At 70.3% G+C, this 57671-nt stretch carries 50 protein-coding genes and 3 pseudogenes (1 of these 53 running past the window's edge); 22 read left to right on the top strand and 31 right to left on the bottom strand.

Annotation, left to right across the window (positions count from 1 at the left end):
• Positions 1-50 precede the first annotated feature (50 nt).
• Positions 51-899, bottom strand: a complete 849-nt coding sequence (locus AB0J87_RS57220) for a transposase (protein ID WP_363983257.1) — start codon at positions 897-899, stop codon at positions 51-53.
• Between the two features lie 24 nt (positions 900-923).
• On the opposite strand from AB0J87_RS57220, the pseudogene tnpA reads away from it, so the two are divergent.
• Both tnpA and AB0J87_RS57230 read left to right on the top strand, forming a co-directional pair.
• Positions 924-1418 (top strand): annotated as a pseudogene (tnpA, locus tag AB0J87_RS57225) (IS200/IS605 family transposase).
• A gap of 191 nt (positions 1419-1609) precedes the next feature.
• Positions 1610-2767 carry a glycerophosphodiester phosphodiesterase gene (locus AB0J87_RS57230; RefSeq protein ID WP_363983260.1) on the top strand — a complete coding sequence of 386 codons (1158 nt, stop codon included), beginning with the start codon at positions 1610-1612 and terminating at the stop codon, positions 2765-2767.
• Positions 2768-2813: 46 nt separating this feature from the next.
• Here the strand turns inward: AB0J87_RS57230 and AB0J87_RS57235 are convergent.
• The 3 genes and pseudogenes from AB0J87_RS57235 to AB0J87_RS57245 all read right to left on the bottom strand — a co-directional run.
• Positions 2814-4283: pseudogene (locus AB0J87_RS57235) on the bottom strand (tripartite tricarboxylate transporter permease); the annotation flags it as partial.
• Positions 4283-4768, bottom strand: a complete 486-nt coding sequence (locus tag AB0J87_RS57240) for a tripartite tricarboxylate transporter TctB family protein (protein WP_363983263.1) — start codon at positions 4766-4768, stop codon at positions 4283-4285. The gene AB0J87_RS57240 and the pseudogene AB0J87_RS57235, both read right to left, overlap by 1 nt.
• Positions 4765-5775 (bottom strand): tripartite tricarboxylate transporter substrate binding protein, encoded by a 1011-nt coding sequence (locus tag AB0J87_RS57245; RefSeq protein ID WP_363983266.1) that lies wholly within the window; start codon positions 5773-5775, stop codon positions 4765-4767. Before AB0J87_RS57245 ends, AB0J87_RS57240 begins: the two co-directional genes overlap by 4 nt.
• Before the next feature lie 97 nt (positions 5776-5872).
• Here AB0J87_RS57245 and AB0J87_RS57250 point away from each other — a divergent pair, with 97 nt between their 5' ends.
• The 3 genes from AB0J87_RS57250 to AB0J87_RS57260 all read left to right on the top strand — a co-directional run bounded on the left by AB0J87_RS57250 (position 5873) and on the right by AB0J87_RS57260 (position 9091).
• Positions 5873-7492: an ATP-binding protein gene (locus tag AB0J87_RS57250; protein ID WP_363983269.1), complete on the top strand. Its 1620-nt coding sequence runs from the start codon at positions 5873-5875 to the stop codon at positions 7490-7492.
• On the top strand, positions 7489-8166 hold the full coding sequence (locus AB0J87_RS57255) for a response regulator (protein WP_363983272.1): 678 nt from the start codon (positions 7489-7491) through the stop codon (positions 8164-8166). Before AB0J87_RS57250 ends, AB0J87_RS57255 begins: the two co-directional genes overlap by 4 nt.
• A gap of 262 nt (positions 8167-8428) precedes the next feature.
• The gene (locus AB0J87_RS57260; RefSeq protein ID WP_350731785.1) at positions 8429-9091 is read left to right on the top strand and encodes a methyltransferase domain-containing protein; all 663 of its coding nucleotides are present in this window, start codon (positions 8429-8431) and stop codon (positions 9089-9091) included.
• Between the two features lie 65 nt (positions 9092-9156).
• Here the strand turns inward: AB0J87_RS57260 and AB0J87_RS57265 are convergent, their stop codons facing one another.
• From AB0J87_RS57265 to AB0J87_RS57285, 5 genes are all read right to left on the bottom strand, one after another.
• Positions 9157-10734, bottom strand: a complete 1578-nt coding sequence (locus tag AB0J87_RS57265; protein ID WP_363983275.1) for an alpha/beta fold hydrolase — start codon at positions 10732-10734, stop codon at positions 9157-9159.
• A gap of 208 nt (positions 10735-10942) precedes the next feature.
• Complete coding sequence (locus AB0J87_RS57270; RefSeq protein WP_363983278.1) at positions 10943-12217, bottom strand: glycosyltransferase; 1275 nt, start codon at positions 12215-12217, stop codon at positions 10943-10945.
• The gene (locus tag AB0J87_RS57275) at positions 12217-14454 is read right to left on the bottom strand and encodes a glycoside hydrolase domain-containing protein (protein WP_363983584.1); all 2238 of its coding nucleotides are present in this window, start codon (positions 14452-14454) and stop codon (positions 12217-12219) included. The genes AB0J87_RS57270 and AB0J87_RS57275 overlap by 1 nt, the downstream gene beginning before the upstream one ends.
• Before the next feature lie 110 nt (positions 14455-14564).
• Positions 14565-15167, bottom strand: coding sequence for an acyl-homoserine-lactone synthase (locus tag AB0J87_RS57280; protein WP_363983281.1), 603 nt, complete (start codon positions 15165-15167; stop codon positions 14565-14567).
• A gap of 65 nt (positions 15168-15232) precedes the next feature.
• Positions 15233-16012, bottom strand: coding sequence for an alpha/beta hydrolase (locus tag AB0J87_RS57285; RefSeq protein ID WP_363983284.1), 780 nt, complete (start codon positions 16010-16012; stop codon positions 15233-15235).
• Positions 16013-16182: 170 nt separating this feature from the next.
• On the opposite strand from AB0J87_RS57285, the gene AB0J87_RS57290 reads away from it, so the two are divergent.
• Complete coding sequence (locus AB0J87_RS57290; protein ID WP_363983287.1) at positions 16183-16785, top strand: hypothetical protein; 603 nt, start codon at positions 16183-16185, stop codon at positions 16783-16785.
• A 22-nt stretch (positions 16786-16807) separates the two neighbouring features.
• On the opposite strand, the gene AB0J87_RS57295 is transcribed toward AB0J87_RS57290, so the two are convergent.
• Positions 16808-17446 (bottom strand): zinc-binding dehydrogenase, encoded by a 639-nt coding sequence (locus AB0J87_RS57295; protein WP_363983586.1) that lies wholly within the window; start codon positions 17444-17446, stop codon positions 16808-16810.
• A gap of 109 nt (positions 17447-17555) precedes the next feature.
• Entirely contained in the window at positions 17556-18251 is a 696-nt protein-coding gene (locus tag AB0J87_RS57300) for an FAD-dependent oxidoreductase (protein WP_363983290.1), read from the bottom strand.
• On the opposite strand from AB0J87_RS57300, the gene AB0J87_RS57305 reads away from it, so the two are divergent.
• Positions 18223-18447: a hypothetical protein gene (locus AB0J87_RS57305; protein ID WP_363983293.1), complete on the top strand. Its 225-nt coding sequence runs from the start codon at positions 18223-18225 to the stop codon at positions 18445-18447. The two genes, AB0J87_RS57300 and AB0J87_RS57305, sit on opposite strands and share 29 nt — an antisense overlap.
• Positions 18448-18604: 157 nt before the next feature.
• Here the strand turns inward: AB0J87_RS57305 and AB0J87_RS57310 are convergent, their stop codons facing one another.
• The 7 genes from AB0J87_RS57310 to AB0J87_RS57340 are packed head-to-tail and all read right to left on the bottom strand — an operon-like array spanning position 18605 to position 26201.
• The gene (locus tag AB0J87_RS57310; RefSeq protein ID WP_363983296.1) at positions 18605-19732 is read right to left on the bottom strand and encodes an enolase C-terminal domain-like protein; all 1128 of its coding nucleotides are present in this window, start codon (positions 19730-19732) and stop codon (positions 18605-18607) included.
• Between the two features lie 5 nt (positions 19733-19737).
• Positions 19738-20709, bottom strand: coding sequence for a D-2-hydroxyacid dehydrogenase (locus AB0J87_RS57315; RefSeq protein WP_363983299.1), 972 nt, complete (start codon positions 20707-20709; stop codon positions 19738-19740).
• Complete coding sequence (locus tag AB0J87_RS57320; RefSeq protein WP_363983302.1) at positions 20706-21692, bottom strand: hydroxyacid dehydrogenase; 987 nt, start codon at positions 21690-21692, stop codon at positions 20706-20708. The genes AB0J87_RS57315 and AB0J87_RS57320 overlap by 4 nt, the downstream gene beginning before the upstream one ends.
• Positions 21686-22846: a hypothetical protein gene (locus AB0J87_RS57325; protein WP_363983305.1), complete on the bottom strand. Its 1161-nt coding sequence runs from the start codon at positions 22844-22846 to the stop codon at positions 21686-21688. The genes AB0J87_RS57320 and AB0J87_RS57325 overlap by 7 nt, the downstream gene beginning before the upstream one ends.
• Before the next feature lie 8 nt (positions 22847-22854).
• Positions 22855-23709, bottom strand: coding sequence for a carbohydrate ABC transporter permease (locus tag AB0J87_RS57330; protein ID WP_363983308.1), 855 nt, complete (start codon positions 23707-23709; stop codon positions 22855-22857).
• Positions 23709-24713 carry a sugar ABC transporter permease gene (locus AB0J87_RS57335; RefSeq protein WP_363983311.1) on the bottom strand — a complete coding sequence of 335 codons (1005 nt, stop codon included), beginning with the start codon at positions 24711-24713 and terminating at the stop codon, positions 23709-23711. The genes AB0J87_RS57330 and AB0J87_RS57335 overlap by 1 nt, the downstream gene beginning before the upstream one ends.
• Positions 24714-24749: 36 nt before the next feature.
• Positions 24750-26201, bottom strand: a complete 1452-nt coding sequence (locus AB0J87_RS57340; protein WP_363983314.1) for an extracellular solute-binding protein — start codon at positions 26199-26201, stop codon at positions 24750-24752.
• 281 nt (positions 26202-26482) lie between these two features.
• Between AB0J87_RS57340 and AB0J87_RS57345 the strand changes: the two genes are divergently transcribed.
• The 3 genes from AB0J87_RS57345 to AB0J87_RS57355 all read left to right on the top strand — a co-directional run bounded on the left by AB0J87_RS57345 (position 26483) and on the right by AB0J87_RS57355 (position 30160).
• On the top strand, positions 26483-27259 hold the full coding sequence (locus AB0J87_RS57345) for a sugar phosphate isomerase/epimerase (protein ID WP_363983317.1): 777 nt from the start codon (positions 26483-26485) through the stop codon (positions 27257-27259).
• 29 nt (positions 27260-27288) lie between these two features.
• Positions 27289-28299 (top strand): LacI family DNA-binding transcriptional regulator, encoded by a 1011-nt coding sequence (locus AB0J87_RS57350; protein WP_363983320.1) that lies wholly within the window; start codon positions 27289-27291, stop codon positions 28297-28299.
• A gap of 67 nt (positions 28300-28366) precedes the next feature.
• Positions 28367-30160 carry a DUF2264 domain-containing protein gene (locus AB0J87_RS57355; RefSeq protein ID WP_363983323.1) on the top strand — a complete coding sequence of 598 codons (1794 nt, stop codon included), beginning with the start codon at positions 28367-28369 and terminating at the stop codon, positions 30158-30160.
• A gap of 98 nt (positions 30161-30258) precedes the next feature.
• Here AB0J87_RS57355 and AB0J87_RS57360 read toward each other — a convergent pair whose 3' ends face one another.
• Positions 30259-34185: a DNRLRE domain-containing protein gene (locus AB0J87_RS57360; RefSeq protein ID WP_363983326.1), complete on the bottom strand. Its 3927-nt coding sequence runs from the start codon at positions 34183-34185 to the stop codon at positions 30259-30261.
• 323 nt (positions 34186-34508) lie between these two features.
• Here AB0J87_RS57360 and AB0J87_RS57365 point away from each other — a divergent pair, with 323 nt between their 5' ends.
• The gene (locus AB0J87_RS57365; protein ID WP_363983329.1) at positions 34509-35507 is read left to right on the top strand and encodes a helix-turn-helix domain-containing protein; all 999 of its coding nucleotides are present in this window, start codon (positions 34509-34511) and stop codon (positions 35505-35507) included.
• A 28-nt stretch (positions 35508-35535) separates the two neighbouring features.
• On the opposite strand, the gene AB0J87_RS57370 is transcribed toward AB0J87_RS57365, so the two are convergent.
• Positions 35536-36462 carry a LysR family transcriptional regulator gene (locus AB0J87_RS57370; protein WP_363983332.1) on the bottom strand — a complete coding sequence of 309 codons (927 nt, stop codon included), beginning with the start codon at positions 36460-36462 and terminating at the stop codon, positions 35536-35538.
• Between the two features lie 233 nt (positions 36463-36695).
• On the opposite strand from AB0J87_RS57370, the gene AB0J87_RS57375 reads away from it, so the two are divergent.
• From AB0J87_RS57375 to AB0J87_RS57390, 4 genes are read left to right on the top strand one after another with little or no spacing between them, the layout of a single operon-like run.
• The gene (locus AB0J87_RS57375; protein WP_350731817.1) at positions 36696-37583 is read left to right on the top strand and encodes an ABC transporter substrate-binding protein; all 888 of its coding nucleotides are present in this window, start codon (positions 36696-36698) and stop codon (positions 37581-37583) included.
• Positions 37580-38431: an amino acid ABC transporter permease gene (locus AB0J87_RS57380; RefSeq protein ID WP_363983335.1), complete on the top strand. Its 852-nt coding sequence runs from the start codon at positions 37580-37582 to the stop codon at positions 38429-38431. The genes AB0J87_RS57375 and AB0J87_RS57380 overlap by 4 nt, the downstream gene beginning before the upstream one ends.
• Positions 38428-39192 (top strand): amino acid ABC transporter ATP-binding protein, encoded by a 765-nt coding sequence (locus AB0J87_RS57385; RefSeq protein ID WP_350731821.1) that lies wholly within the window; start codon positions 38428-38430, stop codon positions 39190-39192. Before AB0J87_RS57380 ends, AB0J87_RS57385 begins: the two co-directional genes overlap by 4 nt.
• Before the next feature lie 22 nt (positions 39193-39214).
• Entirely contained in the window at positions 39215-40348 is a 1134-nt protein-coding gene (locus AB0J87_RS57390; protein WP_363983339.1) for an FAD-binding oxidoreductase, read from the top strand.
• 55 nt (positions 40349-40403) lie between these two features.
• Here AB0J87_RS57390 and AB0J87_RS57395 read toward each other — a convergent pair whose 3' ends face one another.
• On the bottom strand, positions 40404-40697 hold the full coding sequence (locus tag AB0J87_RS57395) for a hypothetical protein (protein ID WP_363983342.1): 294 nt from the start codon (positions 40695-40697) through the stop codon (positions 40404-40406).
• Between the two features lie 121 nt (positions 40698-40818).
• Between AB0J87_RS57395 and AB0J87_RS57400 the strand changes: the two genes are divergently transcribed.
• Entirely contained in the window at positions 40819-43461 is a 2643-nt protein-coding gene (locus AB0J87_RS57400) for a WD40 repeat domain-containing protein (RefSeq protein ID WP_363983345.1), read from the top strand.
• A gap of 44 nt (positions 43462-43505) precedes the next feature.
• Here the strand turns inward: AB0J87_RS57400 and AB0J87_RS57405 are convergent, their stop codons facing one another.
• The gene (locus AB0J87_RS57405; RefSeq protein WP_363983348.1) at positions 43506-44609 is read right to left on the bottom strand and encodes a pentapeptide repeat-containing protein; all 1104 of its coding nucleotides are present in this window, start codon (positions 44607-44609) and stop codon (positions 43506-43508) included.
• Positions 44610-44888: 279 nt separating this feature from the next.
• A complete protein-coding gene (locus tag AB0J87_RS57410; RefSeq protein WP_363983350.1) occupies positions 44889-45497 on the bottom strand; it encodes a dihydrofolate reductase family protein in 609 nt (202 codons plus the stop codon).
• A 296-nt stretch (positions 45498-45793) separates the two neighbouring features.
• Between AB0J87_RS57410 and AB0J87_RS57415 the strand changes: the two genes are divergently transcribed.
• Positions 45794-46615, top strand: coding sequence for a serpin family protein (locus AB0J87_RS57415; RefSeq protein WP_363983353.1), 822 nt, complete (start codon positions 45794-45796; stop codon positions 46613-46615).
• Between the two features lie 24 nt (positions 46616-46639).
• Here the strand turns inward: AB0J87_RS57415 and AB0J87_RS57420 are convergent, their stop codons facing one another.
• Entirely contained in the window at positions 46640-47404 is a 765-nt protein-coding gene (locus AB0J87_RS57420; RefSeq protein WP_363983356.1) for a hypothetical protein, read from the bottom strand.
• A gap of 109 nt (positions 47405-47513) precedes the next feature.
• A complete protein-coding gene (locus tag AB0J87_RS57425) occupies positions 47514-47798 on the bottom strand; it encodes a hypothetical protein (protein ID WP_363983358.1) in 285 nt (94 codons plus the stop codon).
• Between the two features lie 116 nt (positions 47799-47914).
• Here AB0J87_RS57425 and AB0J87_RS57430 point away from each other — a divergent pair, with 116 nt between their 5' ends.
• Both AB0J87_RS57430 and AB0J87_RS57435 read left to right on the top strand, forming a co-directional pair.
• On the top strand, positions 47915-48328 hold the full coding sequence (locus AB0J87_RS57430) for a cytidine deaminase (RefSeq protein WP_363983360.1): 414 nt from the start codon (positions 47915-47917) through the stop codon (positions 48326-48328).
• Positions 48329-48452: 124 nt separating this feature from the next.
• Positions 48453-48542 (top strand): annotated as a pseudogene (locus AB0J87_RS57435) (zinc-binding dehydrogenase); the annotation flags it as partial.
• 89 nt (positions 48543-48631) lie between these two features.
• On the opposite strand, the gene AB0J87_RS57440 reads toward AB0J87_RS57435, so the two are convergent.
• The 3 genes from AB0J87_RS57440 to AB0J87_RS57450 all read right to left on the bottom strand — a co-directional run bounded on the left by AB0J87_RS57440 (position 48632) and on the right by AB0J87_RS57450 (position 51504).
• Positions 48632-49957, bottom strand: coding sequence for a MarP family serine protease (locus tag AB0J87_RS57440; RefSeq protein ID WP_363983363.1), 1326 nt, complete (start codon positions 49955-49957; stop codon positions 48632-48634).
• A 175-nt stretch (positions 49958-50132) separates the two neighbouring features.
• Positions 50133-50492, bottom strand: a complete 360-nt coding sequence (locus AB0J87_RS57445; protein ID WP_363983366.1) for a glycoside hydrolase family 2 TIM barrel-domain containing protein — start codon at positions 50490-50492, stop codon at positions 50133-50135.
• Between the two features lie 175 nt (positions 50493-50667).
• Positions 50668-51504: a helix-turn-helix transcriptional regulator gene (locus tag AB0J87_RS57450; RefSeq protein ID WP_363983369.1), complete on the bottom strand. Its 837-nt coding sequence runs from the start codon at positions 51502-51504 to the stop codon at positions 50668-50670.
• 113 nt (positions 51505-51617) lie between these two features.
• On the opposite strand from AB0J87_RS57450, the gene AB0J87_RS57455 reads away from it, so the two are divergent.
• Complete coding sequence (locus AB0J87_RS57455; RefSeq protein WP_363983372.1) at positions 51618-52814, top strand: MFS transporter; 1197 nt, start codon at positions 51618-51620, stop codon at positions 52812-52814.
• A gap of 161 nt (positions 52815-52975) precedes the next feature.
• On the top strand, positions 52976-54310 hold the full coding sequence (locus AB0J87_RS57460; protein ID WP_363983375.1) for a family 43 glycosylhydrolase: 1335 nt from the start codon (positions 52976-52978) through the stop codon (positions 54308-54310).
• Positions 54311-54317: 7 nt separating this feature from the next.
• Here the strand turns inward: AB0J87_RS57460 and AB0J87_RS57465 are convergent, their stop codons facing one another.
• Both AB0J87_RS57465 and AB0J87_RS57470 read right to left on the bottom strand, forming a co-directional pair.
• A complete protein-coding gene (locus AB0J87_RS57465; RefSeq protein WP_363983378.1) occupies positions 54318-54977 on the bottom strand; it encodes a response regulator transcription factor in 660 nt (219 codons plus the stop codon).
• On the bottom strand, positions 54974-56128 hold the full coding sequence (locus AB0J87_RS57470; RefSeq protein WP_363983381.1) for a histidine kinase: 1155 nt from the start codon (positions 56126-56128) through the stop codon (positions 54974-54976). The genes AB0J87_RS57465 and AB0J87_RS57470 overlap by 4 nt, the downstream gene beginning before the upstream one ends.
• 163 nt (positions 56129-56291) lie before the next feature.
• On the opposite strand from AB0J87_RS57470, the gene AB0J87_RS57475 reads away from it, so the two are divergent.
• Entirely contained in the window at positions 56292-57194 is a 903-nt protein-coding gene (locus tag AB0J87_RS57475; protein WP_363983384.1) for an alpha/beta hydrolase, read from the top strand.
• A 24-nt stretch (positions 57195-57218) separates the two neighbouring features.
• Here AB0J87_RS57475 and AB0J87_RS57480 read toward each other — a convergent pair whose 3' ends face one another.
• Positions 57219-57671 carry the 3' portion of an XRE family transcriptional regulator gene (locus AB0J87_RS57480; RefSeq protein WP_363983387.1) on the bottom strand. It continues 123 nt past the right edge of the window, so only the last 453 of its 576 coding nucleotides appear in the window; its start codon lies beyond the right edge, outside the window; the stop codon is at positions 57219-57221.

Consider the following 57671-nt stretch of genomic DNA (forward strand, 5'->3'; position numbering starts at 1 on the left):
CCCCGGCCGACAGATCCAAACAAGGACACCATGGTCTGTTCTCGCGCGGGTCAAGCCGGGGCTCGAAGCGGCACACCACCATCCTCACAGTTCTCGCGGATCAACTGGGTGGAGGTCTGGTGATGGAAGTCACGGCGCGCGTCGGCAACCTTCGTGTGCTGGCGAGCGACCTTGCTGCGGGCCGTGGCCCGGTTGGCTGATCCTTTCTGCTTACGCGACAGCGCTTTCTGAAACTTCTTGAGTTTCTTCTCCGCCCGGCGGAGGAAACGCGGAGAGTCGATCTTCCGGCCGTCCGCCAGGACGGCGAAATGGCCGAGTCCGAGGTCGATCCCCGTCTCGGCAGGCACGGCGGTCAGCGGCTGCTCACGCACCTCGACCACGAAACTTGCGAAATACCGGTTCGCCGCGTCCTTGATGATGGTGACCGAGGATGGTTGCGCGGGCAGCTTGCGCGACCACCGCACCGGCACATCCCCGATCTTCGGCAGGCGCAGCTTGCCAACGACGGTGACGGCGAAGCGGGCGTTCTTGGTGAACCGGATCGCCTGCCGGTTGTCCTTGCGGGAGCGGAACCGGGGCGGCGCGAGCTTCGGCCCCTTGCGCTTCCCTTTGACCGAGGCGAAGAAGTTGCGGAACGCGGTGGTGCAGTCGGACAGGGCCTGTTGCAGCACGACCGCCGATACCTCGCCCAGCCAGGCCCGCTCGGGGCGTCGCTTCGCCTGGGTGATCGCCGTGCGGGACAGTTGCGCATCGGTGACGAACGGCAGCCCCTGCTCGTGGGCGTGGTTGCGCAGCGCGAGCGCGTCGTTGAACACCACGCGGGCGCACCCGAACGCCTTGGCCAACGCGATGCACTGCCCCGGCGTCGGGTCCATACGGAAGGAATACCGCAGCTGCACGAGAGCCATCGTAGGAGTTGGTCCATGGCTGAGTACGGCGAAATCAGAACCGACAGACACTGCGTTTTCCTCTTGCACGCTCATTTGGTTTGCGTCACCAAGTTCCGGTACAAGTGTTCACCGGTACCCACGTGACCCGCCTGGAAGAGATCACGAGGGCCGTCTGCGCCGACTCCGAAACCACCCCGGCCAAGTTCAACGACGGGGACAACCACGTCCGTCTGCTGGTCAACTTCCCACCCAAAGTGGCACTGTCGAAGTTGGTCAACTCGTTGACGGGCGTCTCGTCCCGGCGGATGCGCCAAGAGTTCCCCGAACCTGGCCAACTGCTACCAGGCGAACAAGCTGTGGTCCGGCTCCTGCTTCGCCGGATCAGTGGGCAGCGCCCCGATCAGTGTCCTGCGCCAGTACATCGAGCAGAAACCAGGCGTTCTGATCGGGGTGGACGCCAATACGCCCGGCGGCGAATCGGCTGTTCTTGCCCCGCTACACGGGCTGGTCCGCTTCACCCCGGACTGAAGCCCGAAGCACGACGGACGATTTCGGTAGCACGCCTGTTGTTGCCGAGCGGGCGGCGGTCTGTTCCCGCGGCGGGCTTGTCACCGGAAATTCCGCCAATATTGGCCCATAGTCGCATTTCGGTCCTTACCATAATCGCCGCGGCGATCACCGGTGAGAGTCTCCGGTGCCGATGCCGCAGGGAGTTTCACGTGCGAAAGATCGCGGCCACCACGCTCGCCATCATCACCCCCCTCGCCGGAGCGAGCGCCGCTCCGGCAGCCGCCGAGGCCACGCCCGACCGGTCCCAGGTCGTCGTCATCGGCCACCGCGGCGCGGCGGGCCACCGCCCCGAGCACACGCAGGGCGGCTACGAGCTCGCCGTGGCCATGGGCGCCGACTGGATCGAGCCCGACCTGGTGCCGACCAAGGACCACGTGCTGGTCGTCCGGCACGAGAACGAGATCTCCGGCACCACCGACGTGTCGCTCCACCCCGAGTTCGCCACGCGCAAGACCACCAAGGTCGTGGACGGGCGCAACGTGACCGGGTGGTTCACCGAGGACTTCACGCTGGCCGAGCTGAAGACGCTGCGCGCGGTCGAGCGGCTGCCCGCGATCCGCCAGCGCAACACCGTCTACGACGGCTACTACCAGGTGCTCACCTTCCAGGAGGTGCTCGACCTGGCCAAGCGGCTCTCCCGCCAGTACGGCAGGCAGGTCGGCGTCTTCCCCGAGACCAAGCACCCGACGTACTTCCGGTCGATCGGGCTGCCGCTGGAGGAGCCGCTGATCGAGACCGTCAAGCGCAACGGCCTCAACCGGCCGGGCGGCCCGGTGGTGGTGCAGTCGTTCGAGCCGTCCAGCCTCAAGCGGGTGGCCAAGGACCTGCGCGTGCCGCTGTGGCAGGCGCTGGGCACCACCGGCCGGCCGTACGACCTGACCGCGGCCGGAGACCCGACGACCTACGCGGACATGATGAAGCCCGAGGGACTGGCGAAGATCGCGCAGTACGCGCAGTGGATCGGGCCGGACAAGTCCTCGGCGATCCCGCTCAACCCGGACGGCAGCTCGGGCACCCCGACGACGCTGGTCTCCGACGCGCACAAGGCGGGACTGAAGATCGGCGTGTACACCTTCCGCAGCGAGAACCAGTACCTGCCGCTGCAGCTGCGCCGCGGCCAGGTCGCGACCGACCACGGTGACGCGCTGTCGGAGTACCGCGCGCACCTGGACCTGGGCGTGGACGCGTTCGTCACCGACTACCCGGACGCCGCCGTCCTGGCGCGGGGCGAGCGGGGCAAGCCGCACAAGCAGGTGCAGCCCCAGCAGCAGTTCGACAACGGGCTGCCGGAAGAGGGCCAGCAGTAGGCAGTTGACCGGGGCCGCCTCCGTGCGGAGGCGGCCCTCAGCCTCTCCGGAGGCGCTTGATCAACGGCCAGGCGAGCAGCACGAGGATGACGGCGTAGATCGTGTAGGAGACGGGCCCGCCGAGCAGGCCCGACAGGTCTCCGCCGGACAGTTGCAGGGAGCGGCGGCCCTGGAGTTCGGCGCGGGGGCCGAGGATGACGCCGACGATCAGCGGCAGCACCGGCAGCCCGAAGCGGCGCATGCCGAAGCCGAGCAGCCCGAGGAGCAGCAGCAGGATCAGGTCGAACGGCTGGGCGTTGACCGCGTAGGCGCCCATGGAGGCGAAGAACAGGATGCCCGCGTACAGGTAGGGCCGGGGGATGCGCAGCAGCCTGGCCCAGGCGGGGGCCAGGGGCAGGTTGAGGACGAGCAGCAGCAGGTTGCCCACGAACAGGCTGGCGATCAGCGTCCAGACCAGGGTCGGCTGGCGTTCGAACAGCAGGGGGCCGGGCTGGATGCCGTACGACTCGAACGCGGCGAGCATCACCGCGGACACGGCCGTGGTGGGCAGGCCGATGGCCAGCATCGGCACCAGGGTGCCGGCGGCGGAGGCGTTGTTGGCTGCCTCCGGTCCGGCGACGCCTTCGATGGCGCCGTTGCCGAACTCCTCGGGCCGCTTGGCGAGCCGCTTCTCTGTGGCGTACGACAGGAAGGTGGGGATCTCGGCGCCGCCGGCGGGCAGGGCGCCGAAGGGGAAGCCGAGGGCGGTGCCGCGCAGCCAGGGCTTCCAGGAGCGCCGCCAGTCCTCCGCGCCCATCCACGGCCGGCCGACCGGCACGACGGGCACGGCCTTGCGGCGCAGGTGCGCGGCCACCCACAGCGCCTCCCCGACGGCGAAGATGCCGACGGCGACCACGACCACGTCGATGCCGTCCGCGAGTTGCGGGATGCCGAGCGTGAGCCGCTGCTGACCGGTCACCCCGTCGATGCCGACGGTGCCGATGACCAGCCCGACCAGCAGGGAGGCGAAGCCGCGCACCCGCGAGCCGCCCAGCGTGGCCGAGACCGCGACGAAGGCCAGCAGCATGATCGCGAAGTAGTCGGGCGCGCCCAGGCTGATGGCGAACCTGACCGCCACGGGGGTGACGAGCACCAGCGCCAGGGTGGCGATCGTGCCGGCCACGAACGAGCCGATGGCCGCGGTCGCCAGGGCCTGGGCGGCCCGCCCGGCCTTGGCCATCTTGTTGCCCTCGATCGAGGTGATCACCGAGGAGGACTCGCCGGGCGTGTTGAGCAGGATGGAGGTGGTCGAGCCGCCGTACATGCCGCCGTAGAAGATGCCCGCGAACAGGATGAAGGCCTGGGTGGGATCCATCCCGTACGTGACCGGCAGCAGCAGCGCCACGGTCATGGCCGGGCCGATGCCGGGCAGCACGCCGACGGCGGTGCCGGCGACCACGCCGATGAGGGCCACCAGGAGGTTGCCCGGGGAGGCGACGTTGGCGAACCCGTCGAGCAGGAGGCGCAGGTTGTCCATCACAGGATCCCCTGCAGCACGCCGGCGGGCAGGTTGACGCCCAGGCCGATCGCGAACGCGTAGAAGGTGATCAGCGCGAGCGCGACGGCGATCAGCAGGCCCCGCACGTGGTGCCGGTTGCCCAGGGCGAAGGCCGATCCCCAGAACAGGATCGTGCCGCTGATGACCCAGCCCAGCCGGTCGATGAGGGCGGCGTTCAGCAGGAAGGCGCCGATCAGCAGCAGCACCGTGCGCCAGTCGACGCGGGTGGTCAGGTCGACGTCCTCGCCCGCCTCCGGCTCGCCGCGGCCGCCGCGGGCGACGTCGATGCCGTACGCGACGGCGACCGCGAGCAGGCACAGGCCCAGCAGGATCGGCACCGGGCGGGGGCCGATGGGGTCATTGCTGCTGATCAGATGGGTGATGCGGAGGGCGTCGGCGATCACCAGCGCGCCGGTCAGGGTCAGGAGGGCGCAGACGCCGTACTGGGCGCGATCCCGGCTCATGCCAGCCCGAGTTCGGACAGGATCGCCGCGACGCTCTTGTCCTGTTCGGCGAGGTAGGCGGTGAACTGGTCGCCGGGCAGGAAGGCATCGGTCCAGCCGCGCTTGGTCAGCTCGGTCTTCCATTCCTGCGAGTCGTGCATGCGGGTGATGGCGTCGATCCAGGTCTTCCTGTCGGCGTCGCCGATGCCGGGAGGGGCCACGATGCCGCGCCAGTTGCTGAAGACCAGGTCGATGCCGGAGGCCTTGAGCGTGGGGACGTCCTTGACCACGTCGATCGGCTCCGCGCTGGTCACCGCGAGGATGCGCACGGTGCCGGCCTCGACCTGGTCGAGGAACTCGCCGTAGCCGCTCGCCCCGAACCCGATCTTGTTGCCGAGGATCGCGGGCAGCAGCTCGCCGCCGCCGTCGTAGGAGACGAAGTTCACCTGCTTGGGGTCGATGCCGACGGCCTTGGCCAGCTGCATCGGCAGCAGGTGATCGGGACCGCCCGGCGAGGAGCCGCCGCCGACGGTGACCTTCTCGGGGTCCTTCTTCCACGCCGCCACCAGGTCGCCGATCGTCTTGTACGGCGAGTCCTTCGACACCACGATCGCGCCCGCCTCCTCGATGAGCTTGGCGATCGGCGTGGTCTGGGTGAGCGTAGCCGTGGACTTGGAGGCGTAGGAGGCGCCGACGACGCCCAGGCCCATCAGCATGGCCAGCTTGCCGTTGCCCTTTTCGTTGATCGTGCGCTGCAGGCCGACCGTGCCGCCCGCGCCGGGCAGGTTGAACACCTGCACCCCCGAGGCGATCTTCGTGTCCTCCATGACCTTGGCCGCCGTACGGGCGGTGGTGTCGTAGCCGCCGCCGGGGGTGTTGGGCACCATCACGCGCAGCCCGCCGACGGGCTCACCGGCCGCGCTCGCGCCCGTGCCTGTCTGCTTGGCCGCGGTCGCCCCGCAGGCGCTGACCGCGAGCATCGACAGCGCCGCCAGTGCGCCGAGGAGGGCGCCGATCCGATTTCTCACAATGGTCTCTTTCGCATGGACAAGTGCAGCGCCATGATTATGCGAACCCGGCCGACAGGCCGTCTGCCTTGTGTGACCAGCGGAGATTGTGTTCATTGTGTTCGTGAGACGCCGCCGCCCGACTCTTGCCGGAGAGATGCTGATCCTGCAACTGGCCATCGTCCTGATGGTCCTGTTCGCCGTCGGCGCCCTCTCGCTGGCCCAGTCCGAGGCGACGTTCGACCGCGTCGAGGGACGGCGGGTGACCGCGCTGGCCGAACAGCTCGCCTGGAACCCGCTCGTACGTGCCCAGATCGACCAGCCGGCGCCCGGCGAGGTACTCGCCCCGCTGGTGCACTCGACGCTGACCCAGTCCGGCGTCACGATGGTCACCGTGGCCGACGCGAGCGGCAAGATCATCAGCTCGACCGACACCACCATCGTCGGGGCCGCGCTGCCGCTGGGCGATCCCGGTGTCGCCCGGGCGCGGGGCTGGTCCGGTCACCTGGTGGTCGACGGGGTGCCCGAGGTCGCCGCCCAGGTTCCCGTCCTGAGCGACGCTCCCGCCGACCACGGCGCTCACCTGGGCACGGTGATGATCGGCGTGGCCGCCCCCACGGTGGGAGAACGGCTGGTCGGCGCCTCCTCGTACCTGCTGACCTACCTCGGCGTCGCCGTCGCGCTCGGTGGCGCCGGGTCGTGGCTGCTGGCCAGGCGGATCAAACGCCAGACCCTCGGCATGGAGCCCCGCGAGATCGCCGGCCTGACCGAGCACCGCGAGGCCATGCTGCACGGCATCGCCGAAGGCGTGGTCGCGCTGGACCCGCAGCACCGGCTCACCATGGTCAACGACATGGGCAGGACGCTGCTCGACCTCCCCGACCACTGCGTCGGCATGAGCCTGACCGCGCTCGGCGTCCAGGGCCGCCTGTACGACGTGCTGAGCGGCGCCGACGAGGCCCACGACGAGATCGCCCTCCACCGGGGCCGCGTGCTGGTCATGAACCGCATGATGATCGACAAGGACGGCCGCCGCCTCGGCTCGGTCACCACCCTGCGCGACCGCACCGAGCTCGCCCAGCTCGAACGCGAGCTCGGCTCCTTCCGCAGCTCGACCGAGCTGCTGCGGGCCCAGGCGCACGAGTTCGCCAACCAGCTCCACGTCATCTCCGGGCTGATCCAGGTCAGGGAGCACGACGAGGTCGTCCGCTACATCCGGGCGATCCGCGAGCACCGCGAGTCCCTCGACCTGAGCCTCAGCAGCCGTGTCCGTGACACCTCCGTCGCCGCGCTGCTCATGGCCAAATCCTCCCTCGCCGCCGAACGCCGCGTCGAGCTGCGCCTGTCCGGACGCACCGCCCTGGACCGGCTGGACCCCCTGGACGCCGCGGACGTGGCCACCGTGACCGGCAACCTCGTCGACAACGCCATCGACGCCGCCTGCGGCAGCGGCGAGCCGGCCTGGGTGGAGGTGGAGCTGCGCCAGGACACCTCCAGCGTCGAGATCGTCGTACGCGACTCCGGCCCCGGCGTCGCACCCGAACTCGCCCATGAGGTCTTCACCCGGGGCTTCACCACGAAAGCCGCCCGAGGCGGCGAACGCGGCATCGGCCTGGCGCTCGCCCAGCTCGTCTGCCGCCGCCGCGGCGGCGAGGTCGCGGTGACCAACACCGCCGACGGCGCCATGTTCACCGCCCGCATGTCCGTCGGCCGCCTGGCGATGGAGGTATCCCGATGATCGACGTACTGGTCGTGGACGACGACTTCATGGTCGCCAAGGTCAACAGCGGCTTCGTCAACCAGATCGAGGGCTTCCGGGTGATCGGCACCGCCGGCTCCGGCGAGCAGGCCCTGGAGCGCGTCGCCGAGCTCCATCCCGACCTGGTGCTGCTCGACCTGTACCTGCCCGACGTCTTCGGCCTGGACGTCATCACCCGGATGCGCGCCGCCGGGCACGACTGCGACGTCATCGTGATCAGCGCCGCCCGCGAGCTCGACGCGGTACGCGGGGCCGCCCGCCGGGGTGTCAGCAACTACCTGCTCAAGCCGTTCGACGTCGACGACCTGCGCGTCCGGCTGGAGCGCTACGCCGCCCGGCGCGCCGGCCTGGGCAGCACGGTCATCACCAGCCAGGCCGACGTCGACCGGCTCCTGTCCGGGGCCGGCTCCGCGATGCCCGCCACGCTGCCCAAGGGCATGAGCGTGGAGACGGCCGAGCTGGTCAAACGCGCGCTCCGGGAAAGCGGCGGCACGCTGTCGGCCACCGAGTGCGCCGCCCAGGTGGGCGTCTCCCGGGTCAGCGCCCGCCGCTATCTCGAGCACCTGGCCGCGATCGGCCAGGTCGAGGTCTCCCTGCGCTACGGCGGCACCGGCCGCCCGGAACGCCGCTACCAGTGGCACCGCCCGGCGTGATTCCCCGGGCCGGCGGGCACGCGGGCGGCCGCATCGGCATTAGGGTCTACTACCAGGTCACAGGCCGCGACAACTGGAGCGACACCCTTGCCGACGACACCGACAAGGCCGGATCCCCACTACCGGATGCGCACTGGCTCGGACAACCCCACACTAATCAGGACATCTCATTTGGGTAGAGCTCTCCAATGACCTGGTCGGCCAGCCGGTGAGGACGTAAGTGATCGCAATGCCCCGCATCCGCACATCGCGAAGGGAAAGCATGACCTCCAGCACCACTCGCGCCACAGGCGAACCGGACCGCCACCACACCGAGGCGGCCCCGGCCCGGCTCGCGCCGAACGACCTCACGTTGTTCCTGGGACAGTGGCTGCGATCCCCGCTGCGGATGGGCGCCGTCGCGCCCAGCTCGCGGCACCTTGCGCGCGCGGTCTCCTGCCCTCTCCCGGAGCGCGGAGAGCCCGTCGTGGTCGAGCTGGGCCCGGGCACGGGGCCGTTCACCGCGGAGATCCAGCGCCGGCTCGACGGCCGCGGCCGCCACCTGGCCATCGAGCTCAACCCGCGCCTGGCCGACCTGCTCCGCCACCGCTATCCGGGAGCCGAGGTGATCCAGGAGGACGCCAAGCATCTGCGGCGGCTCCTGGACGAGCGCGGGATCGAGCGCGCCGACGTCGTGGTGAGCGGCCTGCCCTGGACCCTCTTCCCGGCCGCCGATCAGCAGCAGCTCATGGACGCGACGACCGCGATCCTCGGGCCGTACAGCGCCTTCACCGCCTTCACCTACCTCCACGCCGTCCCGCTGAGCTCCGCGCGCCGCTTCCGCGACCTGCTGGCGGACCGCTTCGAGGAGGTCGTCCCCAGCCGCACCGTCTGGCGCAACTGGCCCCCGGCCTTCGTCCTGCACGCCCGCCGGCCCCGTTCCTGACGGGAAAGCGAGACGCCGCTCATGGCCACGTACCCGGGCCATGGGCGGCGTCAGAGATGGCCGGCTCAGCCGGCCGTCTTGAAGGACGGGGTCACGAACGAGCCGCCCCAGTTGAGCCGGTCGGTCGGCCACAGCCGCCCGGGCTGCCGCTTGGCCATGATCTCGGCCTTGCCGCCCACCTCGCAGCGGTAGCCCTTCGGGGGCACCGTCAGCGAGATCAGGAAGTTGTCGATGGGCACCGTGCTGCACTCGTCCTTGCCGTAGATGCGGTGGCCCCAGCCCTCGTAGGTGAGCAGCGTCGCCTTCGAGCCGAGCTGGCGACCCACGTTGGCGGACCACATGTACGGAGTGGCGGGATCGTGCAGCGAGTTCCCGAGCAGGATCGGGGCGTCACCCGTGTACCGCAGCGCGTGCGGCGGGTTCGTCGGGGTCGAGTTCAGGCAGATCGGCAGGTCGTCGTACGGGAACGGGTGGTACCGCACGTCGGGCGCCAGGCTGTTGGAGACCTTCATGAGAGCCGCGTACTCCGCGTAGTTCCGCACCCGGAGGTTGTAGTCCTGGCACAGGATCCGGGTCGGCAGCTCGGCCACGTCGCCCTCGACGGGGCCCCGCCCCGGCAGCGGCGGCACCCACGACGGCTCAGCGCCGCCGCTCAGCCAGTTGATGACCTCGCTCAGCGTGCGCCAGTCGGGCCCCTCGGTGCCGAGCGCGGCGTTGTAGATGACCTGCAGCTCCGTCATCGGCTTGTCCGGGGCGGTCGGGTAGTACAGCTCCCCGCGCCGCGCCTTGGCCAGCAGGTCCCGCCACATCGCGCGGACGTCACGCCCGTGCAGGATGCAGCTCTCGTCGGCCTCGCACCAGCCCACGAACTCGTCGAACGCGTCCTCGACCGCGACCGCCTCGGTGGCGAGGAAGCCCGCGACGCCGAGGCTGTGGTCCATGTTGCTGTCCAGCGCGAGCGCCCGGATGCGGTTCGGGAACATCTCGGCGTACATCTGGCCGATCAGCGTCCCGTACGAGATGCCGTAGTAGGTCAGCTTCTCCTCGCCGAGGGCGGCGCGCAGGGCGTCCATGTCGCGGGCCACGTTGCGCGAGTCGACGTGGTCGTACAGAGGGCCGGTGCGCTCCCGGCAGTCCTTGTGCAGCTTCTTGGTGAAGGCGTCCCAGGCGTCGAACTGGGCCTGGGAGGAGATGACGGTGTGCGGCATCTGGTTGTACACCGACGCCGAGCAGATCACCGGGTGGCTGCGGCCCACGCCTCTGGGGTCGAATCCGACGATGTCGAAGCGCCTCTGGAGCTCATCGGTGAACCAGGTGGCGCCGTACACGGACTCCACGCCGGACCCGCCGGGACCGCCCGGGTTGATCACCAGGGAGCCGACCCGGGCCGCGGGGTCCGTGGCCTTGCGCCGGGCGATGGCCAGGTCGATCTTCTCGCCGTTCGGGTTGGACCAGTCGACCGGGACGGCCAGCTTGCCGCACTCGGCGGTGGGCTCCTCCTCGCAGGGCGCCCAGGCGATGCTGCCTGTCGTGGTCTCCCCCGAGGCTCCGTCCCGCGTGGCCGCGCCTGCGGCCGGCGAGACGGGCAAAAGCGCCGCTAACGCCACGAAGGCGGCAGCCAGCACAGAGTACTTTCGTCGCACATTGCTCCAATCGTCGTCGGCTGGCCCCCGCGCGGCACGCGGCCGACTCTGATCATCCCCGTCGACGGCCCCGTAGCCCGGCGGCGCGCGGCGAGCGCGCGCGCCATGGGCGGGCCGAGCGCAACATCCAGCCGATCCCTACGTTCGCTCGTACGTCCTACCACGAAACATATGGACGTGTTCGGGACTTATTCAGACACGTCCAAAATCAGCAAGAAGCAACGGCAGGCGTCCCCTGCGGGAACAGGCTGTCGAACACCGCGACCCGGTCGAAGGACATCGCGCGGGCGCGGGCGCGAAGCTCCAGGTCCTGCCGTTCGGCGGCGGGCATGTCGAGGACCACCCGGTCCACGGCCGCGACCAGCCCGGCGACGTCCCCGGGTTCGATGACGACGGCGGTGTCGCCGACCGCCTCGAGGGTCCCGCCCGTCGTGGTGGTGACGATCGGCCCGCCGCCGGAGAGCATCTTCTCGGCCAGGGCGATGCCGAACGTCTCCACGAACTCGGGCTCGGGCTTGGTGGGCAGGACGTAGGCCGCGCAGCCGCGCATGAGCAGCGGCTTCTCCTGGTCGTCGACGTCGGTGAAGAGGACCACCCGGTCGTCGCCCTCGGCCGCCGCCCGCACCTGCTCCAGCGCCGGGCCGGTGCCGACGACGGCCAGTTTCACCCGCGACCGGCAGCGCATCCGGCCGAAGGCGGCCAGCAGGTCGTGGATCCCCTTGGCCCGGGTCACGCGGGACAGGAACAGGATGTATCCGTCGCGCTCCAGGCCGCGCCGCGCGAGCGCGGCGTCCACCTGGGCCGGGTCCGGGTCGAGGAAGGCGGCGGAGTCGATCGGCGGGTAGCTGACGGTGACGCGGCGCCGGCACTGTTCGGCGAACGTGGTGCCGCAGTGGGCGTCCACCTGCTCGGCCGAGGCGACGATCTCCTCCCGGGTGTACTCGGAGACCGCGACGACCTCGTCGTTGGCCAGGAAGGTGGTGAACAGCACGGTCGCCGCGCCGAACCGGTCTTCCCGCAGGCACGAGCGGATCACGTTGGTCACGTCGGAGCCGACGGCTTTCGCGATGGTGTGGACGTCCGGCGCGAACCCGGCCGCCCGCGCGGCCGCGACCGCGTCCACGACCACCGCGGTGTGCGGGGCGAGGTACATGGACAGGCAGGTCGTGCGTAACGGCTCGGCGAGCAGCTCGACGAGGCGGCCGGTGAGCCCGGCCTGGTGGCGTCCGTCGGGCACCCGGTAGTCGCCGACCGGCTCCGGCCGCTCCACGGTGATCCCGGCGCTGTACGGCAGCAGCCGGTCCAGCGGCTTGAGCGGCAGCCCGGCCGCCTGCAGCGTCGGGATCGGCCAGGTCAGCAGCCGTACGTCGTCGAATCCGCGGGTCAGCGCCACCTCGGCGAGATTGCGGGCCTCGCCGGAGTGGCCGCAGATGACCGGGTCGGCCCTGACCACGATGACGAGACGGCGACGGGGGTGGGTCATCACGGTTCCTCCGGTGTCGCGGGCGGATCGGACAGGGACGGCGGGCGGAGCCCCCGGCCCCACGCCGACGGCTCCGGCCCCAGCCGCAGGTGCAACCGGCCACCCCGGTGCACGGTGGCGGCGCTCAGGTGTGTCGCGTGCAGGGGCTCGCCGTTGAGGGTCGCCGACTGTACGTACTGCGCGGGCGGGTCCTGCTCGATGCCGTCGACGCCGATCGGTGTCTCGCGGAGCCCGCTGGTCTCGATGACGAACTCGTTGCCGCCGGCCCGGAGCACGGCCCGTTCGAACGCGGGCGCGTTGACCAGGAACAGGTTCTGCCCGGCGACCGGGAACAGCCCCAGCGACGCCCAGACGTACCACGAGCTCAGGCCGCCGGAGTCGTCGTTACCGGGAAGCCCGCCGGGGCCGGTGCCGAACTGCCAGGTCAGCGCCGCCTGCACCACCTGGGCCGTGCGGTCGGGCCGGCCCGCGTAGTGGTAGGCCCACGGCGCCTCCATGTCGGGCTCGTTGTTCAGCCCTTCGAACCGGTTGAGGGCGTAACCGGCCGCCATCTCCGCCGTGCGCGGGCGGCGGCCGGGCTGCGTCACCGGTGCGGCGCCGAAGCCGAAGAACCTGTCCAGCTTGTCGATGAAGGCCGCGTCGCCGCCGGCCAGGGCGATCCTCGCGGCCATGTCGTGCAGCAGCCTGAACGAGTAGTTCCACTTGCCGCCCTCGTAGAACTCCGAGTCGCGCAGCAGCCCCGTGCCCGGGTCGAAGGCGTTGGACCAGTGACGGCTGCGGTCCTCGAGGTCGGCGGCGAGGTGCCGGTCGTTCAGCGCGCGGGCGACCTGCGCCGTGCAGTGGTGGGCGTAGGCGAGGTCGAGGGTGTGGGTGATCGGGTGCACCACTCCGTGCTCGAAGAAGTCCTCGCCGTACATCCGGCGCAGGTCGTCGACCATGTGCACGAGCGCCCAGTTCCAGTCCAGGCCCGCCCAGCCGAGCGCGTGGGCGTCCGCCAGCGCGGTGTGCGCGAGCGCGCTGGCCTGGCGGAAGAACCGGTCGGCGCCGCGGGACATCCGGTAGCCGATCGGGAAGTTGCCCTCTTCCTCGCAGACCCGGATCAGCGACTCCAGCAGGTCCGCGGCCCGGTCGGGGGCGATGGCCGCGAGCAGCGGCAGCTGGGTCTTGTAGATGTCCCACATGGTGCACACGTCGAACGCGAACGGCCCGGGAGTGGGCCAGAACGGGCTCTCGTCGTCGGCGACGCACGGCTTGATCAGCGCGTGGTAGAGCGCCGTCGCGAACACGGTCCTGCGGGCCGGCGTGCCGCCCTCGACCTCGACCCGGTCGAGGTGATCGCCCCAGCGGGCGCGCGTCCCGGCGCGTACCGCGTCGAACGCCGGCTGCCCCTGCCCGCACTCGCGCTCCAGGTTCTCGCGCGCCTGGTCGCACCCGCGCAGCGAGAACCCCAGCCGTACCTCGATGGTCTGCCCCGGCGCGGCCGGGCCCATGTAGAGCATGCCGAAAGGGCGCAGCGTGGTGTGCCGGATGCTGTCGAAGTCGAGGCGCGTGCCGCCGTCGATGAGCCGCCGGTCGTACCAGAGCATCTGACGCCAGCCCGGGCTGTCGACGTCCACGACGACCGACAGCGGGACGCCCTCCATCACGACCGTGCCCTGGGTCCGCCCGTGCCCCATGCTCTCCACCTGGGCCCGCAGCGGCACCGTACGGCCGAGCTCGATGTCCAGGCCGCCGCAGGACAGATCGATCACCACACGGGCGCTGCTGTGCTGCGGGAACGTGTACCGGTGCACGGCGACCTTGGCGCCCACGGTGAGCTCGCAGCGGACCCCGGTGTCCAGGGTGGCCGCGTAGTAGCCCGCCTCCGCCACCTCGTCGTGCAGCGGCCAGGCCTCCCCCAGCGCGTCCAGCGGCTGCACCATCGGCGTGACCCGGACGTAGTTGTAGTACTTGCGGATCGCGCCGGTGCCGGACTGCTGGAAATGGGTGAACCCGGACGCCTGCAGCCGCTCCAGCATCTCCTCGGGCACACCTTCGGTGTTCTTCGTGTACCTCCCGTACCCCGTCGGGTACGCGCCGGAGTAGGCGCAGGCGGACACCATGCCGAGCGGCGAGGTGGCTCCCGGGTGCGTGTTGCCCACCTGCGGTTTCGGCCACCACCAAGTGGCGGCCAGACCACGTGCCCGGGGCAGGTCGGTCGCCGAGGTGCCGATGAAAGGATCAACGTTGTCGAGGATGGCGGGACTCTATCCGGCGCGATCCCGCCTTGGGTTTCGGCGAGATGAACTTCTTGGCCTGCGGCACGTCAATGAAGATTTGATCCGGCCCGGCACCGCCGAAACGTCACTTAGCCCACCTTCTCCAGGAAGTCCCTGGTGGAGGTGGTGTAGGCGGAGCAGAGCAGACTGCCCAGCCGCGTCGCCACGCCGTCGCCGAAGCGCCGGGTCGCGACGCCCATGGCGTTCACGCTGCGCTCCACCGCCACGCTGGAGACCGCGACCACCGTGTCACCGCGCCGGTCGACCCAGCGGAACGCCTCCCGCAGCAGCGCGCGGGCGAGCGGCCCGAAACCCACCGTCGCCTTGTGGGACCAGGCGCCCGCGGTGGCCAGCCGGCTGAGCTCCCAGACGGCCGGGTCGCACGGTGCCTGGCCACCGCGTAACGCCTCGGAGAAGACGTCGCGGAGCATGTAGGGACCGACGGTCGGGAGCAGCCGGCAGCACCCCGTGACCTCCTGGCGGTCCTCCGCGTAGCCGATCACGTAGACCGGATCGCAGTCGTCGTAGGAGTCGCGCTCCCTGCCGTGGACGCTGTCGACGTCCCAGTGCAGGCGTTCGTAGAACACTGTGTGGCGCAGGCGGAACATGCCGTCGACCAGCCACTCCGGCAGTTCCCTCGCCCCGCCGACCACGATCCGTTGCGCGCATCTCTCCCCCGGCGAACCGCCCACGAGCGCCTCCGCGAATGATCAGGATCCCCTTTTGTGTGTTGTTCGCGGGAGCGGGGTCTCTGGATTCAGCGTACGGAGCAGATCGCGTCCTCGATCACCCGCGTCACGGCGTCCGGGTGCGAGATGAGCGTGAGATGGGAGCCGCCGGGGAACTCGGTGACCTTCGAGCCCGCCCGCTTGGCCATCGCCCGCTGCGAGGCCGGCACGATGATCCGGTCGCCGGTGGCGATGAAGTACCAGGACGGGATCGTCCTCCACGCCGCGGCCTTCGACGGCGTCGTGAACGCGACCGTCGAGGCGGCCCGCTGGGAGGCCCACAGCCGGTCGGCCGTCTCGCGGGGCAGGTCGGAGGCGAAGGAGCGGAGGAACACCTCCCGCTTCAGGTACAGGTCGGCCGCGCCGCCGCTCGATCCGGGGTAGGCCGAGCGATCGTAAAGGGTGGCCGGGTCCCCGCCGAGCGCCGAGCCGGAGCCGCTGAGCTGCCCCGTGGTCTCGCCGACGTCCGGCGCCGCGGCGCTGACGTACACCAGCGCTTTGACGCGCGGGTCGCCGGCGGCGGCATTCGTGATCACCGAGCCGCCGTAGGAGTGCCCGACCAGCACGACCGGCCCCTGGAGGGTCCGCAGGAAGTCCCGTACGGTCTGCGCGTCACCGGTCAGGCCGCGCAGCGGATTGGCCACGGCCCGCACGGCGTGACCCGCCCGCTGCAGAGCCTGCACCTCCCCGCTCCAGCTGGAGGTGTCGGCCCACGCCCCGTGCACCAGCACGACCGTCGCCCTGCTCGCGCCCGGCGACGGACACGACCCGTGCCACGCCGCCGCACCGGGCACCGGCACGACGGCCACGGCCGACAGGAGAAGAACGCACGAAACCCGGCATCTCATCATGTCGTACCCCTCTCCGGCCGGACCTCGAAAAGGGCCCTATTCATTCACGCTGACATCCGCACCACCCGAACGAGGTCATGAAAGCGACAAACAGCGCCTAAATCATCCGAGCCAGCCACTGCTTCGTCATGGAGAACCTGCCGCACCTTGACCTCGCCGAGGTGGTGCAGCACCGATGCCTGGAGTATGCGGTCGCCATACGGCATAAGCTCCACGAAGCAAATAATGGGCGGTTACGCCATTCCCTATTCGAAGGATTACGGGTGAAAGTTGGAGGCGTGGCCGCGGCGCTGGCCTTACTGTCCTTCGTACACTTAGGCAGCGGCTGTGCCGCATGCACCGTCTCACAGGGCCCACCGGTTACCATGCCCAAATCCGACGCGGCGGCCGACGTGGTGGTCCGCGCGTATCTCGCCGCCGTTGGGGCGCGCGACGCCGACGCGGCCCGCGCTCTGTCGGCGCCCTCTTATTACGAACGCGTCCACAGCTGGTCGAATGATCCGATCGACACATGGACCAGCCTGAAGGTCTCCGAGGTCGACAAGCCGGAGCCCGACACGTATGGGCCTGGCGGCTACCGGCAAGTGCGGCGGGTCTTCGTTGATATCGAGGTTCACCGGTGCAACGAAGAGCCTCCGGACGACGACCCGCATTATCCCTACACCTTTCTGGTGGGGAGGCAGTCGGACGACGCTCCTTGGAAGGTCATCGATTTTGGCGGATTGGGGTGAACGGTCGCGTGGCCCTCAGGGGCTACGGCTGGTCGTCGAAGGTCACCACCACCTTCTCCGCCGCACCGGGCGTCAGCGTGAGGTCGAAGGCGCGCCCGACCTCCGAGAAGGGGACGGTGTGGCTGATCAGCCGGGCGAAGCGCTCCTGGTGTGCCACGATCTCCGGGGTCACCTCGAAGATCTCCGTGGGGTAGCCCTGGGAGCCGAGGATGGTCATCTCGCTGCGGAGGATCGCGCCCAGGTCGATGGGCTCGGGCTTCGTGTGCACGGCCACCGTGACCAGTTTGGCGCCCCACCTCGCCGACGACAGCGCCGTGTTGACGACGGCGGCCACGCCCGCGGCGTCGATGTAGATGTCCGTGCCGGGGCGGGGCCGGCCCAGGGAGTCGGCGCCCTGGCCGTGCAGTTCCGTCAGGCGCGCGGCCACGTACTCCCGTGCGGAGTCGATGACGGCGTCCGCCCCCGCGGCCAGGGCGGTCTCCAGGCGCTGCGGGTTGACGACGACGCGATCGCCGGCCTTCAGGGTGGTGACCTCGGCGCCCACCTCGACGATCTCGCCCGCCGGTTCGTGCCCGAGCGGGATGAGGTCAGCCGCCCGTCCGGGCCCAGCGGCATGCCGCCCATGCGCAGGAAGGTCAGGTCGGTGCCGCAGATGCCGCAGGCGCGGGCGCTTTGGCTGCTGGGCCGAGGTGGGAAGCTCTCGGCGGGCTCGTGCGGGTTTTGGCCAGGTCGAGGCGAGAGCCGGTCGGCGGGCTCGTGTCGGCCTTTCGTTAGGCCGAGGTGGGGAGCCGGTCGGCGCCGGCTGCGATCGCCTGGCGCCAGGGGCGGACCGCCTTGGGCGGCATGCCCACCGTGAGCACTCCGGTCAGGCGGTCCCCGGTGCGGTACGCGGCCAGGAACCGGCGCTCGTCCAGGTCCCCCTCCATCACGGCCACGCCGTCGTGGCCACGCAGCTGGCCGTACGCCTGGATCTTCATGTCGTACTGGTCGGACCAGAAGTAGGGCACCGGGGCGTAAGGCCTGCGCGCCTCGGGGTGGAGCAGGTTGCGGGCGGCGGCCATGCCCTGTTCGGCGGCGTTCGTACGGTGCTCGATCCGCATCGACGTGCCGAACAGCGGGTTGTGCCAGCGCGCGACGTCCCCGGCGGCGTACACGTCGGGCGCGGCGGCGCAGTACGCGTCGCAGACCAGGCCGTCGGCCACCGTCAGGCCGCTGCCGGCCGGCCATTCGGTGTTCGGCAGGGAGCCGATGGCCACCAGGACCTCGTCGGCCTCGACCAGTTCGCCGTCCGCGAGCCGTACCCCGCCCTCGTCCACCTCGGTCACGGTGACCCCGGTGCGCAGGTTCACCCCGTGTTCCAGGTGGGCCCGGGACAGCACGCGCCCGACCTGTTCGCCGAGGGCGTGGGCGAGCGGGACCGACGCCGGGTCGAGGAGGGTGACCTCGCAGCCGAGGCCGCGGGCCACCGGCCCGGCCGGCTACGTCAACGCCACCGTCGTGCTGGCCGGCATCGCCTCCGCGACCAGGCTGGCCCTGGTCCACGTCGACGACGACGTCCTGCTCCGGCAGCTCGTCGAGGCCGGCCGGCGCGCGCTCGGGCTGCGGGCACCACGCCGCCCTGCCCCCGCCACGTCGCCACCCGAGCCGGACTCGACGGCCTGACCGTCAGGAGGCGCGCTCCCGCGTTACGGCCCGGTGCTCGCCGGCAGGCCGCCGACCTTCACCCAGGAGACGCTGCTCAGGCTGAGCGCCGGGTGGTGTGGCAGCGGGAAGGCGGGCTCTGGGTGCTCGGCCTCAAGGCGATCGCGTGAGCGCCTGCTCAGAGCGCGAGCGCGCGGACGGCCTCCTCGTCCACGCCGATCCCCAGGCCGGGGCCGGTGGGCACCTGGGCGACGCCGTCGGTGACCGTGATGACCGGATCCGTGGCGTAGGGGCTGGTGATGAACTGCCGGCCGTTGAGGTCCACCGGCGTGTCCACGCCGAACGCCGCGAACAGGTGGAGCGAGGCCGCCAGCCCGATGTCGGACTCGGTGAGGCCGGAGCCCATGATCGCCAGGCCGCAGTCCTCGGCGAGCTGGCACTGCCGCAGCGCCAGGGTCAGCCCGCCGCAGCGCTGCACCTTGGCGACGGCGACGTCGATGGCGTCGAGCCGGACGAACGTCGCCAGGTCGCTCGGATGGCGCAGGCTCTCGTCCACGGCCACCGGGATGGGGCTGGCGTCACGCAGGCGGCGCAGGCCGGCGACGTCGTTGGACGGCAGCGGCTGCTCGAAGACGGCCACGTCCAGGTCGGTCAGGCGCCGGGCCACCCGGAGCGCGACGGCGGCCGTGTAGCCCTGGTTGGCGTCCACCCAGAGCACGGCGTCGGGAGCCGCGGCGCGCACGGCCTCCACGATGGCCACGTCCTCGTCCTCGGTGTGCAGGCCTACCTTGACCTTGACGTGGCGGTAGCCGAGCGCGCGGCCCTCGGCCACCGAGTCCGCGGCCACGGCGGCCGACTCGGTGGCCACGATCCAGGCCAGCTCGATGGTGTCGCGCCTGCGCCGGCCCCACAGCTCGCCGAGGGACAGGCCGAGGCTGCGGGCGTAGGCGTCGTGGCAGGCCACGTCGACCGCCGCGCGCGCCAGCGGCATGCCGATCGAGAAGCCCTTGCTGATCGTACGGTCGAAGACGCGGCAGAGCCCGTCCAGATCCCACAGCGGGCGGCCGACAGCCGCCGGGGCCAGGTAGTTCTCGATGGTGGAGACGATGGACTCGGTGGTCTCGTACGTCCAGGAGGGGATCGGGGTGGCCTCGCCCCACCCGATGGCCCCGTCGTCGGCGGTGACCTTCACCAGGACTCTGACGGCCGGGCGGCCGCCCTGGACGACGGACCCGCCCGCCACGGCGAAGTCGCGCAGCGAGGGCAGGCCTACGGTGAAGGTCTCGAGGCGTGCTATCCGGTTCACGTGATTCAGTACCATTCGGACTTGTCGACCAGATTGATCAGTTCGCGCCCGGCCACGAAGCGCCGGGCGTTCTCCAGCAGTACGGCGAAGCGCCGCTCGTCGCCGTGCGGACCCACGCCTCCCACATGCGGGGTGATGAGCACGTCCGGACGCCGCCAGAGCGGGTGATCGGCGGGCAGCGGTTCGGTCTCGAAGACGTCCAGGGCCGCGCCGGCCAGGCGCCCTTCGGCCAGGGCGGCCGTCAGGTCGTCGAGCCGCACGATGGGCCCGCGGCCGATGTTGACGACGTACGACCCGGGCTTGGCCAGCGCCAGCCGCCGCGCGTCCAGCAGGCCCTCGGTGGCCGGGGTGTGCGGAACGGTCAGGATGACCAGGTCCGCCTCGGGAAGCAGCCGGTCGAGCGCGTCGGCCGGCAGCACCTCTGCGAAGCCCGGCACGGGGCCGCCGCGCCGGGCGTCCACGCCCACCACCCTGGTGCCGAACGCCGCCAGCAACCTGCCGACCTCGGCCCCGACCGCGCCCACCCCCACCACCAGGGCGGTGGCCTCGCCCATGGACAGCACGGCGCCGGGGTCCCAGTCGGGCGCCCAGCGCGCGCGGGCCTGTTCGCGGGCGTACCTGGGCAGGCCCCTGGCCAGCGCGAGCACGAGCGCCAGCGCGTGCGCGGCCACGTGGTCGGTGTACGTGTCACGCATGTTGGTGACCTGCACGGGGTGCGCGACCAGGGCCGGATGGTAGAAGCCCGGAGGCGGCCCGGCCTGCGGGGCCTGCAGCCAGCGCAGCCGTCCGGCGTGCGCCAGCAGGTCCGCGGGCAGGGTGCCGTAGGCGGCGTCGGCCTCCGCCAGCGCCCGCGCCGCCTCGTCCTCGGTCTCCGGCTGGAGCACGACGAGCTCCGGCACCGCCTGCTCCAGCCGGGCCCGCCAGCCCGCGGTGGCCGGATCGTGCGGCGGCAGCAGCACCAGGGTGGCTGGGCTCACGCCCTCCTCGCCAGCCCGGACTCGGTGATCTCGTACAGCAGCGGCTCTCCCGCGATGTAGCGGGCCAACTCCTCGGCCATCGCCTGTCCGTGGCGGCGCCGCTCGAAGCCCAGGCTGCCCGCCACGTGCGGGGTGACGACGATGTTGGGCATCGTGAACAGCGGCGACCCGGCGACGGGCGGCTCCGGCTCGGTGACGTCGAGGACGGCGAACAGGTCGGTCCGCCGGCTCAGCACGTCCACGAGCGCGGCCTCGTCGACGAGGGCGCCGCGCGCCGTGTTGATCAGGGTGGCGTCGGGCTTCATCGACTCCAGCAGCTCGGTGCCGACCAGGCGCTGCGTCTCGGGGGTGAGCGGCGAGTGCAGGCTGACCACGTCGGAGGTGGCGAACAGCTCCTTCAGGCCGACGAGGCGCACGCCGAGCTCCGCCGCCTGCGCCGGGTCGGCGTACGGGTCGTAGGCCTGCACGTCGAGGTGGTGATGGGCGAGCAGCCGCGCCGTGGCCCGGCCCGTGGCGCCGAGCGAGACCAGCCCGACCACCGCGTCGTAGGCCCCGATCTCGGGCCCGCGCGGGGCGGTGGCCGCGGCGGCGCGCGCGGCCAGCACGTAGCGCCAGCCGTGCTTGAGCGCGTACAGGATCTGCGAGAGCGCGAACTCGGCGACCGGCTCGGCGTTGGCCGTGGCCGCCGAGGTGACCCGCACTCCCCTGGCCCACATCTCCGGGGTGACCATCCCCTTGATGGAGCCCGCGCCGTACAGCACCAGCGAGAGCCTGGGCGCGGCGGCGAGCAGGTCGGCGTCCAGCTTGGGCGCCCCCCACCCGGTCACCAGCACGTCAAGGTCGGCGAGCACGTCCGGGGTGATCCGGTCGGCGGTGAGCAGGGGCGAGGCGATGGTCAGGTGCCGCTCGATCGCCTCCCTGGCCTGGGGGCCGTAGACGTCGTCGAAGCGGTTCGGGTCCATCACGTACAGCCCGTTCAGCATTGCCTCTCCTTCACGCGAGCCGCCGCCCGCACGCTGGCCAGGCGGGCAGGCGAGCCCAACCCGGCGTGGTAGTAACGTAGCTGCCGCGCTCCCCCTGCGATGAGGTCGGCGGCAAGTGCCGGGATCCGGGCGTGCCCGTCCTCCAGCACGGTCAGGTTGGCGACGAGGGGGATCTCGGTGCGGCTCGCCGCGGCCTTCACCTGGGCGAGTGCCGCCTCCTCCGGGCCCCAGCACTTGAGCACGTACGCGTCGACCCGCGCGTCGAAGGAGGCCAGGTCGATCCCCACGTCGGGGCCGGTGACCTGCGGGTCGTCGGTGGCCATGAGCAGCAGCTCGCGGCCGGCGGCCGGCACCGCCACGTCCCGGACCAGGTCGGCGATGACCCGGCCGCGGTGGTCGTAGACGGCCTGGGCGCGCTCGTGGCCGAGCGCGTCGCCCAGGCTCTCCCCGGCGGGGACGCCCTGCTGGAGCTCACCGTCCACGGCGGCGCGCACGTCGCGCGCCAGCTCCTCGACGTCCAGGCCGCGCTCCGCCAGCCCGTTCCGGCAGGCCGGGCAGAGGCAGAGCGACAGCAGGGCCCTGCCGCAGGCGGACAGGTGGGCGCCGGAGGTCTTCTCGTGGTGTCCGGCGTGCTCGGCGCCCAGCCAGCCGCACGCCTCCAGCATCAGCGCGGGCACGTCGTACTGGTCGCAGACCTCGCTCACGAGGGTGAGCGCGTAGTCGTGGACGGCGGGCTGGGCGGGGCAGAGCGCGTAGGGATAGGACTCGCCGTACGCGTTCCTGACCGTCAGGTCGGGCGCCTCGCGGCCCAGCACCGAGGAGTGCGTGAGCACCATCCAGGCCTCGGCCCGCAGCCCGGCCTCCGCCAGCGCGGCCAGCGCCGTCCCGAACCGGTCCTCGTCCGGCACCCCCCAGCTCGGCGGGTACGGCTTGAGCCGCCCGCGCCACCGATCGGGACGCAGCCGGAAGTAGGCCGCCGCGTGATCGGCCTGCACGATGCGGTGGCGCGGATGCCACGCGGTGGTGGCCCGGACCGAGTGGTAGGCCGCCTGCAGGGTCACCGTGCTCACGCCGAGCCCGGCGATGCGCTCGGCCGCCGCGGGGTCGCCCACGAGGTCCCAGGTGTAGGCGAACGCGCCGTGCCTCGTCTTCAAGCGGACTGTCACCCCTTCGTGGCGCCGGCCAGGCCGCGCGTGAAGTAGTTCTGGAAGAACAGGAAGATCGCCAGCATCGGCAGGAACGAGATCGTCATCCCGGCGGCGAACCCGGTCCAGTCGGTGGCGTGCTCGCCCTGGAAGGAGAGCATCCCGACGGCGAGGTTCTGCAGGTCGGGCTGGCCGAGCGTGAACACCAGCGGGATGTTGAACTCGTTCCAGCTGCTGATGAACTGGAAGATGACCACCACCGCGATGACCGGTTTGGCCAGCGGCAGGATGAGGCCGAACGTCTTGATGAAGCCGGCCCCGTCGAGCTTGGCCGCCTCGAACAGGTCGCTCGGGACGCTGGAGAAGAACCCGACGAACAGCAGGACGTAGAGCGCGCCCGCGCCGCCGGACATGGCCAGGATGACGCCGGCCCGCGTGTTCAGCAGGCCGAGGTTCTCGATCAGCACGAACTGCGGGACGACGATCGAGGCGACCGGGATGAACAGGGTCCCCACGATCATCCGGTAGAGCAGGGTGCGGCCGGGGAACTCGTACCTGGCCAGCACGTAGCCGCACAGGGCCGCCTTGACCAGCTCGACGAGGGTCGAGGCGACCGAGTAGAGCACCGTGTTGAAGAAGTATCCGGAGAACCCGGCGTTGACCCAGGCGCGTACGAAGTTGTCGAAGTTCAGCTGGTCGGGCACGAGGCTCGCGCCGCTGGTGAACATCCCGGCCTGGGTCTTGAACGCGGCCGAGATCGTCCACAGGAACGGATAGACCCACACGAGCCCGATGACCACCAGGATGGGCAGGGCGATGAGGTTGGCCCGGGTCCTGTGGCTGCGCCGGGCGGCCTGGTTGATCGTGGCCATCAGACGCCGTACTCCTTCCTGAGCCGCTGGGCCCGGCGGACCGCGACGCCCTGGGCGGAGACCAGGACGAAGGCGATGACGGAGAACAGCAGCGCCGCGGCCGAGGCGTAGCCGTAGGCGAACGGCACCGAGCCGAAGGCGTTCTGGTAGATGAAGTAGGACACCACGTACGTGCTGGTGCCCGGGCCACCCGCGGTGAGGGTGACGACCAGCCCGAAGACGTGCATGGCGTTCACGATGCCGAGCAGGGCGATGATCACGGCGACCGGCCTGATCATCGGCAGCGTGATGCGGGTGAGCTTCTTCCACTCGCCCGCGCCGTCGATGTCGGCCGCCTCGTAGACCTCCTCCGGCACGTTCTGCAGCGCCGCGATCCAGTAGATCATGTACTGGCCGAAGATCTGCCAGACGGAGACGAGCACGAGCACGAGCAGCGCGCTCCACCGGTTGGCGAACACGTCGAACCCCTGGTCGACCAGGCCGAGGTCGCGCAGGATCGCGTTCAGCGCGCCGTTGGACGGGTTGAGCAGGTAGGTGAAGACCAGGCCCGCCATGGCGACGGGGATGATCAGCGGCGCGAAGAACAGGGTCCGGAAGAACCGCTTGCCGCGCAGCCACTTGCGGGTGAGCACGATCGCCGCCAGCAGCGAGATCGGGAGCTTGATGACGGTGGTCAGCACGGCGAAGATCAGCGTGTTGACCACCGAGAGCCAGAACAGCGGGTCGACCAGGATCGAACCGTAGTTGTCGGCCCCGACGAAGTTGTCGATCGGGCCGATGCCCGACCAGTCGAAGAAGGAGTAGTAGATCGTCGCGGCCAGCGGCCAGAGGGTGAAGCCGAGGTAGAGCAGGAGGAAGGGGGCCAGGAAGACGACCAGCCAGACCCTGTCGAAGCCGCGGACGCGCTCGCGGGAGTGATCGACGCGTTCGGGCACGCGCTCGGCGGGCGGCCGGTCCCTGTTCGGCACCCTCTCCCTACCGGGGGCGGGGGCGGTGGTTGTCATGGATGTCCTCACGAGGGAGAAGGGGGCGCCGGCCGGTCAGTTCTTGTACATGTCCTTCGTGTAGTCCTTGGTGTAGTCCCAGTCGGGGAAGGTGTAGCAGTCCATCGACACCTTCAGACCGGCGGCGGCCTCCTGCTTGAGCCCTTCCTCCAGGGCGGTCTGCCGCTGCTTGACGATGGCGGCGCCCACCGACTCCAGCGACTGGCCGCTGACCAGCGCCTCGCCCATGGCCTCCCACTCCCCGTCGGGGCTCTTCGCCAGCGCGTTCACGTACGCCTTGGACTTGGCGATGTCGGGGCACTTGAGCAGCGGCACGGGAAGCTGGACGCGGTAGCCCGGCTGCGCGCCGATCTGCATGATCTGCTTGAGTGCCGGGTCGCTGACCATCTTCTGGTTGTCGACGTAGGCCAGCGTGCCGAAGGCGCTCTTGTAGTACTGCTTGACGAAGTAGCCGTTGGGGTCGGTCATCCACTGGATGAACGTCCACATGGCGTCGGCGTTCTTGGTCTGCGAGCTGACCCAGTACTTGTTGGTGTCATACCTGCGGCCGCCCGCGCCGGTCGGTCCCCCGTCCGGGTTGACGCGCGGCGCCACCACGTACTTGTCGCTGCCGAAGCCCTGGCTGGCCCACACGCTCGGCAGCCAGGTGCCGTCGAACATGATGCCGGCCTGGTCGGCGGCGAACTGCTGGCGGGAGAAGTTCTTGTCGTTGGTGCCCGGCGCCAGGTATCCGGCCTTGCTGAGCTCCTGGATGTAGGCGAAGGTCTTCACCTGCCCGGGCTCGGTCAGGTCGAACTTGCCCGTCTTGTAGTCGAAGAACTCATCCGTCGAGACGCTGCTGATCAGCCCGAACCAGATCCGCTGCATGTCCACGCCCTTGGTGGGTGCGGCGATGCACTCCGCCTTGGTCTTGGCCTTGATCTGCGCGCAGGCGCTCTTGAGGTCGGCCCAGGTCTTGGGCGGGCTGTTGACGTCCAGCCCGGCCTGCTGGAAGACCTGCTTGTTGAGGAACATGTAGCCGGAGCCCCAGTAGAGGTTCTCCGAGAACGGGAAGCCGTACGTCTTCCCGTCCTGCATGTTGATGCCCTCCAGGAAGGACCCGTCCGGCCAGCGCTTGGTGAAGTCGGCGGGGACGGTGCCGCTCGGGCTGAGCGGGCTGATCCACTTCTGGTCCAGCAGCTGGGACAGCCCGGTCGCGTTCCAGTAGAACATGTCCGGCGCCTGGTTGCTCTGGAAGGCCAGGGGCAGGGTCTTCATGTAGTCGGCCTGGGTGATCGAGCGCCACTCGATCTTGATGTTGGGATGTTCCTTGGTGAACTGCGCGCCGATGTCCTTGTGGAAGTTCACCTGTTCGGCGGAGAAGTCCCAGATCTGCAGCGTGGTCTGCGAGCCACTGCCGCCGTCGCGGCCGGTGCTCGACGTGCCGCACGCCGCCACGAGCAGCGAGGCCAGGATCGCGGTGATCATCGCGGGCCGATGGAGTTTCATGAAGCCCTCCCGAGAGACGGAGGTCAGAGGGGTGTCGGGCATCGGGTAAGCGCTTGCCCGAGAGGTGGGTCCGAGAGTAACCCCGGTCACAGGCCGATTCAAGACTTGTGAGAAAGCGGTTTCAGATCGATGCTCGGTCATGACACCTGTCCGTCGACGACCCGTACCGCCAGAAATATGCTGATTTGCCTGGCACTCTTCGGCGGCGCGCGCCGATAAGATCATCATCTCGGCGCGCCGGAAAAATCTTTACAAGCGCTTTCAGAACTTCGGGAGTACGTGTGCGCCTGCTCGCCTTCACCAAGCCCTTCGGCCCGATCGACCCCGCCCGGCTGGCCGAGACCGTGGCCTCGGTGGGCGCCGACGGGGTCGACCTCGTCGTGCGCGAGGGGCAGACGGTCAGCCCCGCCGACCCGGGCGGCATCGCCGTCGTCGCCGCCGAGCTCGAACGCCGCGGGCTCACCCTCGACGTCGTCACCACCGACCTGCTCGACGCCGACGCGGACGCCGAACGGATCATCGCGGCCTGCGGCGAGAGCGGCGTCCCCCTCATGCGGGTGGGCTTCTTCCGCTACGACCCCGCCGCCGGATACCGCCGTCAGCTGGATGAGTCCAGGGCCGCGCTGTCCCGCCTGGCCGCCGTCGCGGCCCGGCACGGCGTGCGGCTGGCGGTCCAGTTGCATCACGGTACGATCCATCCATCCGCCTCGCTCGCCCTCGCACTCGCCGGCGACCTGGACGACGTGCGCTTCTACGCCGACCCCGGCAACCAGGCCAAGGAGGGCAGCGAGGCATGGGCGCTCAACGTCGACCTGCTGGGCGATCGGATGGCCTGCATGGGAGTGAAGAACGCCGTCTGGCGGTCCACCGCGGACGGCTGGGTGTGCGAGTGGCAACCGTTCGCGGACGGAGGCGTGGTCCCCTGGCCGGAGATCGTCCCCGGGCTGCGCGCACGCGGCTACACCGGAGTGCTGTCGCTGCACGTCCACTACCCGGCAGCCGACCCGGCGGCGGCCGTACGGCGGGATCTTGATCATCTACGCGGGCTGCTCGGCTGACGGGCGCTCCACGGGGGCAGGAGGAGCGGGTGCGTAATCTGCGGCAGGGCCGCTCGGCCCGGGTGACGATCAGCGACGTCGGGGCGGCGGCGGGGGTGTCGGCCTCGACGGTCTCCCGCGTGCTCAACGGCACGGCCAAGGTCGCCCCCTCGCTGGCGGCGCGCGTCCACGACGCGGTCAGGCAGCTGGGCTACCGGCCCAACGCCGCGGCGCAGGGGCTGGCCCGCGGGGAGTGGGGCACCATCGGCGTGCTGGTCCCCAACCTGGCCAACCCCTACTTCCCCGACGTGCTCAAGGCGGTCTCGGCCGTCGCTCGCTCCCACGGGCGGCGCGTCATGGTCATGGAGTCGGACGACGACCCCTCGATCGAGCACGACCTGGTCGCGGACCTGATGCGCAGCTGCGACGGGGTGCTGCTCTGCTCCTCCCGCCTGGAGCGCTCGGACCTGGTCGTGCTGACCGCCCGGGACCACCCGCTCGTCCTGCTCGACCGGATCGTCCCCGGCATCGCCGCGCCCGCGGTCTCCGCCGACTTCTTCGGCGGGATGATGCTGATCTGCGGCCACCTGGCGCAGCTGGGCCACCGCCGGGTCGCCTACCTGAGCGGGCCCGAGGTGTCCTGGGCCAACGCCGAGCGGATCAGGGCGCTGGAGGCGGCCAAGGCGTTCGGCATCTCCGTCACGATCCTGCCGTGCGGGTCCACCAGCCGCTCCGGGTACGACGCCGCCGCCGAGGTGGCCGGCACCGGCGCCACCGCGCTCACCACCTACAACGACCTGGTGGCGCTGGGGGCGGTGACCCGGATGCGCGAGCTCGGGGTACGGGTCCCCGAGGACCTGTCGGTGGTCGGGTTCGACGACATCGCGCTGGACCACGTGGCGCACACGAGCCTGACCACGGTGTCGGTGCCGCGCGGTCAGCTCGGCAGGCAGGCGGCCGAGATGCTGGAGGCCCTCATGACCGAGGGGCACGACGGGGAGCCGGTGTACCTGCCGATGGAGTTGCACGTCCGCGACAGCACGGCGCCGCCCCACTGTTGACAAGTGCGGCCGGCGGCGGGAACCCTGTCTTCCTGAAAGCGCTTTCCCAGCGGAGGAGAGAGAACCCGTGGACACCGACGACCGCGCAGGACGGCCTGGCAGCGACCGAGACGATCTGCAGCGGCAGGTCCTGGACCTGGTCGCACCACTGACCACCAGATTCAGCGCGGGCGGGGGGCGGCTGCGGCTGGGGTTCAACACGGCGCACTACGACCAGGCCGCCTCCGAGCTGGAAGCGTTCGCTCGGCCGCTGTGGGGGCTGGCGCCCCTGGCGGCCGGCGGCGGGGCGTTCGACCACTGGGAGCTCTGGCGCGCCGGGCTGGCCGCCGGGACCGACCCCGAGCACCCCGACTACTGGGGCGCCGCCTTCGACCGCAACCAGCGGCTGGTCGAGACCGCCGCCATCGGCCTGGCGCTCGCCCTGGCCCCCGAGCAGGTCTGGGACCCGCTGACCGGCCCGCAGCGCGACACGGTGGCCGCCTGGCTGCGGCACGCGGTCACCGTGGAGCCCAACGACAACAACTGGCTGTTCTTCCCGGTCATGGTAGGGCTCGGGCTCGACCGCGTCGGGGTCGCCCACGACCGCGACGCCAACACGGCCAGGCTCGACCGGCTGGAGGAGTTCGACCTCGGGCGCGGGTGGTACTCCGACGGGCCCAAGTGGCAGCGCGACTACTACATCCCGTTCGCCATGCACTACTACGGCCTCATCTACGCGGCGCTCGGCGACGACCCGGCCAGGGCCGGGCGCTTCCGCGAGCGGGCCGCGGCGTTCGCCCACGACTTCCAGCACTGGTTCACCAGCGAGGGGGTCGCGGTCCCGTTCGGCAGGAGCCTGACCTACCGCTTCGCGCAGTCGGCGTTCTGGGGGGCGCTGGCCTTCGCCGGGGTCGAGGCGCTGCCGTGGGAGGTGACCAAGGGCCACCTGCTGCGGAACGTGCGCTGGTGGGGCGGCCGGCCCATCCGCGACACCGCCGGGCTGCTCACCATCGGCTACGGCTACCCCCAGCCGCACCTGGCCGAGCAGTACAACGCGCCCGGCTCGCCGTACTGGGCCATGAAGGCGTTCCTGCCGCTCGCCCTGCCCGCGGAGCACCCGTTCTGGGCCGCGAAGGAGGCCGACGCGCCGCCGCTGCCCGAGGTCAGCACCCAGCCGGAGGCGGGCGTGGCGCTGCTGCGCTGCGAGGAGGGACGGCACGTGGTGCTGCTGAGCGCGGGGCAGCACGCCCCGTGGATGCGGCACGGCGCGGCCAAGTACGCCAAGTTCGCCTACTCCACGCGCTTCGGCTTCAGCGTGCCGGCCGGGACGCTGGGGCTCGAACAGGGCGCCTTCGACAGCACGCTGGCGCTCAGCGAGGACGGCGAGCACTGGCGGCCGTGCGAGCTGCCGTACGACGTCTCCGCCTCCGACGGCGTGCTGCACGCGCACTGGAAGCCCTGGGACGACGTGGAGATCGAGACCTGGCTGGTGGCGCTGCCCCCGTGGCACGTACGGGTGCACCGGATCAGGACCGGACGGGCGCTGCGCACGGCCGAGGGCGCCTTCGCGGTCGACCGGGACCGGCCGCCTACCCGAGTGGAGACCGGCACCGGGTGGGCCAGGCTCGACTCGCCGAACGGCCTGTGCGTGATCGAGGACCTGTCCGGCGGGCGGGAGGGCGTGCTCGTCACGCCCCTGCCCGGCACTAACGTGTTCGCCCCGCGCACCACGATCCCCACGCTGACGGGCGAGCTGCCGCCCGGCGAGCACCTGCTGGCCTGCGCGGTCATCGGCCTGGAGGCTGTGGAGGGGAGCGAGTGGCCGGCGCCTCCCACGTGGGACGCCGTCGAGCCGCTGCTCGGCCCGGCGCCGCGGCCGTGATCTTGATGCCGGACAGCGGGCGGCCCGCCAGGTCGCCCGCCGTCCGGCGGCTCACCGGCAGAGGCACGCCGGGTTTGCCGTACCGCTTCCTGATCGCGTCACAAGACCACCCTCGCGTAACCGATCCGCCAGCCTCTCTCCTTCACGTCGGAGACCCTCTTGTCTAGCTTCTTGGTGCTGTGCGCGGTGTAGAAGATCCCTCTTTCGCTGGAGGACGTCTTCTTCGTGACGATCGACATATGGTCGACCCCGTTGTGGTTCTGCGGATCGAAGTCCCAATACATGATGTCGCCGACGCGCACGTCCGAGAATGTGGAGCGCCATTGGATCCGGTGGCGGTTGGCCATGTGGCTCATGCTCTTCGTGACGATGACGAAGGTGTTCGAGTCCTTGCCGACGGGGGCTGCCCAGAACCAGTTGTTCGGGTTCTCGCGTTTCTGCTTCGCCGTTGACCCGTAGTTCCGGATCTCCAGGACGCCTCCGCCGAATCGCAGCGCCTTGGAGGCGAAATTGGTGCAGTCGCCGCCGCGGTGCCAGAAGTTGTCGTACTCCTGGTGGCTGTTCCAGTTCCTCCTGGCCCAGCCGGCGATGCCGGACTGGTTCACGTAGTCGGCCGAGACGGTGTCCGCCGGGGCATCGCCGGGTTCGGGCACGGTCGCGTCTTCGTTCATGTCCGCCGTGGCCGACCCGTCAGGGTAGACCTGGGAGTCGACCGAATCGCCGTCCGCCTGACCGGTGAGACCGTCGGAGGAGCCGTCCGGATGCTGACTCTGGCCTGCCACGACGACATTGAAGGAATAGTCCGCGTCGTTCTCCTCTTCTTCCGTGGTCTTCTCCCCGGTCGGGTCACGCCGGAGCCTGGACTGGTGCACCGTCGCGCGGACGGTCGCGGTCCTGCCGTCGGCCGACAAAGAGACAAGGGTGTTGCTCAGTGTGGTCGTCGAGCTTTCCTGACCCCCTCCGTCGGCGTCAGCCTCGAATTTCGCGGCCACGAGCGCTTGCTCGTCCGCCTGGAGCAGCGACTCGAACCGATAGCCCTGATCATGTTTGCCGATCGCGTCGGAGGCGCCCGCGAAACGTCCCTCGACGATGCCCTCCCGGCTGTCCAGATATTGCGTGACAGCGTCGAGGTATTCCTGCCCATCGGGAACGGCCTGCGGTTTCACGGCCGCGGTGGTGCTCCAGGCGCCGCTGCCTTGTTCGTTCTCGGCGCGTACCCGGAAGACGTAGGCCGATCCGTTGGCCAGCCCGGTGATGACGGCCCTCGGCTCGGACGGCGTCAGTGTCTTGACGACGGTTCCCGCGCTGTCGAGAACGTCCAGGTCGAACCCTGTTATGCGCGTGTCACCGGTCGAGTCGGACGGCGGCCCCCAGGTGACGAGCGCTCCGCCGTCACCTGGCCGCACGCTGACGTTCTGCAGGGTTCCCGGCGCGCCCGGCGGAACGTAGGTGACGGTGATGGTCAAGGGGACGCTCACGCCGGCGGAGCCGAAGGTCACCTCCGGTGCCGCGGGATCGGTGGTTCGCAGCGCGAGCTCCGCGAAGCCCTGACCGTCCTGACGATCTCCCTGTACGGACCCGGAGATGTCGATCTTCGCGTTGGCCAGGTCCACCTCGGCGAACGGCTCGTCCAGCAGCTTGGAGGAGACCTCTGCCCCCGACGCGTCGGCGGCGAGGCCGTCGGCCAGCTCGTACGCCGACACCTTGAGGGTGGCGGGGCACGTGGCGGCACATGTGGGGGTTCCGAGATCGAGCGTTGCCGAGGCGATCTCCGCATCCGCCGGGATTGCGGTGAGGTCCGCCTTGAACGTGGAGATCAGGCCGCCTCCCACGTGGAACACGGCGGCCTTCTCGAGCGGGCAGGAGTGCCCGTCACAGGCGTCGGAAGCCGTCTTGGCACCCCGTATGGCGAGTACGCCGGCGCCGAGGGTGGTGGATCGAGTGGGTTTGTCCGCCGTCGGTCGCGGAGCTGTGAAGGTGACTGGGGCGGTACGGGCGCTGCAGGCGGAGGCGACACATGCTTCCATCTGCCACTTGTAGACGGCGCCGGGCATGATGAGGTCGGAGGAGACCTTCAGGGCGGCGCGCTGCCCGCCCTGAACGGTGCTGGACCCCGCCGGGCTCGGTCCCACGACGGCGCCGGCACTGTCGTAGAGGTAGAACCTGGCGGTGAGCGGCTCTCCCGAGGGCCGCAGGAGCACGCCCGACAGCACGACGGCTGACGGGTCGCTCGCACCGGTGGCAAGGCCGGTGGGCACCTTGGGCACGTCCGTCGCGAACGGTGTCCACGACGACCAGCCACTCGCTCCGGTCGGGCTCGTCACCCTGACGCGGAACCGGTACGACCCGGGGTTCAGCAGGGCGCCCGCCGGCGGCGTCCAGGTCGCGGTGGCGCCGGAGGCCACCGCCTTGGGGCCTCCCGTGGCGACCACGTCACTGCTGCCGGCCTTGGTGACTTCGAACGTGTAGTTCAGCGGCGCTCCGGCGGGATCGGTCGCCTTGGCCGACAGCGTGGGCGTGAGGCTCGCGACGGTGTTGACCGCCGGGTCGGAGGAGGCTCTGGGCGCGATGTCGAGCCCTGAAGGGGTGCCGATCTTGTAGGTGAAGGTGACGCTGAGCGCGGGTTCCTTCTCCCCTTGGGCGCCGGAGACGTAGTTCGAGGAGTAGTACCGGCGCCAGGTCGAGGCGTCCTTCTCGTCCGCGCCGCGCAACTGGATGCCGTAGTCCGGCTGGCCGTCGGCCCATGCCTGCACGATGGCGTCGGTGTCCCAATGCATGAAGTCCTGAGGACAGCTCGCCGCCCCGTGCGCGGTCTTCGTGATCACCGCGCCGCTGGTCGTCGTGGCCGGCTCCGAGCCGTACTTGATGGTGTCCGGATCCCAGGCCGCCGTGATCCGCCGTGCCTGCACCCCCGCGCTGGGGTCCACGCACACCGATGACCAGAACGTCCACAGCCGCAGGTCCGTGTCCACGATCTGGGTGCCGAGCAGGTCCTCGATGTGCCGGAACTTCAGGTACGAGCGGGCGATGTGGGAGCCGTCGTACGTGCCCGCCTTCAGCTCGGTCGAGCCCCGCTGCGAATCGGGGAGGTCGCTCTGCACCCAGGTGTCGGTCTCCACGGTGAGCGTGCTCGTGGGGTCCACGGTGACGGGGTACTTCACCGCCGGGTCCGAAAGAAACCTCGGGTCCGGCTTCAGCACCAGCACCGCACCGTCGCCGCTCTGCCGCACCGTCGTCTCGATGGCGGCCTGATGAACGGGCTCGCCGGAGCGCTCGTCGGTCGTGGAGTCCCACATTCGCGGGGCCGGCGCCGACGCCAGCACCTTGCCGGCACCATCCCGCAGGTTCAGGCCGTGATCGGCGGCCTTGGAAAGCCTCAGGCCTTTCGTGACCACCGGCAGCGTGAACTCCAGCGGTCCCGTCGGACGCCGGTGCAAGACGATCGAATGGCTGAATCCGTTCGGCAACGCCCTCACGGTGAGGTCACCGCCGGGCACCACGTTCTCGTAGGTCGCCGTGTCCCCCTTGATCTGCGGCGACGGCAGAGCCTTGCCCCAGGAGACCGCGAACGAGCGATCCGCGCCCCGCACTTCGGCAAAGGGCTCCAGGCCGCCGTCGGACAGGCGGACGTCCGATGCCACGGCCTTCGGCCGCAGTCCCGCCTCGCCGTCATGCACCAGGGACGTGTCGATGGGGCGCCACTCGCCGCCGTCCTTCACCCGTACCGGGCCGGGGAAGGTTTCCAGGGTGAACGTGCCGTCAGGGTTGGCCCAGAGCGAGGAGCTGTCGCTCTTCTCGCTCTCCACCTCCACCCGCGTGCCCTGTGTCTTCGCCGATCGCGCGGCGGCCACCCGGTCGGCCGGAGGGCTCCCGTCGTCGGCCACCGCAGCCGAGCCCCCGGAAACCGGTCCGGCCAAGGACGCGGCGACCATCAGGGCCACCAGGCCACCGAGCGCGCCCCCGCGCCGCTCACCCACCGCGCGGTGACCGGCTAAGAGACCGCCTGTCCCCCGTGATCGTTTCACCGTGTTACCTCCTCGTCGCAGCCGTCACAGGCTGTCGTCGCCGGCCGCCGCCCCGTCCGTCACCGGCACGCCTCTGGGCCGGAAAGCCGGACATTCGCGCCCCGGAGAAGGGCGGCGGTCACAGACCAGCCATCATTTTCAGCGCGGCTCCGGCCAAGGCGAAGATCGTTCCATCACAGCGCAAATGTCCTGGAAGAGGCCCTGCGAGAGGGACCGGACACCGCCGGCCGGGACGCCGGCGAACTTGACCGCGCTGATCGCCGTCGAAGTAGGTGCTTCCGTCGGAGTTACATGCCGAACGGGGCACGTCGATCGGAGGATCCATGGCGCTGAGAATCCATTTCACGGGCGAGGATCTCGCGCGAACGCGCATCGCCCCCGGGTGCGACGCCATGTGGGAGGTGATGCTCAGCCTCTACAGGTTGCGCCGCCGGGAGCGGACGATCGTCTTCAGCCAGTGGAAGAAGGAGGCGCTGGCGAGGGTGCCCGCGGCGACCCGGATGCTGACGACCCTCGCGCCCGCGCGAGGCTATACCGTCGACTTCCTCACCCCGCGCACCGAGCCGGGCTCGATGACGGCGGGAACCGAGGCCCTGCGCCGAACCACACGTGAGCGGCTACATCTCGACCTGACCGAGCTGTCCTGGCGCCATCCCGGCAGGCGGTTGCCCGGGTGGGTCGGCCACCTCGCCGAGGGCGGCTCGCAGATGCTGGGCGCCGTCGCCGACGCGGCCGAGGCCTACTTCGAAGCATGCTTGTCGCCGTACTGGCCACGGATCCGCGCGCAGGTCGCCCAGGAACGCGCCCGCCGCGCACGAGTGCTCTTCGAAGGCGGCTGGGAGGCGGTGTTCGCCACGCTCCACCCGTCGGCACGGTGGAGCTTCCCGACGCTGGAGCTCGCCTATCCGGCCGACCACGACATCCACCTCAACGGCCGAGGCCTGGTGCTGCAGCCCTCGTTCTTCTGCAGGCAGACACCGATCACCCTGCGCGATCCCGAGCTGCCCCCGGTGCTGGTCTATCCGATCGAACACGACCCCACCTGGGCGCACGGCGACGCCCCCGACCGGCGTCCGACGCTGACGAGTCTGCTCGGCCCCACCCGGGCCCAGGTGCTCGAGACCATAGGCCACGGTGACTGCACCACCGGCGAGCTCGCGCGTCAGCTGGACATTCCCGGCTCGACCGCCAGCCGCCAGGCCACCACACTTCGCCAGGCCGGCCTGGTGACCAGCCACCGCCTGGGCCAAGCAGTCATCCACACCGTCACGGACCTGGGCACCGCACTCCTCAACAATCACCACCCCGGCCTGATCGCCTGAAGGGTGTGCCATGCGGGCAGCGCCGGGCTCATACGGCGATGGGGAGGTCCGCGCGCTGGTGCAGGGATTCGGCGGCGTTGATGAGCATGCTCGTCGCGTGACCGAGCAGGGGGTTGGGGTCGGTGGCGCGGCACACGGTGAAGACCCTGCGGACCTGGGAGGGGTCGCCGAGCCGGAACACGCACACCTCGCGCGACTCGATCATCGCCAGCTCCGGCACGATCGCCACCCCCAGCCCCTTGCGTACGAGCTCGAAGGGCAGGTTGTAGTCGTTGGTGCGGAACAGCACGTCGGGGTCGAAGCCGCTGGCCGCGCAGATGTGCGACAGGTTGAGCGAGGCGTCCATCCCCTCGGTGTAGGAGATCCACCGTTCGGCTGACAGCTCGCCGAACTGGATGCGCTTGCGGGCGGCCAGCCGGTGACCGGTCGGCACGAGCACGTAGAGCGGCTCCTCCATGATCAACGTCATGGTCAGGTCCTTCGGCCAGTTGTGCGGCACCATGCCGTACTCGAAGACCACGGCCAGGTCGAGCCGCCCCTCGTTGACGGCGGGAATGGTCCGGTGCGGATCGCCTTCCTCGTAGCGGATGTCCACGTTGGGCCGGTCGCGCAGGAACTCGGCCAGCACGGCGGGCACCAGCCGGAACCCGGCGGACCAGAAGCTGCCGAGCCGCAGCCTGCCCCGGTGGGTGGTGGCGAAGGAACGCATCTCCTCCTCCGCCGCCTCGAGGTCGGCCAGCAGCCGGGCTGCCTTGCGGGCCAGCTCGGCCCCCGCCGCGGTGGGCCGGATGCTGCGCGGCAGGCGCTCGAACAGCTGGACGCCCAGGGTCCGCTCCAGCGAGGAGACCTGCTGCGAGATGGCCGACGGGGTGAACCCGAGGCGCTTGGCGGCGGTCCGGAGCGAACCGGTGGCGACCACCTCACGGATCGCCTGAAGCTGGGCGGGAGTAAGCATCGGCTCAACTTAACAGTCCGGCAGTAAGCATCACCAGACCGCGGACCATCTTGAGGCGAGGCGATCGATCACCTGGGCGGCTACCTGGGGCGGGTGAGAAAGAGGATAAGGAGGAGTGAACAGGTTGTGCACCAATGCGCATGCTCGCTTACCTTGTCGTATCCAAACGGACCCCCAATATTGGTGTTTACGGAACGTAGTAGTACCAAGCGCGAGAGGTGGTGTCCTGCGCGATGCGGTTCACCCAAGCAGCCGCCGCATTCGGCCTGGCGGGACTCCTGTCCCTGACAGCTTGTTCCGGAGGCGGCGCCTCCCAGGCGGCCGCCCCGGCACAGCAGAAGAATCAGGAACTGCACGACCTGCTGCCCGACAAGATCAAGAAGAGCGGCACGCTCAACGTGGCCGCTGGTCACAACTACCCGCCGCTGGTCTTCCTCGACACCGACAACAAGTCGGTCATCGGCCTCGAACCCGAGCTGATGAAGGCCATCGGCCAGGTGCTCGGCGTCGAGGTGACGTTCAGCCAGGCCAGCTTCGACAGTCTCATCGCCGGCGTGCAGGCACGCCGGTACGACCTGGCCATCCAGGCGATGCTCGACAAGCCGGAACGCCGCGAGAAGGTCACCTTCGTCGACTACTTCAAGACCAGCAGCTCGCTCCTGGTCCAGGAGAAGGACGCCCAGGCGATCAAGTCGCTCGACGACCTCTGCGGGAAGACGGCGGCCGTCGAGCAGGGCACCGCCCAGGCCGACGACGCCGAGCAGCAGAAGAAGAAGTGCACGGACGCGGGCAAGCCGGCGGTCCAGGTGCTGGTGTTCCCCGACACGGTCGGCTGTCTGCAGGCCGTCTCCACCGGCCGGGCCAACGCCTTCATCGGCGGCACGCCCACCATCACCTACCAGGCCGAGCAGTCCGGCGGCCGGATGAAGCAGGTCGGCGAGCCCTACCGCTTCCTGCCGTACGGGATCCTCGTCAACAAGGAGGACCAGAACCTCTCCAAGGCCGTGCAGCAGGCGCTGCAGAAGCTGATGGAGAACGGCTCCTACGCCAAGATCCTCGACAAGTGGAAGATGTCGTCGGGCGCCCTCGACAAGGCCGTGCTCAACGGCGGCGAGTCGTGACCACGACCGGGCAGACCGCTCCCCCGGCTCCACGGGAGCGGATCCAGGCCGTCCCGCTCCGCCATCCGGGGCGCTGGGTGAGCGCGGCCGTCCTCGGCTTCCTGGTGATCTTCCTGCTGCAGGGCTGGGTGGCCAACCCGCGCATGGAGTGGAAGGTGGTCGGCGAGTACCTCTTCTCCCCCGCGGTCCTGAGCGGGCTCGGCACCACGCTGCTGCTCACGGTGCTCGCCATGCTCGTCGGCGTCGCGGGCGGCATCGTGCTGGCCGTGCTGCGCATGTCGCCCAACCCGTTGCTGGCGGCGCTGAGCGCGTTCTACATCTGGGTCTTCCGCGGCGTGCCGCTGCTGGTGCAGCTGCTGTTCTGGTACTTCCTGTCCGCGGTGGTGCCGAAGATCGGGCTCGGCGTGCCCTGGGGGCCGACGTTCTTCGAGGTCGACACCAACCTGATCATCACCCAGCTCACCGCGGCGGTGCTGGGCCTCGGCCTGCACGAGGCGGCCTACATGGCCGAGATCGTGCGGGCCGGCATGACCTCCGTCGACCACGGTCAGACGGAGGCGGCCCACGCCCTGGGCCTGACCCGCTTCCAGACCCTGCGCAAGATCATTCTTCCGCAGGCCATGCGGGTCATCATCCCGCCGACGGGCAACCAGGTGGTCTCCATGCTCAAGACCACCTCCCTCGTCTTCGCCATCGCCGTACCTGAGCTCCTGACCTCGATCCAGGGCATCTACTCCAGGAACTTCCAGCAGGTCGCCCTGCTCACGGTCGCGTGCTTCTGGTATCTGGTGGCCACGACCGTCCTGAACGCCGGGCAGCACTACATCGAACGCAGGTTCAGCCGATGACGACCCTCATCCGCGCGGAAGGCGTGCACAAGCGGTTCGGAGCGCTCGACGTACTCAAAGGCATCGATCTGGAGGTCGCGGAGGGAGAGGTGCTGGCCGTGATCGGCCCGTCCGGCTCCGGCAAGTCCACCTTCCTGCGCTGCATCAACCACCTCGAACGCATCGACGCCGGACGCCTCTACTTCCGCGACCACCTGATCGGCTACGAGGAGCGCGACGGGAAGGTCTACGAGCTGCCGGACAAGGCGATCGCCGCCCAGCGGGTGGACATCGGGATGGTCTTCCAGCGCTTCAACCTCTTCCCGCACATGACCGCGCTCGAGAACATCATGATGGCGCCGATCATGGTCAAGAAGGAGCCGAAGGCCGAGGTACGCGAGCGCGCCCACGCCCTGCTGACCAGGGTGGGGCTGGCCGACAAGGCGAACAGCCGCCCCGACCAGCTGTCCGGCGGCCAGCAGCAGCGCGTCGCCATCGCCCGCGCCCTGGCGATGCGGCCCGACCTCATGCTGTTCGACGAGCCGACCTCGGCCCTCGACCCGGAGCTCGTGGGCGAGGTCCTGGACGTCATGCGCGACCTCGTACGCGAGGACGGCATGACGATGATCATCGTCACCCACGAGATGGGATTCGCCCGCGAGGTGTGCGACACCATCGTCTTCATGGACGACGGGGTCGTCGTGGAGTCCGGGCCGCCCGGCGCCGTGCTCGGCGAGCCCCGGCACGAGCGCACCCGGGCATTCCTCAGCAAGGTCCTCTGACTCCCGAAGGAAAGATATCCACGTGTCCCGCGTCATCGTTCTCGGCGCCGGAGTGCTCGGTGCCTCCGTCGCCTACCACCTGGCCGTCGCAGGGGCTCAGGTCGTCGTCATCGAGGCCGGCGGCCCCGCCGCGGGCACCTCCAGCGCGACCTTTTCCATGGACGTCACCCACCTGAAGACCCCGCGCGCCTACTACGAGCTCAACCGCGCCAGCGCAGCCCTGCACGCCACTTTGGCCGAGGAGCTCGAAGGCCCGTCGTGGCGGCACCCCATGCCCGCCATCCAGTGGGGCGACAGCGAGGAGAGCCAGCGGGGGCTCAGGGAGCGGGCCGTCCGCCTCAAGTCGTGGGGGCACCCCTGCCGCATCGCCGACCCGTCCGAGCTGCGCGAACTCGCCCCCGCCGTCGACCCGGCGGCGTGCACGGCGAGCGAGCTCGTGGTCCACGACCAGAGCGCGTGGTACGACGCCCCGCTCTTCGTGCAGCGCCTGCTCGATCGCGCCGCCACGCTCGGCGCCGACATCAGGTACGGCCTGCGGGCACAGGCGCTGATCCGCGACGGCGACGCCGTCACCGGTGTCGAGACCGGCACGCGGCGCTGGGAGGCCGACTGGGTGGTCAACTGCACCGGCCCGGACGCCGACCGCATCGCGGCCCTGGCCGGCACCGACCTGCCCATGACCCGGATCCCCGGGCTGGTGGGAGAGAGCACGCCGGTCCCCGGCCTGCGGCTCGACGCCATCCTGGCCACGCCCGAGGTGGACCTGCGCCCCGCTCCCGGAGACCGGATCTGCTCCATCTCCTGGCCCGTGGACGCGCTGCTGCCCGGCCAGAGCGACGACGCCCTGGCCGAACGGTTGCACGCCGGCGGCCAGCGGGTCCTTCCCGCGCTGCGCGCCGCCCGGCTGGCCGGCGTACGCCTCGGCGTCCGGCCCGTGCCGGCGGACGGCCTGCCGCTGGCGGGCACGCACCCCGAGGTCCCCGGCCTCTACCACCTCGTCACCCACAGCGGCGTCAACCTGGCGCCCGAGCTCGGCCGGCTCGCGGCTCAGGAGATCATCGACGGTGACGGCCCCGGCCTCGCCGGATACCGCATCACCCGCGGCGTCACGGCCTCCGTGCAGGACGAGAGCCTGACCCTCATGACCACCCGCTGACCCCGCCCGAGGCCGCATGCGCAGTGTGCGGCCTCGGGGGTGTCCGTCACCGGGATCATCCCAGCACGGCCTCGTCGTCGCAGCGGACCGTGACCAACGCGAAGAACACGTGCGTCCGCGCATCCTGGGAGACCACCGACTCGAACACGTCGCACGCCGTGAACCCGTGGTCGAGCGCGTTCTGCCTGGCGGCGCTCTCCGCGTTGGCGAGCGCCGTGTCCTCCACGGCTCCTTTTCCGAAGCCGTCGAACAGCGCGCCGCTCTGGGCGGTGGCCACGGTGGTGGTCGCAGTGACGGTCGCGGTGACCAGCGTCGCCGCGACCAGCAGCTTTTTCATCAGGTACGACATGGGAGCTCCTCATGGCTCGTCGGTGGGTCTACACCCGATGGGCGTTCCATCCCGTTCCACGTGCCGACGAGGACCGCGTTCACCCTCCTTCGACGCGCCCTCGGTCGTACGATCACTGGGCATGAAGATCCCCGACCCGCCCGAGACCGGACCTGAGGCTTTCGAGGCGGCGCTGCGGGCCGCGGACTGGACCGCGTTCGTCCCGGAACATGACCTTGTCCCGCTGCGCGCCGCACTCGTCGAGCTGGAGCGACGCCACGGTGTCGTCGACGCGCACCGGTACGCGACCGAGCGGATCCGGGAGCACGGCGCGCTGCTACGCCATCCGGACGTCCACCAGGTCGAGATCACCGCGCAGGCGCTCAGCCCGTCCGGCCGGTATCTGGCGGTGGGCGACTTCGGGGGCGACGACTACGACCGCGGAGCCACCCTGCAGATCTGGGAGGTGACCACCGGGCGGTGCGTCAACGTCATCGACTGGATCGAGGGCGGGATCGGCTGGCCCGGCTACGGCGAGGTCATCCAGTGGTCGGCGGACGATTCGCGCCTCGCCATGGCCTACCGGTCGAACAACGTGGGCGTCTGGGACCCGTTCGGCGAGAAGAACGAACCCGTCGGAACCGCTCGCCTCACCTACTCGGGACGCCCGGACCCGTTCGCCCTGGCGCCCGACGGCGTGCGCGCCTACGTCCTTCAGGAGGCCGACGCGCGCGCTCACGGCGCCGTCGTCCCGCTGGACGGCGGGGAGGTCTGGCCGGACGACCCCAGGATCGAACCGCTGTCGGACGGCAACCGGTTCGTCCTGGACCGGGTCGTCTGGTCGCGAGATGGCCGGCGGCTCTACGGGAACCTGCACGACGGGCGCATCTGCTCGATCGACGCCGCGTCGGGCCGCGTCACGTGGATGACCGAGGGCGACCGCAACTACACGTGGCCGTCCGGCGAATGGAGCCCCGACGAAAGCCTCCTCGCCTTTCACCACGACGGCCGCCTGGTGATCGCCGACGCGCTCACCGGCCGACGGGTGTCCGAGGGGCCCGGGTACGCCGAGGTGACGTTCATGTCGTGGGGGACGCGCCTGGCGATCGTCGAATGCGGTTCGCGCGTCGGCATCGTGGACAGAACCGGGCAGCACCGCTACGACCTCGACCTTGAGCTGCGGTCGCCGAGTTACGACCTGGACGTACGCCCCTGGGCTTGGGAGCCGGACGGCGAGCGTGCCGCGTGCCTGACCGCCGAGGGCCGCGTCGAGATCTGGTCGCTCGGTGACGAGGGAGGCGAACGGCTGCGCTCCTTCGACGCGCCCGCCGAGGCCACGGGGGTGCACTGGGGCGCCGACGACGTGCTCGTGGTGCTGGGCACGACGGTGCTGCGGTTCCTGCGCGCGGACTCCGGCGAGGTGATCGGCGACTTCAGGTTGCTGCGGCAGCCGTCCGCGCCACGTCCCCTGATGCTCGACGACGAGGACTTCGGGGAGGACATGTACCCCGAGCCGAACCCCACGTTCGCGCTGGACGACGAGACCTGGGCCGTCGCCCTGCTGCCCGGAGTCGTGATCGCCCCTCCCGGACGCGACGACGACCTGGCCGCGGCCCTCGCGTGGGCGCCCGCCCGGCGGTTCGCCTGGCCCGTGCACTGGGGTGAGCTGGAGGTCGTTCCCGACGCGCCCGCCGCGGCCGAACGCGTGCCCGAACCGCTGTACGAGTACTTGGAGCCCTTCCGGGGCCGGACGATGACGGACCCGAGCCCTCAGGAGTGGCCGCCGCCCAACATTGCCACCGTCGACGACCTTTTCCGCGCCTTCAAGGAGGCGGTCGTGGAGTACGGGGTCAACCGCCGCAACACCTGGGCCGGCGAGGCGCTCCACTCCGCGGCCGTGCTCAGGGCGCTGCGCGGGGAGACGGCCGGGGCGCTGGAGCTGATCGGGACGTTGCCCGAACATCGCCGGCCACGCGTCGCCGCCGAGGTGGCGATGATGCTCGCGGCCTCGGGGCTGGAGGACGACGCGCGTTCCGTCTTCAGCCGTACCGACGGAATGTGGGGTGAGTCCGCCTCGACGGCGGGCTCCATGGGCGCCGTCCATGCGCTGCTGGGCGACGGCGCACAGGCCGACGCGTGGTTCGACCGGGCCCGGGAGAAGGTCCGCGAGAACGACGGCGGCTGGGACCACAGCCTCCGGGTCGTCCGGGCGCTGATGGAATGCGGCCGCGAGGACGAGGCACGCGCGCTGCTCGCCGAGGGCGCCGGCGCGGCCGGCGACGACGTCGGCATCCCGTTCCTGGGCTACCTGCTGCGCAAGGGCAAGGTGGAGCTCGCCGAGGAGTTGCTCCGGTCCGGTGACGGCTGGTTCCAGGGCTGGGGCGCGCAGCGGCTCCTCGTCGAGCACGGCCTGCCGCGCATGCTCGTGGACTGGGGTGAGCGCTACAACTGCTGGGTGAAGGAGACCGTGCCGATCGCGGAACGCAACGCCGCCCACGGCCGCCCGGCCGGGCCCGGCGGCGCGTCCGGACCCGGCGGCGCGGATGTCGAGGCCCTCGCGCAGGCGCGTGCCGAGCTGCTCCGCATGCCCCCGGGACGCCGCCACGGCCCGACCGTCAAGCTCACCGTCCAAGCCGCCGAATGCCGCCACCTGAGCGCGGTGCTCGCCCTGCTCCCCGAGCTGCCGATGCCGTCCTACGGCGGCATCAGCTCTCACGACCGGCCGTGGGTCGCCTCCACGGCCCTGCGAATCGTCACCACCGGCGTCGACGTCGACCCCTGGTGACACCCGGGCGGACGCCGGCGGTAGCCCCTGCCCGCTGATGGGGCCTACTCGGCTTCGGCCGGCGAGTCGGTCTTGACGGGCGCCGGCCGGACAGCGAGCTCTTCGTAGTCTCTGATACGGACAGGCGGGAGCGAGCGTATCCGTGCGGGTCTGATCCGGGAGGTGTCGAAGCCGTCGGGCCAGGCGGTGGTCTCGTCGAAGACCACGCGTTTCAGCGAAGCACCGGTCAGGACGGCGCCGGTCAGCGTGGCGCCACGGAGGTCGGCGTAGTCCAGGCGAGCGCCGCGCAGGTTCGCGTTCCGCAGGTCGGTCCTGGTCAGATCGGTGCCCCGGAGGTCGATGCCCTCGGCGATGACTCCGGTCAGGACCGCGTCGCGCAGATCGGCCTGGTAGAGGATCGCGTCGGCAAGGACCGCCCCCGCCAGTCGTACTCCGCTGAGATCCGCGCGGGTCAGGTCGGCTCCGACGAAAGCGGCCTCGGTCAGATCGCTGAAATGGAAGTCCGCGTCGCGCAACCGCGCGGAGGCGAGGTTGACCTTGGGCAGGACCAGGCGGTCGAGGCGGAGCACCTGTCCCCGGACCGCGTCCCGGCGGCCGAGGACGGTCAGTGCGGCGTGGATGTCAGGGGCGCGGAGGGAGAGGTTGACCGAGCTGTCCGCCGCCGTGGCGGCGTGACGCGCGTGCCGGGCATCGCGTTGCGGCTCGCAGGCTCGGTTGCCGACGAACGCGGAGAGGATCTCCCCGATGGTCCGGCGGTCGGCCGTGGATGAGCGGGAGATGCGTTCCAGCGCGTAGATGCCGCCGAGGCGGACGTCCACGCTCGGGTCACCCAGATGCGCTATGGCGGCGGCGAAGGACTCGGTCGCCTGCCCGTGACGGCTGAGCTGTAGCTGGCGCCAGGTGAGATAAGCGCCGATCAGCAGCACCAGGCCACCGACGCCCTGGAGCAGGGTGGTGCGGATGTTGTTCACGGCGGTGGCGTAGTCGGCCGGCGGCTTTGCCGCGCCCAGGTCCCATGCGAGCAGGTAGCGGGGCAGGAAGAGAGCACCGGCCAAGGCGCCGAATCCCAGGAGCGCGGTGAGGAGAAAGGGCCCCGAGATCCGGTACCGCCAGGAGGGGCCGACGCGTGCGATCTTGTCCGTTCGCACGGGGTGTCCGGGGAGCGGAGGTGTGTGATCTTCGATCCTGCCGCCGCCAAGGCCTCTGAATGGCTTCTTCATCTGTGCGGCGGCTCTCCGATCGTCACTGACCTCTGCGGTTCGACAGCCCTTCGTGGCTTCACTCCTGGGAGAAGCAGTACGACTATGACACTTCGCCGCCGACCTCAACACAGCTGGATCTGTGTGAGGTCGTGCCGGCCGAGTTCTCCATGGACCTCGGCCGCACAGCTACACCTCATCGGCCGGCATGCCCCTGTACGCTCACGTCTACTGCTCGCCCTGGGACAGGTGGGCCTTGGCGTCGTCGTAGGAGGCGTCACCGCTCGCCCCGGCGGGCCGGTAGACCAGGTACAGCACGCCCGTCGCGAACGTCTCCGACTTGATCAGTTCCAGCGGGATGGAGTTCTCCCCCTCGTCGAACAGGCGCTCACCCTTGCGGACGGCGATCGGGTGCACCAGCAGGTGCAGTTCGTCCAGCAGTCCCGCGGTCAGGAGCTGGCGGACCACCGACACCGAGCCGCTGACGGCGATGCGGCCGCCCTGCTCGTTCTTCAACGCGGTCACGGCCTCGACCAGGTCGCCCTGGAGCAGCTCGGAGTTCCGCCAGCTGAACTCCAGGGGCTGGCGCGACACGACGATCTTCCGCGCGTCGCCGAGCGTCTTCGCGAAGCCCGCGTCCTCGCCGCCCTCGGCCTCCCGCTCCGGCCACGCTCCGGCGAAGCTGTCATAGGTCTTGCGGCCCAGGAGCAGGGTGTCGGCCATCTGCGCCGTCACGGCGGCGCCCATCTCGTCGTTGAAGTACGGGAAGTGCCACTGTGCCGGCTCCTCGACGACCCCGTCGAGCGAGATGAACAGGCTTGCAGCGATCGTCCTCATGATGTTCCTCCAAGGAAGGGGCGGAGCCGTCCGGCTCAGCCGCTCTGATGTTCTGTAGCCTCGCGGAATCACCTTACGGATCTCTTAAGGTCTCCCTTCGGAACGGGAGTTTGATCCCTGTACGGTCACCTCCATGAACTGGCAGCAGGACTCGGTGACCGCGGTGAACGCATTAACCGCCCGGTGGGTGCAGACCTGTTCGGGTGGATCGGTCGTGATGGCCGGCGCAGGAGCCTGGCCGCTGCTGGCCCACCTGGCATCGGCCGCCGGGGGACGAGGCCGCACAGAACTGCAGGATGCCGTCGGGATGGACGCCGCCACCGCGTCCCAGGCGGCCCGAGCCGTTGACCGACCGCGTGCTCCTCGTCCTGGCCGTGGCGCTGACCGTCCGCACCACCTGGCTACGCCCGTTCACCGACGGCATCGACCTGTTCGAGTACGGCCCGTGGGCCGGACGTGAGATCCACGTCCTACGCCGCAGCACCCGCGTACTCGACCGCGCCAGAGTCGCCGACACTCCCGCCGGCCCGCTGACCATGCTCCGCGTCATGGGCACGGGCGGAATCGACGTCCACCTCGTTCTCGGTGACGAATCGATGAAACCCGGCCACGTCCTCACCGCCGGCATCGACGTACTGGCCGGACGCCACCCCACCACCCCAGCCGGCCTCTTGCGTGCGGGCAGCCCGAGCCCCGGATTGACCGTCCGCCACGTCCGCGACCACACCCCCGACGACGCCTTGAACGTCACGGTCCCGCGCTTCACCATCACTTCCACGCACGACCTCCTGGACCTGCCCGAGGTCTTCGGCCTGGCAACGGTGACCGACGTGACCCGCGGGCACTTCCCCGGCATCAGCACCCAACCGCTCGCCGTCACCCAGGCCCGGCAGGACGCCGTCGCCACCTTCCAGGCCACCGGCTTCGAGGCCGCCGCCGTAACCGCCTTCGGCGCCGTCGGAGCCGGAATCGCCCCACCACCCCCCTACCGCGTCAGACACATCGACCTCGACTTCAGCCATCCCTTCGGATTCCTCACGGTCGACCGCCGAAGCCGCCTCATCCTGACCGCCGGCTGGGTCGCCGAACCCCAGAACCTGAGCAGGCTTGAAGAGTGAAGGAGCCGAGCAGCCGGGCTGCCGTCAACCGAGGCGTGCGAACAGGACCAGCCCGGCGACGGTGGAGGCCACTCCGATCCCCAGCACGCCCAACTGCCCCATGACACCGGCCCGGCCTTGCTTGTCGCCGAGCCACACTCCGGCCACCGCCGCCGGGGCGGTGACGAACACGAGCCACGGGCTCCAGGCCAGAAGCAGGGTGAACCCGACCTGGGTCGCGATCGACGACGCGGTCTTGACGAGCCTCATCCCCACAGGGAAGCGCTCGGGGGCGTCCTTGGCCAGGGGGTCGGTGTGGCTGAGGATGACGGCCAGCGTGCCCATGGCCAAGCCGGTGACAGCGCCGGTCAGCTCGTACCCGAGGGCCAGCCATACGGCCTCGTCTACGTCGGCGTGCAGCAGCGTCACCAGCGCGAGCCGGACCGCCTCGAAGAGCGCGCCGACGAGCAGGAACGTCCGGTGAACGGGTTCGCCGTGGTCCCGAGGCCGGTAGCGGGTGATCACCGCATAGGTCGCGAGGCCGACCACGAACAGCAGGCCGGCATAGAGCACGCCGGTGATCAGGGCCGGCCAGGAGAAGGGGGCGAGCCAGCTGCCCGTCGCCGCGGTGACCGCCACCACGGGCAGGAACCCGCCGAGCACTCCGGCATTACGTATGCGCCGGGCCTTGCGCACGCTCCGGCTGACAGCCGAGTCCTCGTCGGCGAGGTCGCGTTCGATCTCCTCGACCCGCGCCCTCGCCCGCTCCCGTCCTTGCCCTCGTCGCTGACGGTCGCCGTCTCCGCGCATGTCCGCCCCCCGTTTGGCGTCTATTCGCGATGACGAGCGGCAACGGGGAGAAAGTTCCCTACCCTTTCCCGGACGCCGACGTTGACGCGGCGGCAATCCGGGTGGCCCACTAACCGGACGCCACAACCTCACCGGCCGTGACCTGAGGAGCGTTGGGAAGCAGGGAGACCATGCGCTCCCGCACGAAGTCCGCGGCCCTCTTGGTTGATTCTTCGGCTCCATCCTGATCTTCGAAGACGCTGGTGGAAAGCATCACCCCATCCCCGGCGTCAACCCAGAAGTAGGCCACGAACCCGGGGATCGGGCGGATGAGTGGCACGAACTCCTCACTCACCAGGCGCCCGGCCCCGGCGGGATCGGTTACCCCCTCGTACCGCCGTACCATTGCGTACATCGTCGACCTCCTCCTGGAGCCCAAGATCGCCCCACGAGGGAGGAACTACCCCCGCCACGGGCCCTGTGAAGCCAAGGGCCGGTAATGAATGCCACATTCAGGACCTGGAAAAGAAGATGACCACGCAGCCCCACCACGTCGACCACGAACTCATCGAGGCCGCGACGCACGTCGCCCGCACTCGCTGCCGGGGTGACAACCACACCATGGCAGCCGCGGCCCGTGCCCGGGACGGCCGGATCATCACCGCCGTGAACGCCTACCACTTCACGGGAGGACCCTGCGCCGAGCTGGTCCTCATCGGCGCGGCAGCCGCCCAGGGCGCCTACGAGCTGGACACCATCGTCGCCGTGGGCGATCGCGACCGGGGCGTCGTCCCCCCGTGCGGCCGCTGCCGTCAGGTCCTCCTCGACTACTTCCCCGCCCTCAAGGTCATCGTCGGCAAGGACGACCGCATCCGAACGGTCCTCATCACCGATTTGCTCCCCGAAACCTACGTCTGGGCCGACCACCAGCTCGACGCCGGGTAAACCGCGCCTCGTACGGTGTCAGCGGCGGGCCCTCGGCGGGCCCTCGGCGGGTCCTCGGCGGGGCTGAGCAGAGTCTCACGGTGCAGGTCGATGGGGCCGACCGCGGAGTGGGCGCGTCGCGCTCGCCGCCACCCATCCGCTGGGGCGGGTCCAGGACGCCTTTCGCGAGCTGGAGAAGCGCCACACGCGCGGCAAGATCGTCCTCAAGCCGTGACCGGCGCCGCCCGAGCGAACGCACCGGCCACCGCCGCGCGACAGTGTGGGCCGTCCCGGCGAGGGGATCTGACCGCGACACAACCCGCGTCAGTCGCAGGCCTGAGTGCTGACGGGCTGGGTGGCACCGGCGGCGCGGCGGGCGTCGGAGGAGACCTCGGAGGCGGTGAGCACGTACCCGGTGTCGTCCTTGCTGACGACGGCGGCGAAGACCACGCCCAGCACCCGGCCGTCGGGGCTCAACAGGGGGCCGCCCGAATTGCCTTGCTGGACCTTGCCCCGGATGAGATACACCTCCCGCGTCACCTCGGTGACCCGGTAGATGTCGGGGACGCGAGCCCGCTGCCGTGCCGCGACCCGGGCCGGCTGTGTGGTGAACCCCTGGTTCTTGGGATACCCGGCGATGACGGCGTCATCGCCCTTGTCCGCCTCGGCCTCGAAGGTCAGGTACGGCAACCCGAGGTTGAGCGTATACAGCACCGCCACGTCCCGCTGCGGGTCGTAGTGGACCACCACAGCGGGGTGCGATCGGCCGGTGTGATCGATGACGACCAACTCGCTGTCGACCCCGGCGACCACGTGCGCGTTGGTCATGATGTGATCGGGCGCGTACACGAATCCGGTGCCGGTGATCTGCTTGTTGCAGGAGCGGGCCACTCCCTGCACCTGAACGATGCCTGTCCGCGCCGCTCGCAGGCCGGCGCTGTCGAGCACCTCCGTGTCCGGCGGCGGGACGTTCACGGTCGGCTGGCCGGCGATCGCGTCCAGCACCGGCGGGAAATCGGATCGGTCGATGAACCGCTTGAACGGTTTCTGCCAGTCACGTGCCGCCTGGGGTATCGCCTGGTCCACCGTCCCCAGGATCAGTGAGCCGCGGATCTGCTCCACGATGGTGGTCAATGAGCTGGACACCAGCACACTGCCGACGAGCCAGGCGATGATCAGCACCGATAAACCGGAGACGAGTGTGCCGCCCAGCGCGTCCAGCATCCTGCCCGGCTCGTGCCGCAGGTAGGAGCGGATCACCGCGCCGACAGTGGACGTACCGAACTGGAAGATCATCGCGGTCAGGAACACGATGATGATCGCCAGCATGGATTCCGGGACATCCCCGTCCACGACCAGGCCCGCCACAGGTGGCGCGATGTAGATCCCGAGCACGCACCCGCCCACGAAGCCGACGAAGCTCGCGGCCCCGACGATGAATCCCTGGCGATAACCGGAGACGCCGGAGAGGATGAGCAGGGTCAGCAAAATGAGGTCGAGTAGATCACCGGGCACAGAGAAAGGTAAGCACAATATGAGCTCTGGCGCTTCACCCGGATCGATCTCGCCAGAATGTGGAATTTCAGATTTCCTGAGACCCGGCTGGAAGACCTCATCCTTCTCTTCGCCCGCCGACAGGACGGCATTCATCCTGGCGGATATCGGCCCGACTTCACGCCTTTGTGCGCCATGCGCGATCGGCGCCGACCATAAACGCAATGAATTGATCCATCACTCATTGTTGATGTTGCGAGTTCATGGCCACCACGCCGCTTCTCAATATCCGGCAAGAGCGCGCTCGGCCGGCGCCGGGATCGTCCGGGACTCACTCGTCCTTGCGCCGGCGGGCGCGCAGGTGGAAGGCGGCGGTCTTGGGACGGCGGTCGCGCGTGAAGACACCCTTCTTGTTGCCGTCGACGCGGAAGACGCCCGATGTGGTGGCGAAGTCGGCGAAGTTCCAGACCTGCTCGCCCACCACCGGGTCGACCCGGTCGAAGACCTGGTGATACACGTCCAGCAGGTCGGCCTGGTACTCCTCGGTCCACAGGGAATCGACCAGGCACTCGGCGAGGCCCCTACGCCAAGAGCGCGCTCCTCGTGGCCGTCCTCGAGAACGCCGACTCCGCGCCGTCCGCCGGGACCAGGACGAGGGCCGCATCCCCAACGCCAGGGACCCCAAGGGCATCGCCGGGTCCCCGGCGGCCCTGTGGAACGGGCATGGTGGCAACGGCGTGAGGATCGGAGCGGGTAGAGGCGGGCATGGAGAGCGTGCTACGGCACCACCACGGGTGCGGTACGCGCGGTGGGGGTCGTCATGATCGTGGCACTGCGCTGACGAGAATCCGAATGCTTGCGGTATGTCACGAGATGGACCGGAGCCGGCCGTGGGACCGGCGCCGGAGTCGGTCGACGGCCTCGGCCGTCTGGTCGTCGGCTGGGAGGAAGACGACGAGTTGCTGGGCCTCCGCAGGCAGTTCGAGCGTCTCGCGAAGCAGTCGAAGCTGGTGCCCGGCCGGGTGGTTGAGCCGGAGAACGCCACGTCGCGGCACCACATGACGCTTCAGGCGGCGGGTGAAGTCGGGCCCGGCGATGGGTGTGAGCTCCGCGGTGAGCCACTCGAGGTTCTCGAGGGATGGCGCTTGCCACAGGTCGAAGGCCTGCTCGTCCGCGATGTCGTCCCAGTCGGCGAAGAACGTCCGGGCGCGGGGGTCGGTGAACAGGTAGCGGTTGAGGTTCGGATGGGCGGCGTCGAGCAGTCCGGTGCCGCTGGTGACCAGCTCGTAGCCGCCGGTGTGGGCGAGGACGTCGCCCAGCCGGTTGGTCACGATGGCGACGCCGGGTTCGAGGAGGCGGAGTGTCCGCAGGACGGACGGTCGTACGTGCCGGGAGGGTGCCACGGGCCGGATGTGGACGGAGCATTCGTCGCCGGTGATCTTCGCGAGGTAGCGCAGGTGGTTGCGCTCCGAAGGGGTGAGGCGCAGCGCGTCGCCGAGGGCGTTGATGACCGCCGGCGACGGATTGCGGTCGCGGCCCTGCTCGATGCGGGTCAGGTATTCGACGCTGATGCCGGCCCACGTGGCGAGGTCCAGCCGGCGCAGACCCGGTGACCGGCGGCGGCCGCGGTCCGGCAGTCCACGGGATTCCGGCTGGATGCTGTCGCGCTTGGCCCGGATGAAATTCCCCAGTGGCGTCCCCACGTCGCCACGCTACCGGGCCGCCCGGCGATCGCACAGTGCGGAGGGTGACCCTCCGGGGGCTAGCCTGAGCTCGGTCTGGCTGCCGGCCGCGGTGCGGCCCGATCGTGGTGTGCATGGAGAGTACGTCGACGCGGCGTTCCGGTCAGGCGTTGCTGGTGTGGGGGCTGCTCGTGGTGGCCGCGAACCTGCGGGCGAGCTTGACCGGCGTCGGGCCGTTGCTGGATCAGGTCCAGGCCGATCTGGGTCTGGCCCCGGCCGTGGCGGGCCTGCTGAACACGCTGCCGTTGCTGACGTTCGTGGTGCTGTCCCCACTGGTGCCCCGGCTGGCCGCGCGGTGGGGAGCCGAGCAGTTGCTCGGTGCCGCGCTCGTGGTGCTGACGTTGGGGATCGCGCTCCGGTGGGTGCCGGCGGCGGTCGGTCTGTTCGGGGGAACCGTGCTGATCGGGGCGGGCATCGCCGTCGGCAACGTGCTGCTGCCGAGCCTCATAAAGCGCGACTTCCCCACCAAGGTGGGACTGCTGACCAGTGCCTATGCCACCGTGATGGGCGGTGTCGCCGCGGTGGCGTCCGGGGTGGCGGTGCCGATCAGTGAGGTCGCCCCCGGCGGTTGGTACACCGCGTTGGGTTGCTGGGTCCTGTTCGCGCTGGTGGCCGTCCTGCTGTGGCTTCCCCAGGTGCGGGTTCCGCGGCGTGCCGCACAGGCGATTCGCGGACACCGGTTGCCGTGGGGTTCCGGGCTGGCGTGGGCGGTCACGGCGTTCATGGGACTGCAGTCGCTGGGCTTCTATGTCGTCGTGACGTGGCTGCCCCAGGTTTTCCAGGACAACGGCATGAGCGCGGCCACCGCGGGCTGGCTGCTGTTCCTGTTCCAGGCGGTCGCGGTGCTGACCAGCCTGGCGGTGCCCGGCGCGATGCGGTGGGCGCGCAACCAGCGCGCGCTGGCGACGATCTGCTCGGCGGTCATGCTCCTCGGCTACCTCGGACTCTTCGTGGCGCCGGGACTGGCGTTGCTGTGGAGTGTCGTCCTCGGGTTGGGCGGCGGCGCCTGCCTCGTGCTCGCGCTGGCCTTCATCAGCCTGCGCGCCCAGGACGCGAGCATGGCGGGCGCGTTGTCGGCGATGGCGCAGTCGATCGGTTACCTGCTGGCCGCCGCGGGGCCGGTGGTTTTCGGGCTGCTGCACACGGTGAGCTCCGGCTGGCGAGCGCCGATCATGCTGATGTGCGTGGCCGCGGCCGGCCAGACGGTCGTCGCTCTGGTGGCCGGTGGGGGCACGGTACGCTCAGCCGCCCGCGATTCGACAAGCCCGTGAAACTGTTTTGTCCACAACGGCGTCACCTGCGTTCTTCTCCCTGTGACCCCACCTGCGCGATCGCGGGCTATTTTTTCCGGGTTATTGACGAAATATGAACGACTAGGCACACTCTCCGCAAGCTGCCCATCGGATGGGCGCTGACGTGGAGGACGTGAGTGATGACTGATACCGACAACGGGTTGAACGTCGACCGACGGTCCCTGCTGGCGGGCGCCGCCGGCCTGCTGGGAGCGGCGGCGCTGCCCGCGACCGCCGCGCAGGCGACGCCGACGAACGCCGCATTGAAGCGATACCCGTCGAACTGGCCCGACCTCGAGCCCTACGGCCTCGCCGACACCCGGCTCGACCTGTGGCCGCGCGAGGACAACTCCTTCATCCTCCCGCTGGAGCTCCGCCCCCGTGACCAGGAGCTCGGCCGGGTCTGGATGCGGGACACCTACGTCAACTGCTTCGTGGTGAAGGGCCGTCCGGTCTACGTCGCCACCGGCACCACCCGGGCGCCAGGGACCGCGGGGGCCGCCCCGTGGAACGACGGCATCTTCGTGTGGACCTCCCCGTCCCTGCGCGGGCCGTGGAGGCTGGCCGACACCACGGGCATCCGCCCAGGCGCCGAGAAGGGCAAGGTCTGGTCGCCCGAGTTCGCCGACGAGAACCGGCCCGGACGCACAGTGGTCGCTCCGTGGCAGGAGTACTGGAACGACGACCAGTTCGGCAAGCGCGGCGACGTCTGGGCCCCGGAAGTGCACTACTTCCGGGGCAAGTGGTACATCGTCGCCTGCATGGGCGACCACTCGAAGAAGGTCGGCTCGTTCGTGCTGGTGAGCGAGGGCGGGGTTGAGGGCCCGTACCGGCTGGTCCAGGGCAACTACGACAAGCCCTTCGGCGACTCCTTCACCGGCGGGCCCGGCTTCATCCTGCCCGGCGCCTACCACCACATCGACGGCAGCCTCTACACCGAGGGCGATGACGCCTGGCTGGTGCTGCACAACCACCTGTACGCGAAGTTCCGGGACGACATGGAGGACATCGTCCCGACCACCAACCTCCCGAGTTTCCAGCAGGTGCCCTACGCGCCCGAGCCTTATCTCGAAGGCGCGTACGTGTTCAAGCACGGCGGCAAGTACTTCCTGCTCCAGGCCGCCTGGAACCGATCCTCGACCAATGCCGACGGCAGCACCCGGTACGCCTACGACCCGCCCGGCGCCGGGCGCGCGCAGTACCACTACGACGCGGTCGTCGCCGTCTCGGACACGTTCGAGGGACCGTACTCGAAGCGGTGGACCGTGGGTGTCGGCGCCGGCCACAACAACTTCTTCGTGGACCACAGCGGCAAGCTGTGGGCGACGTTCTTCCGCAACCCCAGATTCGGCTACTGGTCCGACCCGTCGCGCGTCGGCGACACGGCGGTGCCCGGGGTCGTGCGGGTGGAATGGACGGGGCCGACGGGCAACCGCCTGTACGTCCAGCGCCGGAAACACACGATCGACGACTGACCGGGGCTCAGGTCACCAAGCCCCTGCGGTAGGCGTAGACCACCGCCTGCACGCGGTCACGCAGGTCGAGCTTGGTGAGGATGCGCGAGACGTACGTCTTGACGGTCTCCTGGCTGATCACCAGCGTCGCGGCCACCTCGCTGTTGGACAGGCCGTCGGCGATGAGGCGCAGCACCTCCAGCTCGCGTGGGGTCAGCGCGGCGTCGTCCGGCGTGTCCTCGGCGGGGCGGATCCGCGACGCGTACCTGCCGACGAGCTGCCGTGTCACCTCGGGTGCCAGCAGCGCGGCGCCGGTCGCGACGGTGCGGATGCCGTGCAGCAGTTGCGCCGGCGGGGCGTCCTTGAGCAGGAACCCGCTGGCTCCCGCGCGCAGCGCCTCGTACACGTACTCGTCCAGGTTGAACGTCGTCACCACGAGCACCTTGACGGGATCGGCCACCCCGGCGCCGGCCAGCAGGCGGGTCGCCCCGATGCCGTCGAGCACCGGCATCCGCACGTCCATCACCACGATGTCCGGGTCCAGCCGGCGGGCGAGTTCGACCGCGGCGCGGCCGTCCCCGCACTCGCCCACCACCTCCAGGTCGGGCTGCGCATCGATGATCGTCGCGAACCCGGTGCGGATCAGCGCCTGGTCGTCGCAGACCAGGACCCGGATCGGCGCGGTCACGACGCGCTCCCGGCGGGGATGCGGGCCCGTACGTCGAAGCCGCCGCCCGCCCGCTGGCCGGCGCTGAACTCGCCGCCCAGGGCGTCGACCCGGTCGCGGAGCCCGGCCAGGCCCCGCCCGCTCCCGCCGGGAGAGCGGGTGCGGGAGCCGGAGCCGTCGGTGCCGACCTCCACGGTGATCTCCTTCTCGCCGTAGCCCACGCGGACCTCGGTGTGGCTGCCGTGGGCGTACTTGAGGGCATTCGTCAGAGCTTCCTGCACGACCCTATAGGCCACGAACTCCGCGCTGCCTGCCGACTCCGCGGGCTCCCCCTCCTCGGTGAACGTCACCGGCTGCCCGGCCTGACGCGTCTGCTCCACGAGCGTGTGCAGATCGCCGGCGGACGGCGTACCGGCGTCGGTGTCGTGGTCGGCCTTGAGCAGGTCGAGCAGGTGCCGCAGATCGCTGATGGCCCGCCGGCCGGTGTCGGTGACGGCGGTCAGGGTCGCGTCGAGGCGGTCGGGTGCGGCGGTCAGGTAGCGTGCCGCCTCGGCCTGTACGACCATCGCCGTCACGTGGTGGGTCACGACGTCGTGGAGTTCGCGGGCGATGCGGGTGCGTTCGGCGGCGCGAGTGGCCTCGGCGACGTGGCGGCGGCGTTCGGCCTCGGCGGCCCGGGTGGAGCGCAACCAGGTCCCGATGCCCCAGGCGAGGACCAGCGCCAGGTAGAACAGCACGATGTCGGCCGGCGTCTCGTTCGAGCCGAGCCGGTCGAGCGCGAACATCAGCGGCGGGTACGCGGCGGAGAGCAGGATCACGGTGACGCGCCGGCCACGTTCCAGATGGGCGGCCGCGCTGATGAGCGCGATGGGCAGCGCGGTTCCGGCCAGCGCGTGATAGGCGAAGAGCTGGTCGAGGGCGAAGCCGAGCGACACCAGGACGAGACCGGCGGCCGGCCACCGCCGGCGCACGGTGAGCGGGAGACACTCGAGAGCGATCACGACGACGGCCAGCGCGTCATAGGGGCGGGGTGGCAGGTCGCCGATCTGCGTCCCGCGGCCTTGGAACGCCGGCAGGAGTGACGCGACGGTCAGCAGCAGCGCGAACGGTAAATCCCGTACCGTGACGTCACACCGCCGCCACAGGTCCTGGACCCGGCGGAGATCGATCATCGGACGAGCCTAGCGGTCACATCGTCGCCCACGTGTCCCCCTTGCGAGCTACCTGCGAATGTCCACCGTATGGTGACGATTCCGGGACAGTCGACTCCATAGCGTTACGACGTGGCACGGCGCCTCAGCCGCCGTGTGAAGACGTCTCTCGCTGGAGGACATCATGCTCCGCACATACAAGACCGCCGTTGTGGCCGCGCTGTGCAGCACCGTGGTCGGCACGGCGGTCGCCGGCTGCGCCGGCGACTCGCTGGACAACTGGGACCCGCTCGCCCCCACGACGCAGAAAGCCGATGCCGGCCCGATCTCCGGAACCAAGAAGGTCGATGTCGCGGGCCGGTCGGTGAACGTGTCCTGTTCGGGCGACCCGGCGAAAGGCAGGCCGGTCATCATGCTGATGCACGGAGGGGGTGACGGGCTGGACAAGATGGCCGCCCTCCAGAAGACGCTGGGCAAGAAGAACCGGGTCTGTTCCTACGACCGGCTCGGCGCGGGCGCGAGCGACCAGCCGGACGGCCCTCAGGACTTCGCCGTCACCGGGAAGATCCTCACCGGGGTGCTCGACCGGGTCGCCGGTGACAACCCGGTCGTCCTGGCCGGGCACTCGCTGGGCGGGCTGATCGCCGCCAGGTACGTCCCCGACCATCAGGACAGGGTCAAAGGGCTGGTCCTGATGGACACCACGTCGCCCACGATGGTGGACGACATCACGAAGGCGATCCCCGAGTCCGCCAAGGGTCCGGCGGCCGAGGTGCGCGCGCAGAACCTCGCGATATTCCAGGGTCAGAACCCGGAGAAGCTCGTCATCACCGACGGGAAGGTCCGCTCCGCCGGGAACATCCCGGTGGAGGTGATCCAGCATGGGAAGCAGTACCTCGCGGCCATCCCCACGTACGGACAGCGCCTGGAGCAGGCGTGGTCCGCGGGCCAGCGCAAGTGGCTCGCGGTGTCCAGCGGCAGCAAGCTGAGCACGGCCACCGACAGCGGGCACTACATCTACGTCGACCAGCCCGATGTCGCCGTCCAGGCCATCGAGCGCGTGACCTCGCAGGTGGCCGGCGAGTAACCGGCCGGCCGAGGGCCGCGACGGTCAGCGCCTGGACGGCGCCAGATGGGCGCGCTCTCCTTGCGCGCCGAACAGGGTGAGCAGCTCCGCGGGCCGCTCGTCGGCACTGCCGATCCAGTGCGGGACGCGGGTGTCGAACTCCACGGCCTCGCCCACGCCGACCAGGAACTCCTGCTCCCCGAGCACGAACCTGACCTGTCCGTTGAGGACGTAGAACCACTCATATCCCTCGTGGGTCTGCAGCTTCGTCGTGGCCGATCGGCCGGCGGGCGGATAGATCACCTTGTAGGCCTGGACGCCGCCGGCGCGCCTGGTCAACGGCACCATCACCAGCCCGGATCGCCGCACCGGCCGCAGGTGGATGCGCGGGTCACCGGTGGGCGGCGCCGCGACGAGATCGTCGAGCGGTACGTCGTGCGCCCGGGCCAGCGGCAGCAGCTGCTCCAGCGTGGGGCGGAGCTTGCCGTTCTCGAGACG

It is taken from the genome of Nonomuraea sp. NPDC049625, from assembly GCF_040675285.1.
Lineage (GTDB): Bacteria > Actinomycetota > Actinomycetes > Streptosporangiales > Streptosporangiaceae > Nonomuraea > Nonomuraea angiospora_A.

Coding starts and splice junctions, on each gene's coding strand:
- AB0J87_RS57240 (WP_363983263.1), bottom strand. CDS start 4,768: ATGAGCCGGGATCGCGCCCAGTACGGCGTCTGCGCCCTCCTGACCCTG.
- AB0J87_RS57255 (WP_363983272.1), top strand. CDS start 7,489: ATGATCGACGTACTGGTCGTGGACGACGACTTCATGGTCGCCAAGGTC.
- AB0J87_RS57260 (WP_350731785.1), top strand. CDS start 8,429: ATGACCTCCAGCACCACTCGCGCCACAGGCGAACCGGACCGCCACCAC.
- AB0J87_RS57270 (WP_363983278.1), bottom strand. CDS start 12,217: ATGACCCACCCCCGTCGCCGTCTCGTCATCGTGGTCAGGGCCGACCCG.
- AB0J87_RS57290 (WP_363983287.1), top strand. CDS start 16,183: ATGGAGAACCTGCCGCACCTTGACCTCGCCGAGGTGGTGCAGCACCGA.
- AB0J87_RS57320 (WP_363983302.1), bottom strand. CDS start 21,692: ATGCTGAACGGGCTGTACGTGATGGACCCGAACCGCTTCGACGACGTC.
- AB0J87_RS57330 (WP_363983308.1), bottom strand. CDS start 23,709: ATGGCCACGATCAACCAGGCCGCCCGGCGCAGCCACAGGACCCGGGCC.
- AB0J87_RS57335 (WP_363983311.1), bottom strand. CDS start 24,713: ATGACAACCACCGCCCCCGCCCCCGGTAGGGAGAGGGTGCCGAACAGG.
- AB0J87_RS57340 (WP_363983314.1), bottom strand. CDS start 26,201: ATGAAACTCCATCGGCCCGCGATGATCACCGCGATCCTGGCCTCGCTG.
- AB0J87_RS57365 (WP_363983329.1), top strand. CDS start 34,509: ATGGCGCTGAGAATCCATTTCACGGGCGAGGATCTCGCGCGAACGCGC.
- AB0J87_RS57370 (WP_363983332.1), bottom strand. CDS start 36,462: ATGCTTACTCCCGCCCAGCTTCAGGCGATCCGTGAGGTGGTCGCCACC.
- AB0J87_RS57375 (WP_350731817.1), top strand. CDS start 36,696: ATGCGGTTCACCCAAGCAGCCGCCGCATTCGGCCTGGCGGGACTCCTG.
- AB0J87_RS57385 (WP_350731821.1), top strand. CDS start 38,428: ATGACGACCCTCATCCGCGCGGAAGGCGTGCACAAGCGGTTCGGAGCG.
- AB0J87_RS57395 (WP_363983342.1), bottom strand. CDS start 40,697: ATGTCGTACCTGATGAAAAAGCTGCTGGTCGCGGCGACGCTGGTCACC.
- AB0J87_RS57400 (WP_363983345.1), top strand. CDS start 40,819: ATGAAGATCCCCGACCCGCCCGAGACCGGACCTGAGGCTTTCGAGGCG.
- AB0J87_RS57410 (WP_363983350.1), bottom strand. CDS start 45,497: ATGAGGACGATCGCTGCAAGCCTGTTCATCTCGCTCGACGGGGTCGTC.
- AB0J87_RS57415 (WP_363983353.1), top strand. CDS start 45,794: ATGCCGTCGGGATGGACGCCGCCACCGCGTCCCAGGCGGCCCGAGCCG.
- AB0J87_RS57420 (WP_363983356.1), bottom strand. CDS start 47,404: ATGCGCGGAGACGGCGACCGTCAGCGACGAGGGCAAGGACGGGAGCGG.
- AB0J87_RS57425 (WP_363983358.1), bottom strand. CDS start 47,798: ATGTACGCAATGGTACGGCGGTACGAGGGGGTAACCGATCCCGCCGGG.
- AB0J87_RS57430 (WP_363983360.1), top strand. CDS start 47,915: ATGACCACGCAGCCCCACCACGTCGACCACGAACTCATCGAGGCCGCG.
- AB0J87_RS57440 (WP_363983363.1), bottom strand. CDS start 49,957: ATGAATGCCGTCCTGTCGGCGGGCGAAGAGAAGGATGAGGTCTTCCAG.
- AB0J87_RS57445 (WP_363983366.1), bottom strand. CDS start 50,492: ATGCCCTTGGGGTCCCTGGCGTTGGGGATGCGGCCCTCGTCCTGGTCC.
- AB0J87_RS57455 (WP_363983372.1), top strand. CDS start 51,618: ATGGAGAGTACGTCGACGCGGCGTTCCGGTCAGGCGTTGCTGGTGTGG.
- AB0J87_RS57460 (WP_363983375.1), top strand. CDS start 52,976: ATGACTGATACCGACAACGGGTTGAACGTCGACCGACGGTCCCTGCTG.
- AB0J87_RS57470 (WP_363983381.1), bottom strand. CDS start 56,128: ATGATCGATCTCCGCCGGGTCCAGGACCTGTGGCGGCGGTGTGACGTC.
- AB0J87_RS57475 (WP_363983384.1), top strand. CDS start 56,292: ATGCTCCGCACATACAAGACCGCCGTTGTGGCCGCGCTGTGCAGCACC.